Origin of the sequence: Mesorhizobium sp. Pch-S (genome assembly GCF_004136315.1) — a bacterium.
GTDB lineage: Bacteria > Pseudomonadota > Alphaproteobacteria > Rhizobiales > Rhizobiaceae > Mesorhizobium.
Map to the genome: position 1 here is coordinate 3,247,501 of NZ_CP029562.1, position 55,830 is coordinate 3,303,330.

Annotated in this window: 55 protein-coding genes, 1 tRNA gene, 2 rRNA genes and 2 pseudogenes (2 of these 60 cut by a window edge); 43 read left to right on the top strand and 17 right to left on the bottom strand. The window is 60.8% G+C overall.

The genetic code is table 11. The features are described 5' to 3' along the window. The 3 genes from C1M53_RS15200 to C1M53_RS15210 all read left to right on the top strand — a co-directional run. Positions 1-2,245 (top strand): 23S ribosomal RNA (locus C1M53_RS15200) (it extends 553 nt beyond the left edge of the window). Positions 2,246-2,425: 180 nt separating this feature from the next. After that, positions 2,426-2,540 (top strand): 5S ribosomal RNA (gene rrf, locus C1M53_RS15205). A 133-nt stretch (positions 2,541-2,673) separates the two neighbouring features. Further along, positions 2,674-2,750, top strand: a tRNA-Met gene (locus C1M53_RS15210). On the opposite strand, the gene C1M53_RS15215 is transcribed toward C1M53_RS15210, so the two are convergent. From C1M53_RS15215 to C1M53_RS15250, 7 genes are all read right to left on the bottom strand, one after another. Continuing rightward, entirely contained in the window at positions 2,707-4,446 is a 1,740-nt protein-coding gene (locus tag C1M53_RS15215) for a recombinase family protein (RefSeq protein WP_348630054.1), read from the bottom strand. The two genes, C1M53_RS15210 and C1M53_RS15215, sit on opposite strands and share 44 nt — an antisense overlap. A gap of 394 nt (positions 4,447-4,840) precedes the next feature. Next, the gene (locus tag C1M53_RS15225) at positions 4,841-5,038 is read right to left on the bottom strand and encodes a hypothetical protein (protein WP_129413000.1); all 198 of its coding nucleotides are present in this window, start codon (positions 5,036-5,038) and stop codon (positions 4,841-4,843) included. Between the two features lie 11 nt (positions 5,039-5,049). Next, positions 5,050-5,751, bottom strand: a complete 702-nt coding sequence (locus C1M53_RS15230) for an SOS response-associated peptidase (protein ID WP_129413001.1) — start codon at positions 5,749-5,751, stop codon at positions 5,050-5,052. Between the two features lie 18 nt (positions 5,752-5,769). Then, positions 5,770-6,429 carry a hypothetical protein gene (locus C1M53_RS15235; RefSeq protein WP_129413002.1) on the bottom strand — a complete coding sequence of 220 codons (660 nt, stop codon included), beginning with the start codon at positions 6,427-6,429 and terminating at the stop codon, positions 5,770-5,772. Beyond that, on the bottom strand, positions 6,413-6,640 hold the full coding sequence (locus tag C1M53_RS15240; protein ID WP_129413003.1) for a hypothetical protein: 228 nt from the start codon (positions 6,638-6,640) through the stop codon (positions 6,413-6,415). The genes C1M53_RS15235 and C1M53_RS15240 overlap by 17 nt, the downstream gene beginning before the upstream one ends. 19 nt (positions 6,641-6,659) lie before the next feature. Continuing rightward, entirely contained in the window at positions 6,660-7,151 is a 492-nt protein-coding gene (locus C1M53_RS15245; RefSeq protein ID WP_129413004.1) for a hypothetical protein, read from the bottom strand. A 192-nt stretch (positions 7,152-7,343) separates the two neighbouring features. Beyond that, on the bottom strand, positions 7,344-7,721 hold the full coding sequence (locus C1M53_RS15250) for a hypothetical protein (RefSeq protein ID WP_129413005.1): 378 nt from the start codon (positions 7,719-7,721) through the stop codon (positions 7,344-7,346). Between the two features lie 977 nt (positions 7,722-8,698). Here C1M53_RS15250 and C1M53_RS15260 point away from each other — a divergent pair. The 5 genes from C1M53_RS15260 to C1M53_RS15280 all read left to right on the top strand — a co-directional run bounded on the left by C1M53_RS15260 (position 8,699) and on the right by C1M53_RS15280 (position 14,518). Beyond that, positions 8,699-9,664 (top strand): zincin-like metallopeptidase domain-containing protein, encoded by a 966-nt coding sequence (locus C1M53_RS15260; protein ID WP_129413007.1) that lies wholly within the window; start codon positions 8,699-8,701, stop codon positions 9,662-9,664. Further along, complete coding sequence (locus tag C1M53_RS15265; protein ID WP_129413008.1) at positions 9,655-10,011, top strand: DUF2958 domain-containing protein; 357 nt, start codon at positions 9,655-9,657, stop codon at positions 10,009-10,011. Before C1M53_RS15260 ends, C1M53_RS15265 begins: the two co-directional genes overlap by 10 nt. A gap of 82 nt (positions 10,012-10,093) precedes the next feature. Then, the gene (locus C1M53_RS15270) at positions 10,094-12,211 is read left to right on the top strand and encodes a ParB/RepB/Spo0J family partition protein (protein WP_129413009.1); all 2,118 of its coding nucleotides are present in this window, start codon (positions 10,094-10,096) and stop codon (positions 12,209-12,211) included. A 65-nt stretch (positions 12,212-12,276) separates the two neighbouring features. Continuing rightward, complete coding sequence (locus tag C1M53_RS15275) at positions 12,277-13,305, top strand: toprim domain-containing protein (RefSeq protein WP_129413010.1); 1,029 nt, start codon at positions 12,277-12,279, stop codon at positions 13,303-13,305. A gap of 286 nt (positions 13,306-13,591) precedes the next feature. Then, a complete protein-coding gene (locus C1M53_RS15280; protein ID WP_129413011.1) occupies positions 13,592-14,518 on the top strand; it encodes a DUF2493 domain-containing protein in 927 nt (308 codons plus the stop codon). Positions 14,519-14,558: 40 nt separating this feature from the next. On the opposite strand, the gene C1M53_RS15285 is transcribed toward C1M53_RS15280, so the two are convergent. Further along, the gene (locus tag C1M53_RS15285; RefSeq protein ID WP_129413012.1) at positions 14,559-15,179 is read right to left on the bottom strand and encodes a histidine phosphatase family protein; all 621 of its coding nucleotides are present in this window, start codon (positions 15,177-15,179) and stop codon (positions 14,559-14,561) included. A gap of 478 nt (positions 15,180-15,657) precedes the next feature. Between C1M53_RS15285 and C1M53_RS15295 the strand changes: the two genes are divergently transcribed. The 13 genes from C1M53_RS15295 to C1M53_RS15355 all read left to right on the top strand — a co-directional run bounded on the left by C1M53_RS15295 (position 15,658) and on the right by C1M53_RS15355 (position 25,350). Further along, positions 15,658-15,984 (top strand): DUF736 domain-containing protein, encoded by a 327-nt coding sequence (locus C1M53_RS15295; RefSeq protein ID WP_129413014.1) that lies wholly within the window; start codon positions 15,658-15,660, stop codon positions 15,982-15,984. Positions 15,985-16,167: 183 nt separating this feature from the next. Then, on the top strand, positions 16,168-16,428 hold the full coding sequence (locus C1M53_RS15300) for a DUF2285 domain-containing protein (protein WP_129413015.1): 261 nt from the start codon (positions 16,168-16,170) through the stop codon (positions 16,426-16,428). Positions 16,429-16,547: 119 nt separating this feature from the next. After that, on the top strand, positions 16,548-16,841 hold the full coding sequence (locus C1M53_RS32130; RefSeq protein WP_245488559.1) for a DUF6499 domain-containing protein: 294 nt from the start codon (positions 16,548-16,550) through the stop codon (positions 16,839-16,841). A gap of 13 nt (positions 16,842-16,854) precedes the next feature. Further along, the gene (locus tag C1M53_RS15310; protein ID WP_245488560.1) at positions 16,855-17,310 is read left to right on the top strand and encodes a DUF2285 domain-containing protein; all 456 of its coding nucleotides are present in this window, start codon (positions 16,855-16,857) and stop codon (positions 17,308-17,310) included. 134 nt (positions 17,311-17,444) lie between these two features. After that, a complete protein-coding gene (locus C1M53_RS15315) occupies positions 17,445-17,726 on the top strand; it encodes a helix-turn-helix domain-containing protein (protein ID WP_129413017.1) in 282 nt (93 codons plus the stop codon). A gap of 16 nt (positions 17,727-17,742) precedes the next feature. Beyond that, positions 17,743-18,780: a replication initiator protein A gene (locus C1M53_RS15320; RefSeq protein WP_129413018.1), complete on the top strand. Its 1,038-nt coding sequence runs from the start codon at positions 17,743-17,745 to the stop codon at positions 18,778-18,780. Beyond that, a complete protein-coding gene (locus C1M53_RS15325; protein ID WP_129413019.1) occupies positions 18,777-19,280 on the top strand; it encodes a DUF2840 domain-containing protein in 504 nt (167 codons plus the stop codon). Before C1M53_RS15320 ends, C1M53_RS15325 begins: the two co-directional genes overlap by 4 nt. Beyond that, a complete protein-coding gene (locus C1M53_RS15330) occupies positions 19,277-19,819 on the top strand; it encodes a S26 family signal peptidase (RefSeq protein WP_129413020.1) in 543 nt (180 codons plus the stop codon). Before C1M53_RS15325 ends, C1M53_RS15330 begins: the two co-directional genes overlap by 4 nt. A gap of 67 nt (positions 19,820-19,886) precedes the next feature. Next, positions 19,887-20,222: a DUF736 domain-containing protein gene (locus C1M53_RS15335; protein ID WP_129413021.1), complete on the top strand. Its 336-nt coding sequence runs from the start codon at positions 19,887-19,889 to the stop codon at positions 20,220-20,222. 48 nt (positions 20,223-20,270) lie between these two features. Continuing rightward, positions 20,271-20,945, top strand: a complete 675-nt coding sequence (locus tag C1M53_RS15340; RefSeq protein WP_129413022.1) for a lytic transglycosylase domain-containing protein — start codon at positions 20,271-20,273, stop codon at positions 20,943-20,945. 234 nt (positions 20,946-21,179) lie between these two features. Next, positions 21,180-22,919 carry a VirD2 family relaxase/mobilization nuclease gene (locus C1M53_RS15345; protein WP_129413023.1) on the top strand — a complete coding sequence of 580 codons (1,740 nt, stop codon included), beginning with the start codon at positions 21,180-21,182 and terminating at the stop codon, positions 22,917-22,919. Positions 22,920-22,942: 23 nt separating this feature from the next. Next, positions 22,943-24,928 carry a conjugal transfer protein TraG gene (locus C1M53_RS15350; RefSeq protein ID WP_129413024.1) on the top strand — a complete coding sequence of 662 codons (1,986 nt, stop codon included), beginning with the start codon at positions 22,943-22,945 and terminating at the stop codon, positions 24,926-24,928. 5 nt (positions 24,929-24,933) lie between these two features. Next, positions 24,934-25,350 (top strand): CopG family transcriptional regulator, encoded by a 417-nt coding sequence (locus tag C1M53_RS15355; RefSeq protein WP_129413025.1) that lies wholly within the window; start codon positions 24,934-24,936, stop codon positions 25,348-25,350. A 106-nt stretch (positions 25,351-25,456) separates the two neighbouring features. Here C1M53_RS15355 and C1M53_RS15360 read toward each other — a convergent pair whose 3' ends face one another. Continuing rightward, positions 25,457-25,675 carry a hypothetical protein gene (locus C1M53_RS15360; protein WP_129413026.1) on the bottom strand — a complete coding sequence of 73 codons (219 nt, stop codon included), beginning with the start codon at positions 25,673-25,675 and terminating at the stop codon, positions 25,457-25,459. A gap of 598 nt (positions 25,676-26,273) precedes the next feature. Here C1M53_RS15360 and trbB point away from each other — a divergent pair. The 11 genes and pseudogenes from trbB (at position 26,274) to C1M53_RS15415 (ending at position 35,788) form a co-directional block, all read left to right on the top strand. Next, on the top strand, positions 26,274-27,257 hold the full coding sequence (trbB, locus tag C1M53_RS15365; protein ID WP_129413027.1) for a P-type conjugative transfer ATPase TrbB: 984 nt from the start codon (positions 26,274-26,276) through the stop codon (positions 27,255-27,257). Beyond that, on the top strand, positions 27,254-27,577 hold the full coding sequence (locus C1M53_RS15370; protein WP_129413028.1) for a TrbC/VirB2 family protein: 324 nt from the start codon (positions 27,254-27,256) through the stop codon (positions 27,575-27,577). The genes trbB and C1M53_RS15370 overlap by 4 nt, the downstream gene beginning before the upstream one ends. Then, positions 27,577-27,858, top strand: a complete 282-nt coding sequence (locus C1M53_RS15375; RefSeq protein WP_129413029.1) for a VirB3 family type IV secretion system protein — start codon at positions 27,577-27,579, stop codon at positions 27,856-27,858. Before C1M53_RS15370 ends, C1M53_RS15375 begins: the two co-directional genes overlap by 1 nt. Positions 27,859-27,869: 11 nt before the next feature. Beyond that, a pseudogene (trbE, locus tag C1M53_RS15380) lies at positions 27,870-30,325 on the top strand (conjugal transfer protein TrbE). Then, entirely contained in the window at positions 30,322-31,083 is a 762-nt protein-coding gene (gene trbJ / locus C1M53_RS15385; RefSeq protein WP_129413030.1) for a P-type conjugative transfer protein TrbJ, read from the top strand. Before trbE ends, trbJ begins: the two are co-directional and overlap by 4 nt. Positions 31,084-31,101: 18 nt before the next feature. Beyond that, on the top strand, positions 31,102-31,377 hold the full coding sequence (gene trbK-alt, locus C1M53_RS15390; protein ID WP_129413031.1) for a putative entry exclusion protein TrbK-alt: 276 nt from the start codon (positions 31,102-31,104) through the stop codon (positions 31,375-31,377). A gap of 2 nt (positions 31,378-31,379) precedes the next feature. Beyond that, a complete protein-coding gene (gene trbL / locus C1M53_RS15395) occupies positions 31,380-32,738 on the top strand; it encodes a P-type conjugative transfer protein TrbL (RefSeq protein WP_129413032.1) in 1,359 nt (452 codons plus the stop codon). Beyond that, on the top strand, positions 32,735-33,424 hold the full coding sequence (gene trbF / locus C1M53_RS15400) for a conjugal transfer protein TrbF (RefSeq protein ID WP_129413033.1): 690 nt from the start codon (positions 32,735-32,737) through the stop codon (positions 33,422-33,424). Before trbL ends, trbF begins: the two co-directional genes overlap by 4 nt. Next, positions 33,424-34,410 (top strand): P-type conjugative transfer protein TrbG, encoded by a 987-nt coding sequence (trbG, locus tag C1M53_RS15405; protein WP_129416188.1) that lies wholly within the window; start codon positions 33,424-33,426, stop codon positions 34,408-34,410. The genes trbF and trbG overlap by 1 nt, the downstream gene beginning before the upstream one ends. Beyond that, a complete protein-coding gene (locus C1M53_RS15410) occupies positions 34,407-35,549 on the top strand; it encodes a TrbI/VirB10 family protein (RefSeq protein WP_129413034.1) in 1,143 nt (380 codons plus the stop codon). Before trbG ends, C1M53_RS15410 begins: the two co-directional genes overlap by 4 nt. Before the next feature lie 2 nt (positions 35,550-35,551). Beyond that, positions 35,552-35,788, top strand: a complete 237-nt coding sequence (locus C1M53_RS15415; RefSeq protein WP_129413035.1) for a DUF2274 domain-containing protein — start codon at positions 35,552-35,554, stop codon at positions 35,786-35,788. A gap of 5 nt (positions 35,789-35,793) precedes the next feature. Here the strand turns inward: C1M53_RS15415 and C1M53_RS15420 are convergent, their stop codons facing one another. Further along, complete coding sequence (locus C1M53_RS15420) at positions 35,794-36,687, bottom strand: LysR family transcriptional regulator (RefSeq protein ID WP_129413036.1); 894 nt, start codon at positions 36,685-36,687, stop codon at positions 35,794-35,796. A 20-nt stretch (positions 36,688-36,707) separates the two neighbouring features. Continuing rightward, a complete protein-coding gene (locus C1M53_RS15425) occupies positions 36,708-37,706 on the bottom strand; it encodes a class I SAM-dependent methyltransferase (protein WP_129413037.1) in 999 nt (332 codons plus the stop codon). A gap of 367 nt (positions 37,707-38,073) precedes the next feature. Here C1M53_RS15425 and C1M53_RS15430 point away from each other — a divergent pair, with 367 nt between their 5' ends. From C1M53_RS15430 to C1M53_RS15440, 3 genes are all read left to right on the top strand, one after another. Beyond that, the gene (locus C1M53_RS15430; protein WP_245488561.1) at positions 38,074-38,874 is read left to right on the top strand and encodes a helix-turn-helix transcriptional regulator; all 801 of its coding nucleotides are present in this window, start codon (positions 38,074-38,076) and stop codon (positions 38,872-38,874) included. 102 nt (positions 38,875-38,976) lie between these two features. Continuing rightward, positions 38,977-40,188: an MFS transporter gene (locus C1M53_RS15435; RefSeq protein WP_165358147.1), complete on the top strand. Its 1,212-nt coding sequence runs from the start codon at positions 38,977-38,979 to the stop codon at positions 40,186-40,188. Between the two features lies 1 nt (position 40,189). Beyond that, positions 40,190-41,590 (top strand): hypothetical protein, encoded by a 1,401-nt coding sequence (locus C1M53_RS15440; protein WP_129413039.1) that lies wholly within the window; start codon positions 40,190-40,192, stop codon positions 41,588-41,590. A gap of 72 nt (positions 41,591-41,662) precedes the next feature. Here the strand turns inward: C1M53_RS15440 and C1M53_RS15445 are convergent, their stop codons facing one another. Beyond that, a complete protein-coding gene (locus C1M53_RS15445) occupies positions 41,663-42,802 on the bottom strand; it encodes an epoxide hydrolase family protein (protein WP_129413040.1) in 1,140 nt (379 codons plus the stop codon). Between the two features lie 92 nt (positions 42,803-42,894). Beyond that, positions 42,895-43,176, bottom strand: a complete 282-nt coding sequence (locus C1M53_RS15450) for a DUF982 domain-containing protein (RefSeq protein WP_129413041.1) — start codon at positions 43,174-43,176, stop codon at positions 42,895-42,897. A 202-nt stretch (positions 43,177-43,378) separates the two neighbouring features. Here C1M53_RS15450 and C1M53_RS15455 point away from each other — a divergent pair, with 202 nt between their 5' ends. Next, positions 43,379-45,352 carry an AI-2E family transporter gene (locus C1M53_RS15455; protein WP_129413042.1) on the top strand — a complete coding sequence of 658 codons (1,974 nt, stop codon included), beginning with the start codon at positions 43,379-43,381 and terminating at the stop codon, positions 45,350-45,352. Positions 45,353-45,443: 91 nt separating this feature from the next. Here C1M53_RS15455 and C1M53_RS15460 read toward each other — a convergent pair whose 3' ends face one another. Next, entirely contained in the window at positions 45,444-46,364 is a 921-nt protein-coding gene (locus C1M53_RS15460) for a LysR family transcriptional regulator (RefSeq protein WP_129413043.1), read from the bottom strand. A gap of 107 nt (positions 46,365-46,471) precedes the next feature. Here C1M53_RS15460 and C1M53_RS15465 point away from each other — a divergent pair, with 107 nt between their 5' ends. The 6 genes and pseudogenes from C1M53_RS15465 to C1M53_RS15490 all read left to right on the top strand — a co-directional run. After that, positions 46,472-47,317 (top strand): isocitrate lyase/phosphoenolpyruvate mutase family protein, encoded by an 846-nt coding sequence (locus tag C1M53_RS15465; protein ID WP_207213112.1) that lies wholly within the window; start codon positions 46,472-46,474, stop codon positions 47,315-47,317. 164 nt (positions 47,318-47,481) lie between these two features. Further along, the gene (locus C1M53_RS15470; RefSeq protein WP_245488607.1) at positions 47,482-48,504 is read left to right on the top strand and encodes an amino acid ABC transporter substrate-binding protein; all 1,023 of its coding nucleotides are present in this window, start codon (positions 47,482-47,484) and stop codon (positions 48,502-48,504) included. 38 nt (positions 48,505-48,542) lie between these two features. Beyond that, a complete protein-coding gene (locus C1M53_RS15475; RefSeq protein ID WP_129413045.1) occupies positions 48,543-49,745 on the top strand; it encodes a cystathionine beta-lyase in 1,203 nt (400 codons plus the stop codon). Positions 49,746-49,756: 11 nt separating this feature from the next. Continuing rightward, positions 49,757-50,977 carry a cytochrome P450 gene (locus C1M53_RS15480; protein ID WP_165358148.1) on the top strand — a complete coding sequence of 407 codons (1,221 nt, stop codon included), beginning with the start codon at positions 49,757-49,759 and terminating at the stop codon, positions 50,975-50,977. Between the two features lie 955 nt (positions 50,978-51,932). Next, positions 51,933-52,217: a DUF982 domain-containing protein gene (locus C1M53_RS15485; RefSeq protein ID WP_129413047.1), complete on the top strand. Its 285-nt coding sequence runs from the start codon at positions 51,933-51,935 to the stop codon at positions 52,215-52,217. A gap of 344 nt (positions 52,218-52,561) precedes the next feature. After that, positions 52,562-52,771, top strand: a pseudogene (locus tag C1M53_RS15490) (ABC transporter ATP-binding protein/permease); the annotation flags it as partial. Between the two features lie 210 nt (positions 52,772-52,981). Here the strand turns inward: C1M53_RS15490 and C1M53_RS15495 are convergent. From C1M53_RS15495 to groES, 3 genes are all read right to left on the bottom strand, one after another. Continuing rightward, entirely contained in the window at positions 52,982-53,221 is a 240-nt protein-coding gene (locus C1M53_RS15495) for a hypothetical protein (protein WP_129413049.1), read from the bottom strand. A gap of 65 nt (positions 53,222-53,286) precedes the next feature. Next, complete coding sequence (groL, locus tag C1M53_RS15500; protein ID WP_129413050.1) at positions 53,287-54,915, bottom strand: chaperonin GroEL; 1,629 nt, start codon at positions 54,913-54,915, stop codon at positions 53,287-53,289. A 51-nt stretch (positions 54,916-54,966) separates the two neighbouring features. After that, positions 54,967-55,281 (bottom strand): co-chaperone GroES, encoded by a 315-nt coding sequence (groES, locus tag C1M53_RS15505; protein ID WP_129413051.1) that lies wholly within the window; start codon positions 55,279-55,281, stop codon positions 54,967-54,969. Positions 55,282-55,600: 319 nt separating this feature from the next. On the opposite strand from groES, the gene C1M53_RS15510 reads away from it, so the two are divergent. Next, a protein-coding gene (locus C1M53_RS15510) for an usg protein (RefSeq protein WP_129413052.1) crosses the window boundary here: on the top strand, positions 55,601-55,830 show its 5' portion. It continues 49 nt past the right edge of the window; 230 of the gene's 279 nt are visible here — the first part of the coding sequence; the start codon lies at positions 55,601-55,603; its stop codon lies off the right edge, out of view.

Here is a 55,830-nt window from a genome sequence, read left to right on the forward strand (position 1 = left end):
TGAAACCGATTGCCTACAAACAGATGGAGCCCGCAAGGGTGACATCGTACCTTTTGTATAATGGGTCAGCGACTTAGTGTGTCGAGCAAGCTTAAGCCGGTAGGTGTAGGCGCAGCGAAAGCGAGTCTGAACAGGGCGTTCAGTTCGACGCATTAGACCCGAAACCGAGTGATCTAGCCATGAGCAGGTTGAAGGTAGGGTAACACCTACTGGAGGACCGAACCCATAACTGTTGCAATAGTTCGGGATGACTTGTGGCTAGGGGTGAAAGGCCAATCAAACTCGGAAATAGCTGGTTCTCCGCGAAATCTATTTAGGTAGAGCGTCGACCGAATACCCTGGGGGGTAAAGCACTGCATGGGCTAGGGGTCCTCACCGGATTACCAAACCTAAGCAAACTCTGAATACCCAGGAGTACTAGTCGGCAGACACACGGCGGGTGCTAACGTCCGTCGTGAAAAGGGAAACAACCCTGACCTACAGCTAAGGTCCCCAAGTTATGGCTAAGTGGGAAAGGATGTGAGGATCCCAAAACAACCAGGATGTTGGCTTAGAAGCAGCCATCATTTAAAGAAAGCGTAACAGCTCACTGGTCTAAATAAGGGTCTTTGCGCCGAAAATGTAACGGGGCTAAAGCCATACACCGAAGCTTAGGGTTCGCAGCAATGCGAGCGGTAGCGGAGCGTTCTGTAAGCCAGTGAAGCCGTACCCGTGAGGGGCGGTGGAGGTATCAGAAGTGCGAATGCTGACATGAGTAACGTAAGGGGAGTGAGAGACTCCCCCGCCGAAAGACCAAGGGTTCCTGCTTAAAGTTAATCTGAGCAGGGTTAGCCGGCCCCTAAGACGAGGCGGAAACGCGTAGTCGATGGGAACCACGTTAATATTCGTGGGCCTGTGGGTAGTGACGGATTGCACAAGTTGTCCAACCTTATCGGATTGGAAGGGCAGCGGAGCGGTTCCAGGAAATAGCTCCCACTTATAGACCGTACCCGAAACCGACACTGGTGGTCAGGTAGAGTATACCAAGGCGCTTGAGAGAACTATGCTGAAGGAACTCGGCAAATTGCACGCGTAACTTCGGAAGAAGCGTGACCCTTCATTACGCAAGTATTGGAGGGTGGCACAGACCAGGGGGTAGCGACTGTTTATCAAAAACACAGGGCTCTGCGAAGCCGCAAGGCGACGTATAGGGTCTGACGCCTGCCCGGTGCTGGAAGGTTAAGAGGAGGGGTGCAAGCTCTGAATCGAAGCCCCAGTAAACGGCGGCCGTAACTATAACGGTCCTAAGGTAGCGAAATTCCTTGTCGGGTAAGTTCCGACCTGCACGAATGGCGTAACGACTTCCCCGCTGTCTCCAGCATAGACTCAGTGAAATTGAATTCCCCGTGAAGATGCGGGGTTCCTGCGGTTAGACGGAAAGACCCCGTGCACCTTTACTATAGCTTTACATTGGCATTCGTAGTGGCATGTGTAGGATAGGTGGTAGGCTTTGAAGCCAGGGCGCCAGCCTTGGTGGAGCCACCCTTGAAATACCACCCTTATTACTATGGATGTCTAACCGCGGCCCGTTATCCGGGTCCGGGACAATGTATGGTGGGTAGTTTGACTGGGGCGGTCGCCTCCTAAAGAGTAACGGAGGCGCGCGATGGTGGGCTCAGAACGGTCGGAAATCGTTCGCTGAGTGCAATGGCATAAGCCTGCCTGACTGCGAGACTGACAAGTCGAGCAGAGACGAAAGTCGGTCATAGTGATCCGGTGGTCCCGTGTGGAAGGGCCATCGCTCAACGGATAAAAGGTACGCCGGGGATAACAGGCTGATGACCCCCAAGAGTCCATATCGACGGGGTTGTTTGGCACCTCGATGTCGACTCATCGCATCCTGGGGCTGGAGCAGGTCCCAAGGGTATGGCTGTTCGCCATTTAAAGCGGTACGTGAGTTGGGTTCAGAACGTCGTGAGACAGTTCGGTCCCTATCTGCCGTGGGTGTAGGAATATTGAAAGGATCTGTCCCTAGTACGAGAGGACCGGGATGGACGTATCTCTGGTGGACCTGTTGTGGCGCCAGCCGCATAGCAGGGTAGCTATATACGGACGGGATAACCGCTGAAGGCATCTAAGCGGGAAACCCACCTTGAAACGAGTATTCCCTGAGAACCGTGGAAGACGACCACGTTGATAGGCCGGGTGTGGAAGAGCGGCAACGCTTGAAGCTTACCGGTACTAATAGTTCGATCGGCTTGATCGTTCTCATTCCTTATGTCCATCTGACGAAGTCAGATGATCTTTTGCCCTCGCGGCAGTCGGCTTCGCCGACGCCTCCGGGCAGGGCCTCGCAAAGGCTCGGACGCGCAGTCGCGCTTGCGGACTGTCGCCCGACGCGAGGTTGGCACAAAACACAGCTTCTCGATTACGTGCGTTTTGCCGACCTGGTGGTTATGGCGGAGCGGCTGCACCCGATCCCATTCCGAACTCGGCCGTGAAACGCTCCAGCGCCAATGGTACTTCGTCTCAAGACGCGGGAGAGTAGGTCGCTGCCAGGTCTGCTAAACGCACGTAGAACTTCTCTTTACATGTCAAAAGCCCCGCCAAACGGGACTTCGGGGCCGCGAAAGCGGCCTTTTCATTTGGCGAGGTGGAATTCTGGTAAGCGAAAGCTTATCTTTATATGGTTGACGCGGGATGGAGCAGCCCGGTAGCTCGTCAGGCTCATAACCTGAAGGTCGTAGGTTCAAATCCTACTCCCGCAACCATCTTTACTTGCGAAAGCCCCGCCCCTCCGGCGGGGTTTTTCGTTTGTACGGAAAGCGTAAGGATTCCAGCAAGATCGCCCTGGATTTCGATTGCGAGCTGTCCACCCTCTGGCTTTAGAACAATTGCTTCGATGAGGGAGCGGATAGCGTCGGCTGCTTCCATCCGTCTATCTTCAGATTCCTCTTGCAGTGCTTCGTGCAGGTGCTGGATGCGCATCCGGTACTGTTGGGCCATCGCCGGATGCAAGAGGGGCGGGGGCTCGTCGGCCGTAGCGAGAAATGACGTAAGTTCTTCCTTGCGCGCGCGCACCTTGTCACCGCGCGCTTTCACGTCCTGGATGGAAAGCGCATCGCTCAGATAGAGATCCATGAGTTTTTGGACCTCTCTTTCGAGGTTCATGAGTTCGGCTTCAGCCGCAACAATATTGGTGCGGCTTTCCATGCGCAGGCGGTTGGTCTCTTGCGTGTACGCGTCACAGAATTCCGCGAAGAGATCCGGATCCAGCATGCGTGTCCTCAGCGCATTGAGGACACGCGCCTCAAGCTCGTCACGCCGAATGTTCACCCGATTGGCACACGTCCCCTTGTTGCGCGCGTTCGAGCAACCCAACAGCGTGGCCGAGATCGTCGAATAGCCACCGCCACAGTGCGCGCATTTGAGCAAACCCGAGAGAAGATATCTTGGACGTCGCCGGGAACTGATTACAGAGAAAGCGGCACTCCCTGCATGGTCTCCCGCTACGGAGTTCCTCTCTTGCCGCGCCTTCACCGACTGCCACAACGCATCGTCAACGATGCGCAATTCAGGTGTGTCCTGAACGACCCATTCGGATTCGGGATTTGGGCGTGCCTGGCGCTTGCCGGTGTCTGGATCTTTTATGAAGCGCTGACGGTTCCAGACCAGCTTCCCTATATACATCTCGTTGTTGAGAATGCCGTTCCCACGCTTGAGATTGCCGTTGATGGTGCTGAAACCCCAGTCTCCGCCGGACGGTGCTTTGATCCCTTCGCGATTGAGCGCGGCAGAAATCGCCTTTGCGGATTTCCCCGTGGAATAGTCCTGGAAAATCCTCCGGACCACGTTCGCTTCGAACTCGTTGATGCATCGATCTCCGCGGACTGGTTCGCCGTTTGCATCGTATTTCCTCACGACGTCGTAGCCGTAAGAATTCCCGCCGCCGGATTTACCCGCTTCGATGCGTCCGCGCTGGCCGCGTCGCGTCTTGTCGGCCAAGTCCTTGAGGAATAGCGCATTCATCGTGCCCTTAAGGCCGACGTGGAGGTGGGTGACTTCACCCTCCGATAACGTGACGATCTTCACGTCCATGTAGGACATGCGCTTGAAAATGCCCGCGATGTCCTCCTGGTCGCGCGAGAGACGATCCATCGCTTCGGCGAGGATGACGTTGAAGCGACCGCGCGTTCCATCAAGGATCAGCGACTGAATGCCTGGCCGAAGCAGAGAGGCCCCGGAAATCGCGTGATCCGTATACTCTTCAACGACTTGCCATCCCTGCTTTTCGGCGTGCAACCGGCACAGCCTCAATTGGTCAGCGATGGAAGCGTCACGTTGGTTGTCCGAGGAGTAGCGAGCGTAAATAGCGGCTTTCAACGGACTTCTCCTGTCTTCAGGAGTTCTTTGACCTGGGCGTCGGCTTTTGTGTCTCGAAATTCTGACGCGCCAGTTGTCTGCCAAGCAGCCGGGCCAATTTTACAAGACGGGGGTCTGGTTCGCCCCGCGGTTTGAAGGCGAGTTCCTGCGTTTCGCCTAGCATTGTTTCGAGCAACAGCTCGCGCTCGGCTTGCGAGATTGCCCGCAGTCTGTGGACTCTGTGACCCATGGGTACGAGGTTTCACAGAAAACAGCCCGCGCACAATGCGAATATCGAGCCTGCTGCCGGCGTCATACGAGGCTGCATAGCGTGCACCGAAGTACATGTGCGCGCGGGCGGATGCCATATCGTAGTGAAATAACCTATGGAAGCTGCTGCAGGACAGGGCCATGAAAGCTCCGAAAGCTGTGCCGTGTTACGCTCAGGATAGTAGCGCGTCTCGCCATGCCGGCATGGACAATCTAAAGGGTTGGTCGCTCATTGGTAGGCTGGGCGCCGGCCAAACTGAGGGCCCCGATCGCCAAGCTCCTCAAGACGCTCCTGCATCTCGCCGTTCAGTACGATCATTTCTTTCAGTGCCTTCATCACGTCACCGTGGTGTTTGGCGACAAATTCCTCGGCAATGCGCTGCAGCTGAGCTTCTTGCCTCGCATCCAGACGAACGATCCGGTCCATTTTTGAACCTCCTAGAATAGCGATCCCTGTGCTGAGACTTGGGGAAACTTGATTTGCGTCGCGGGTTTGTCGACGACGATCAAGGTGTCATTTGCCGCAGGCCTCTGAAGCCCTTTGGCCTCTGACCAGCCGGCGTTCATCCAGACATTCGCTTCCTCCTCAGTTGCCAGGATGACTGGCATTGCATCCTCGTGGATCGGTTTCACGATGTCGTTGGGGTCGGTCGTAAGAAAACCAAAGAGTTCGAAATCCTGCCGCCCATCTTTTACCTTTTTGACCCCGGACCACTTTGTCCAAACGCCGGCGAAAAAGAACAGCCGACGCTCACCATTGCGAGCAAACCAGAAGTTCCTCTTGATACCTGTGTCGGGATCTTTGTCGCCTTCGTGTGGACTGGGTTCGGCAAAGCTGGTCACGGGAACAAGGCATCTGTTCTCGACGCCCAAAAATTGCTGCCAATAATGCCAGTTCGTTTTCCGGATATTGGTGGTGCCTCGGTCCGCGTTGCCTTTGACGCGCTCGGGTGGTGTTGGCATGCCCCAGGTCAGTCGAGCGAGTTCGCGGTCGCCGTCGACGCCCTTGCGCACCACAGGTGCCAGGTTGTTCGGATAGACGTCGAAGGACGCTTCCAGGTTGCCTGCCAAATCCCGTAACGTCCGCGTCCATTGCAGGATGGCCTGTTGCGATGTCGTGAGATTGTAGAGATTGCACATGCCGGGCGGCTCCTCGGTCTAGGTCGCAAAATCATAGGCACAGCCACGCAGGAAGGCGAGGATGAGGGCAGTCGCCTCGTTTTCCCTTGGCTTGGTGCGGTTTTCGCAAGCTGATCGCCACGCGCCTTCGGGGTAGTGGCGAACGCGCGCGTCGAATTCGCTATTCGGCACAATGTGCCATTCCCCCAGTGGGATGTACCAATACAGGAAGTCCTCGACGCTCTCCCTGCAACGTGTAAAGCGCGTCCGCTGGCCAACATCGAGCAGGCAACCGATATCCGCGTCCAGGGACGGTTCCCAACTGCGCACCCGTTCCAGCCGAGCAACAATTTCGGCATAGCGTCTGACGGGTGCTCCCCAGCCTTCCCATCTCCAGACATTGGATTTGCGGGAAACCCGATCTTTTGCGGGATCGAACTGATAGCCCTCGAAGCGGGCCGCGAAAGCATCGGCATCTACCTTCGTTGCGAAGCAGAAGAGGATATACCGCTGGGGATAGCCCGTTGGCTCCTTCTTCATAACCATCCGTCGCCGCGGGGCCTCGCTGAGTGTGCAGGCGAATTCGTGTTTCTCGGCGAACTGGTCCCCGGAGCAAACCTCTGCATGCAATGCGACCTGGTACGGCCACCTGCGATCAATTCCTGCATCCGAAATGATGCCCTTATGTTTGGGAGGCATCTTCTGTTTTCCGTTTGATATAACGCTGGCGTGAGTATCCGGACGATACCTGCAGGCGGGTGTGATGCAGTTCGTGTTCGTGCGCCTCACTTGCGATGAGCAGGGCCAATACTGCTGCACGAGCGCTGCCGGCGGCGGCAATGAACTCGTCGGCTGCCTTCTCCAAATCGAAACGTGTTTCGTCGTCCGGGGCTTTCACCGGGTCATTCATCGTCCAGCTCTCGCTTTGGTTATGCTGCGGCGCAGGAGGTCTGCGTGGCTGGAGCGGTTGCAATCTCCAGCCTGTCGATGGCCGCCAGCATTGCCTGACGAAGCGGTCCGACTGGTCTGCCGTGATCGAACTTGGCCAGGGAGAGAGACGTATGCGCTATCGTCACGTCGGCCATAAGACCGCGAGCAGCAAAATCATCCGTCAGCTGGTCTGTTAGCTGCTCGCATAAAGCGGCGACCCGACGCATGTTTCGGTCGAAATCGCAGTCAGCGTTTGCAATGCTGCGAAGGGCTTCGACAGCGGCCGCGCGGTCAGGTGCCCAGTCCGCCATGTCGATCAGTTGCATGTCGAACTTTCTGATCACCTCGTCGGGCGGATAGACCTTGCTTAGCGAGGCTATTCCAGCTTCCTCGGCATGCAACCAAAGACCTGCCCGCCAGGAATCCTTTTTCCTGAGTTTCCTGTCGTGTTCCTTGAGGCCGCGATCGTCCCATGCCTCGAGGCGATCCATGCCATGGCTCGCCTGATAAGGCGTGACCGAGACCCTCTCGAAGACCTCCGTCGCGGCAAGAAGCGCACGCACAATCTCATCATCCGATGCGCCCGGCATCGTGATCCGCAGTGCCCACATTGGAGCCTCCATGTCGCTGAGGCACGTATAGAACAAAATAAGAACGAAAATGTCAACCAGAGTCTTGACGGTTTAGGAAAATGATCCTTTTTCGGCAGAATGCCGGAGCGGACTCACAAGCAGGGAGATTGGCCCAAGGGGGAGCCTTGGACGCTTCAGCATGCGCACAATGTCGGCCAGGTTCTGAGGGCCAAATGCAACGTCTGCCACATCAAACGGTTCTACAAACCCATCGAGATCAAGGAGATCATGGGCAACGGCACAATCGATGATGTGCGCCGGAAGTTTCGGTGCGAACGATGTCACGAGCTGATTTTGGATGCGGAGTTCTTCTTTCCCGTCGGCGAGGAAGCGATCAAAATGCGCTTCCGAAGGCTGGTCGAAATCAAATGGATTCGACGAATAGTATGGCGCGACGAGTAGAAAGCTCCCTTGTTGAGGATAGCCCACCGGTTTTATGAGTGATGCAGTGAACGTCCCTACCAGGAATTGGCAAGGCGCCTAGGAGGCGGTTAGCGAAGGTCTCTAACCTACCAGTAACAAGCGGGACTTCTGCCTCCGGGACGACTATAGGCACTCCGACCTCCGCAAAGACGGCCATTCCGCATAAGGTCATACGGACAGTCGCAACGTCCGACCATAGGTTGTCTGACGGGCTGCCCGCTCCGCGAGGGCGAACCAGTTGGGGCCGTTACTCGTCGAGAAACAACCTGAGCGGGTTTCGCAGCGGGAGTTGGCTCACTTGCAGATAGGTATCGAGACGCGACCCACCCTGTCGTGCCCTCAAAACGAACGCTGCGCCAATTGCCACGATGGCCAAAGGCTACGACTTGCGAGCCAACTGGCAAAGTCGCGACTTCTTGCGCGGCGGTTGTCGCGTCCTTGCGCAATTTTACTTTTCGCGTGACGAAGAGTCGTTCCTCGGGCTCTGTCCTGGTTGAGGGCGCAGTGTAAAAGGGTAGAGGCGACGCTTCCGGCATTGCCGGTGGCGGTACCACCGGTGTCGCAGCTTTCTGGGCGGTAGCAGACTGTGGTGGTGAAGTGGTCTCGCGACCGCTGCCATACCAGCCCAACGCAATCGCGGCCGCAATCAGCCACCCCAACTTGTTTGACAGTTTGCCCACTTCATCCCGCCCCCACAGAAACACACATCAATCGAATCAAAAAGTCGAGGGCAGATGTAACTAGAGCGATAGCAACGCTGCTTGATAAGCAACGCATTGTGCAATCGTAAGCTGTCAGAACAGACAACTTGATCATGGCCAGCACCACCAAGGTCTCGATACTTCACAACTCGGGTGCGATGGGTTTCGAGCTGCCGACGCGTGAGCCAACCAAAGTGCCAAAGAGGAAGAGTGAGGACCGGATTGCCGTGACGGGTTGGTAGCTGGGAGAGTGGCTCTCGGCGCCCGTCGCGGAGAGCCGCGATGTCCAGGAAAACTGCTCTCGCTCGCGCCGGACAAAACCGGGCGAGCCTGTATGACGAAATCACCGACAAGATCATCGCAGAACTGGAGGCCGGGCGCGTGCCCTGGGTCCAGCCCTGGGGAACACTGGCTGCGAATGCAACTGTCGCCATACCGCGAAACGCCGCTACCGGCAGGCCCTACTCAGGGATCAACGTCTTACTTCTATGGGGCGCCGTCATTGAAAGAGGCTTTTCTGGCCAAAGCTGGCTCACGTTCCGCCAGGCGTTGTCGCTCGGCGGCAATGTTTGCAAAGGTGCGCGCGGCACGACTGTTGTCTATGCGGATCGCTTCGTGCCGGACAACGAGAAGCGCCGTGCTCGTGAGGCAGGCGATGAGGCCCGGGCCGTCCCGTTCCTGAAACGCTTCGTCGTGTTCAATGCAGCACAATGCGAAAACCTGCCGGCCGACATTACAAGTGTCGCGCCGCCGACACCCACCGCCCTGATAGAACCTCGGGTCGAAGCGCTCATCCGTGCCACACGCATCGACTTCCGCATTGGCGGCGACCGCGCGTGCTACATCCCGGCACTCGACTGTGTGCAGGTCCCTCCGCCGCAGGCGTATTTCGAGCCAATCAACTGGCATCGCACCGCGCTCCACGAACTCGGCCACGCGACCGGCCACGCCTCCCGCCTGGCACGCGACATGACATGCCAGTTCGGCTCCAGACAGTATGCTTTCGAGGAACTGATTGCGGAGATGACGTCAGCTTTCTGCTGCGCGTCGCTTGGCATCGTGCCCACCGTGCGTCACGCAGACTATATCGGCTCCTGGCTTGATGTCCTGCGCGAAGACAATCGCGCTATCGTGCGCGCTGCGTCGCATGCGAGCAAATCAGCGGACTGGCTCCTCGCTTTCCTTCCCGAAGATCAAGCCGACACCGAAGTTCATTTCAACGCCGGCAGGAGGGTGGCATGTCGCTGATCATGCCCGAACAGCGCACACGCCTGCTTGCCAACGGCTGCATGCGCGACGTGGATCACGTACCGCTGGTCAAACTCTTCAACCCTCTCGGCCTGGGCGTCTGGCTGGTGACCGAACTCGACACGGATGACGATACGCTGTTTGGCCTGGCCGATCTTGGCGAACCCGAATTAGGCTCGTTCAGCCTTGCCGAAATCAGCGCGGTCCGCCTGCCTTTCGGTCTGGGTATTGAACGTGATCTCACCTTCGCGAGCGCCTTTCCGTTGTCGGTCTGGACGGAGGTATCACGTCGCACCGGCAGCATCCGCGCAGCCGAGCAACTGCTGAAGACGTTGGGGTCTGCCTGAAGAGTCAGAGCCGGGATGGTCTTTTGTGACGGGTAGGAGGTCGAGAGAGAGGCTCTCGGCCGCCCGTCGCGGAGTAACCCCGATGGCTGCTGGAAATAAGAAAATAACCTTGTCGTCCGCGCGCGACATTCCCTTCGACAAGCTGGTTCTGAGCCAGTCCAATGTCCGCCGGATAAAGGCCGGGATTTCGATCGACGATCTGGCGGCGTCGATCGCCAGGCGTGGACTCATCCAGAGCCTGAGCGTCACTGCCGTGGTCGACGACCAGGGCCAGCCGACCGGCATGTTCGAGATTCCGGCCGGCGGTCGCCGTTACCGGGCGCTCGAGCTTTTGGTGAAGCAGAAGCGTCTCGCCCGCAATGCGGCTGTGCCCTGTGTCGTTCGCGACTGTGACGGGGCGATCCTTCCCGAAGAAGTTTCACTGGCCGAAAATATCGAACGCGCGCCGTTGCATCCTCTCGACCAGTTTCGCGCGTTCCACCAGATGCGTTGCAAGGGCATGAACGAGGAAGACATCGCGGCCGCGTTTTTTGTCTCGGCCCAGGTGGTCAAGCAGCGCCTTCGCCTCGCTTCGGTCTCGCCAGTGCTTCTTGACGTCTATGCTGAGGACGGCATGACGCTGGAGCAACTCATGGCATTCACCATTTCCAGCGACCATCTTCGCCAGGAAGAGGTCTGGAGTGCGGTCAAGGATGCGTGGTCGAAGGAGCCCTACCAGATCCGGCGCATGCTGACCGAGTCAACGGTGCGCGCGTCTGACAAGCGCGCTGTGTTCTTAGGATTAGAGGCATACGAGGCTGCCGGCGGCGTCGTCCTGAATGACTTGTTTCAATCCGACGATGGCGGATGGCTGCAGGATCCGGCCCTGCTTGATCGGCTCGTCGCGGAAAAGCTGCGAGACGTGGCGGCCGAACTGGCCGCTGAAGGCTGGAAGTGGGTGGAGGCGGCTGCCAACTTTCCCTTTGACGTCACGCGCAATCTGCGTGTGCTTCGCGGCGAGCCGCTCGACCTGACGGAGGACGAGCGCGCTGCGGTCGACCTGCTGAACGCCGAGTATCAGCAGTTGGAAGTCGAACACGAGGGCGTTGAAGAACTGCCGGACGATGTCGACCAGCGGCTCGGGCAAATCGAGGCCGAACTCGCCGCCTTCGCGGCCCGGCCAGTTCGCTTTGCACCGCAAGACATCGAGCGCGCGGGCGTTTTTGTCACAATTGCCCATAATGGCGCGCTTGATATCCAGCGTGGCTACGTCAGGCCCGAGGATGACGCGGCGCCGGAAGTCGACGAACTGACGGACACGGACGAAGACGGAGAACACCCTGGGCAAAGTGCTCAGGGCGCTGTCATCACGATTGATGGGCAGGCCAGCCAAAGCGAGGATGAGGATGAGAGGATCAAACCGCTTCCGGATCGTCTGCTCACCGAGTTGACAGCTCATCGCACGCTGGCGCTTCGCAATGCGGTCGCCGGCAATCCCCAGGTCGCCCTGACGGCGCTTCTGCACAAGCTGGTCTGCGATACGTTTCTGCATCGCAGTCATTGCGGCTCGCTCGACGTGACCGTCCGGCATGTGTTCTTCCCGTTCCAGGATGAAACCTTGAAGGACAGCGCTGCCGCCTGCGCGCGGCATGAACGTGACGAGAACTGGGCCAACGACATCCCCGATGACGACGATGCGCTGTGGCAATGGCTTGCCGGTCTGGACGATGCCCGGCGAATGGCCCTGCTTGCCCACTGCGTCAGTGATGGCGTCAATGCGCTTTACGAAAAGCCCAATCCCTATGGCGCCCAGGGCCTGTCGCAGAGCGGGCTTGAAAGACGGCTCCGTCAGGCAGATCGTCTGGCGCGCGAGACCGGTCTGGACATGGCCGAAGCCGGCTGGCGGGCTTCTGTCGGCAACTATCTCGGCCGCGTGAGCAAAGCGCGAATCCTTGAGGCCGTACGCGAAGCCTCGGGCGAGCAGGCCGTGCAGCGCCTAAGTCACCTGAAGAAAGCCGACATGGCCGAGGAAGCCGAACGGCTGCTTGCTGCCTCGGGTTGGCTGCCAGAGCCACTGCGTACACCACGCGAAGCCTCCGAGGTCGCTTGCCAGTCCTCTATCGACGAAGTCGGGGAAACGGCGGCCAGGGGCGATAAATCGGCTCTGGGCGATACCGACAACTTGGAAGACGATCCCGCTCACGCGATCGCCGCCGAATGAGCCACCGGCACTTGCAAGACGCGCCCGCCGGTGACGGCGGGCGTTTGCATGCAATGGAGGCAATCATGGCTGACACGCCGCATGAACTGGCATGCCGCCTTGCAGAAAAAGCGGAAGCGGTGTGCCGGCACTATCTTTCGAATGGTCGTCGTGTCGGGCGCTACTGGCTGGTGGGCGACGTGCGCAACGTCCCCGGGCGGTCAATGTACGTGCGCCTTGTCGCGTCGCCCCGGACGCCTGCTGGAAAATGGGTCGACGCCGCCACCGGCGAGCATGGCGATCTCCTCGATGTGATCCGGGAAAACTGTGGCTTTGCCGCTTTCAAAGACGTCGCCAACGAGGCCCGGAGTTTTCTGGGCACCCCAAATTCTGCGGCCGCACCGACGGCAAGCCGGATGATTGCGGTGGCACGTGACACGGCATCTTCGGCCTGTCGTCTGTTCAAGCTATCGCAGCCGATCGTCGGTACGCTTGCTCACGCCTATCTTCAGCGTCGCGGCATAACGCAGTTGTTAGGGACTGCCAGCCTTCGTTTCCATCCGCGCTGCTATCACCGTCCTGAGGACGGCCGGAACGAGACGTGGCCAGCGATGATTGCTGCGGTCACCAATCTCGATGGCGATATCACCGGTGTCCATCGCACCTGGCTCGATCCGCATGGCCTCGGCAAGGCCCCGCTCGACACACCGCGTCGGGCGATGGGAGACCTGCTTGGCAATGCGGTACGCTTCGGCACCGGTTGCGAGATCATGGCCGCCGGGGAGGGCATCGAAACCGTACTTTCGGTCTGTCAGGTCCTCGCCGATATGCCTGCGCTGGCAGCGCTCTCTGCAGCGCATCTCGCAGCCATCCTGTTTCCCGACACGCTGCGGCGGCTCTACATCCTTCGCGATAACGACCCTGCCGGCGACAACGCACGCGATCGCCTGCTCGAACGGGCCAGCGGGGCCGGAATTGAGGCAATCGTCCTGTCACCTTGCCTCTTCGATTTCAACGAAGACCTTTGCAATCTCGGTCTTGAAGCCTTGCGCCGTCACATCAGCAGTCAGATCGCGCCCGCAGATAGCGTCCGCTTCCTGTCGCTGGCACGGTGAGCTGGCGGTTCGAAGTGGAAGGCGGAATCGCCTTGTGTGGACCAATCCATCTCGATTAGGCCCTGCCTCCCGTTCTTGAAGAGACGCGATGTGCCCACAGACCGACCGGTCCCGCAATGGCTGCGGCCGGCTATTTTCCGTGGCCCTGCGGGCCTTCCACCGCGAAACAAAATAGCCCGCCGCAACCATCCTTCGCCGTGCTTCGGCGGGTGCGTGACCGGTCGGCTTGAGGGCTTCCGCTTCATCAAGACCGCGGCGGTCGCGGTCCAACCGATGGAGTTTCACCATGACGAGCGGTCACGCCAACTTCGAGCCTCCTCATCAATCATCGCCAACCGAGCATGTTCTCAACGAACTCCAACTTCATGGCTACCGGCCATTTGCCGATGAGCCCGACCAGCGACATCTGCCTGACGGCAGCGCAGTCGCAGGTGCCGTCGCGGACATCTTCGACGCCCTGATCGCGACGCTGGCCGACACACGCCTCGAGCCCGATCTGGATGAACTTCTCTGGTCGACCGTCAATCTCTTCCACCGGGCCGCCGAACGGGCCGGCCGCGAACTGGACGACAACGAACGCGCCCAGAGGCGCTCTCAACGGGAACAGGACGGCAGCGAGGTGAAATCAGTCGATCTCGAACGCCTAATCGCGGAGGGTCGTACGCTGATCGAGCGCCAGGATGCATTCGAGCTGATGCGGGATCAAGCCGCCGAGCATTTCGAACGCCATGCGGGCAAACCCTGGTTTCCGCGCAACGGCTCCAAGATCAGTCATCGCGATCTGACTTCCGCCATGATCGACAGTCGCGATTTCCTCATGGCCAGGAGGCGAGCCGAGCAGGAGGTCCTGCTCCCGAACGGGCCGAAGATCATTGTCACCGGTGGCCTCGATTTCAACGATCATCACCTGATCTGGGCAAGGCTCGACCAGGTGAAATCCAGGCACCCGGATATGGTGCTGGTCCATGGCAAATCGCCAAAGGGCGCCGAGAAGATCGCCTCGCTGTGGGCAAGGAACCGCAACGTTCCACAGATTGGATTTGCTCCGGACTGGACCCGGCACGGGCGCGCCGCACCGTTTAAGCGCAACGACGAGATGCTGCAGATCATGCCGAAAGGCGTGTTGCACTTTCCAGGCACCGGCATCAACGACAACCTTGCCGACAAGGCAAGGAAGCTCGGCATCCCGGTCTGGAGGACCGTCGGCGCATGAGCGCCGATAACTGAACAGGCCCGAGATCCGAAGCCGTGGACTATTTCAGATGGGTGGTGTCGGCGAGGCTCACCACCGCCCGGTTGCGCCAATAGCCATCTTGCTGGAGATGCGTGATGCTTCCGGGGCTTGCCCGAAAGCTGACATGTCCACAGGCCTCGATCGGCATCCTGATCCAGGCGGCCACCACAAACGTCAAAGCGAAGCCGTGCGTAACGATGATCTGCGTCTCACAAGGACGCTGCGAAATCTCGCCAACGCACTGAAATACGCGTTCGGCGAGCTCTCGACGGGTCTCTCCGTTGGCAATCCCGCCGCGGTGGTCAAGCCGATCGTCGTCCGGCGGAGGTATTTGGCGTTCATCGAGCCATGTCTGCGGTTTCCCTTCGGCAGATCCGTAGCTCATTTCCCGAAGGTCGCCTGTCAGCTCAAGAGGGCACTGCAGACGAGCGGCGATGATCCCGGCAGTCTGGGACGCGCGAAGCAGATCGGAACTGAAGATTTCCGCGGAGCCCACGCCTACCGAGGATGCCAGATGCTCCGCCACCTTGCTTGCGTCGTCCCGGCCCCGTTGCGTCAAACCGGTATCGTACCAGCCACCGACCTTCCTCTCGATGTGATGAAGCGACTGGGTGTGCGTGATGACAAAGAGGTTCTTCATGAGATTGCGAAGTCCAGATGTGTTCGCAGCCTCTTATCCTGGTCTTGGAACCCTTCCCACCGAATCCCTGTTGTCGACCATCCACGGAGCTAGCGGCGACTTTGTCTCAAAAGCGTGGTGGACGGCGAAGAAGCATTCATGTGCGAATGCGCGAGCGCCAAGCGACGGCAAACTTGCGTGCAGGCCACTGGCGGATGCATGGGCGCCAACGCGTCATCTCCGATGGCAGTCCAACCGCTCCTTTCGGCCTCTTCAATGGCGTGATCTCGCCGAAGCCGGCTGGCGCCTCGACCTCCTGAACGCAACAGCGGCGTCGCACTTTCTTCCCCTGCCGGCTTCGCCGACATTCCTCGCGAGGCAAGAAAGTCCTCCTTGGCTGTCATGCCCCTTTGGGGTGCGTCGTCGTTCGCCTTCGGCCTTCCGATCGCCATCGAGGCCGCAATGGTGCGGGTTCGAACACCAAAAACGGAGACTGACAATGGCCACCATCGGTTCCTTCAAGAAGGCCGGATCGAACGAATTCACCGGCGAAATCGTCACCCTCAGCGTTCGCGCCAAGAACGTGCGCATCGCCCCCGATAGCCGCGCCACCGGCGACAATGCTCCAAGCCACCGGGTCCTGGTCGGACGCGCCGAAATCGGGGCCGCATGGTCCAAGCGCTCCAGCGAGGGCCGCGACTATCTGGGTCTCAAGCTCGACGACCCGAGCTTCAACGCTCCCATCTACGCCAATCTCTTCGATGACGAAGACGGCGATACCTTCTCTCTGATCTGGTCCCGCCCGACGAGCCGCCGGGGCGAGTGAACAAGGACCAGAGGCCCCGACCGAAACGTCGGGGCCTCTTTCAACGCAAGGCATACAGCGGCGATCGCGGCGGCGCCACCGATGCGAAATTCGCATCGGGTGATGCCGAATGTCGCCCATCCAAAAGACGCCGTGCTTCGATAGAATGATGCTTCGGACAATCTGGAAAACCGTGATGATGCGATGACGGCACCGTATGACGATAGCGCCCCAGCCGGGGACGAACTCACGGACTATGACCGGGAGCATGTGAAGCTGTACCTGCGCCTGCTTGATGCCGAGGCCGATGGCGCTGCGTGGCAAGAGGCCGTCAGCCTGCTTTTTGGAATTGACCCCGACCAGGAGCCACAGCGCGCCAGGCAGATGCACTCCAGCCATCTGGAACGTGCCCGCTGGATGACGGAGAAGGGCTACCTGCTGCTGTTGCGGCGTGCGCGCGATTGAGGCTGTCGTTTGCGAGTGATGCTGGACGGACAACACCCGATGTTTCGTCAGGGACTTCCGCCATTTTCACCAACCCGCAATTCTGGCTGATCCGACTTGCAAGGTTGCGAGGCATTGTGGTGAAGCCAGAGACGTCCCAATGGCGAGATCAGCAGAGCTATGACTATGTCGATGCGTTGACGACAGAGGGCCTCGCCTGGGAATATCTTCGACGCTCCCCCGACTATCAAAAACAATACAATACGCTGGTGGCCGAAGGCCTCGACAATGCGCCTTTTGACCTGGCGGCCCAACGGCGCTGGGGGTTGCGATTTCCCGGCGCGACCGGACCTTTCCGCTCTGGCGCAATCGGTATTCTGGTCAAGCGCAGTCGATCCGGCCGTTCTTACTCTTGCTGCGGATTCCGAATTTAGGTCCGGGCATCCGATGCCGCCTCCGGAAATCCGGGCTTATCGCAAGGGCCCGGAAGGCACCTATGCATTTTACGAGGGTGCCGTCCTGACACAACTTGCCCTGTGTCCCGGTGCCGATCCAGACGGTCCGCTTGCGATCCTTGTTCCCTTCGACGCCGACACGCTTGGGCGGATCGAAGCCCTGACACGGTTCTGGCGAGCCTGGCAGCGCCAACCCGTTCCACCCGACACGCGCATCACGGCTCAGCGGCGGCGGCGGTTGCGCCTGGTGCTTCGGGCCGCGGACGGTCGCGACAGCGGCGCAAGCTATCGCGAGATCGCGGTCGCACTCTATGGCGGGCCGCGCGTGGAAGCTGATTCCTGGAAGACTTCGCCGCTCCGGGACACGGTGATCGGGCTGGTGGAAAGCGCTGCGTCACTCATCGCCGGCGGCTATCTTCAGCTTCTCCGTCACCGCCGCCGTCGCTGATGTCGCGCCGTGCGGGGTGGGGATTTTAGTCCGCTCAACTTCCCCATCCCCCTCAGGATTTCCCTACGCCACCTTGGTCGCCACTGGCCGCCGAACGCCGGCAGTCAGCGCTCAAAACACGGAGGCCGAAATCCATGCGATCTGATCTCGCTTTGTTGCCGCCGCGCTATCTGCGCACCAAGGAAGCAGCCGAATTTCTGAGCCTGTCTGCGCGCACGCTCGAAAAACACAGGACCTACGGCACCGGCCCCGACTATCGCAAACTCGGCGGGAGGGTGGTTTACGCCATTGAGGATCTGCAATCCTGGGCAAAGCGCGGCTCCGTCACCTCCACCTCCGATCCTCGCGGTTCGGTCCTGCCGGCAAAACGCCACACGTCGGCGCCGCTTGTGCATGGCGCAAGGCCGTCGCGCTGAACTGCGGAACGTCGACATGCAGCCGGTTTCCCAATTCCGCCATGGGCAATTCGATCCCTTCCGGGCCCTTCCTGGCGAGTTCGCCCCACGCGACGTGCAGGACCTTATGGCCTATCCCTTCTTTTCCCTCTCAAAGTCACATCGCACCGTGCCGATCGAATTCACCACCGGCCGGGTCTCGATCCGCGTCGAGGCAGTCCCCGATCACGGCATGGCGACCATTTGGGATGCCGACATCCTGATCTGGGCCGCAAGCCAGATCGTCGAGGCGCGCGACATGGGCCTGCGCACGTCGCAGCTGATGGCAGCCACGCCGTATGAGATCTTGAAGTTCGTTGGCCGCGGCACCAGCGCGCGCGACTATCAGCGTCTGAAGGCCGCGCTTGACCGGCTGCAGTCGACGACAATCTGCACGTCGATCCGTCAACGCGCCGAGGGCCGGCGTCATCGCTTCTCGTGGCTCAACGAATGGAAGGAGCGAACGGACGCTGATGGCAATGCCGGTGGCATCGAGCTGGTCGTGCCCGATTGGTTCTATCAATCGGTCCTTGATGATGCGCTCGTCCTGACCATCGATCGTCGCTACTTCGCTTTGACCGGCGGCCTCGAACGCTGGCTTTATCGGCATGTGCGCAAGCACGGCGGACGGCAGCGTAACGGCTGGCGGTTCGACTTCCGCCATCTTCACCAGAAGTCGGGTGCCCTGTCTCCGTTCAAGCGTTTTGCCTTCGAGCTTCGCGACATCGTCCGCCGCCAGCCCTTGCCCGGATACACACTGTATCTGGAGGTCGAGCTCGGCGGGCGCATTCTGCTTGCCTTCGAACCGGCATTGCGTCCGGCGAAAACCGGGGAAGGTTTCGTGCCATCGGGAACCCGGCAACACGTGCGATCGGGAACCGCAAGCACGTGCCATCAGGAACCGGACCGACGCCCAAGCGGCTGTCCAGCAAAGGGAATTCGGCCCTCTAACTTAGAGTCTAACGAAGAATCTAACATTCGGCCGCGTGCGGGCAGGCGCACAGCCCGGGTGCAAAGAGAGGGCAGGGAGCCATGACCCTTACCTCCGCCGAGCTCTCGCCGGCGCTCTGCACAGACACACTGACAACCGTCGAACTGACCTGGCTCGGCAAGAAGCAGGAGCAGTGGATCCGTTTCGGCAATCCGGTCAAGGAGCAGATCGTCGATCGGCAGCGCCGCATCGTCTCCTTTCGACCGGATAGCGTCTTTGCCTTGATCCGCTGGGCCGCAAACGACTTCGGTACCACCCTGTCCCGCATCGACATCGTGGTTGCGGTAGCGCGCGGCCGGCCGCTGCAAACGCTGCCGACCGTACGCCCGGGCGCTGAAATCCTGCTGTCGATGGCGAGATGGCCGCAGGTCGAGCTTGTCCTCAAGGCAATCGATGCGATCGAACAGGCCGGCATCGACGCCAGTTCCGTGTCACCCGAGCACTGGCGACACATGCACAACCGGATGACGGCGGGACAGGCGCCACGCAGCTATTCGCCGCGCCAGCATCATGCCTTTCTCTTGCGCAGGCGGGTCACGTCATGAGGGCCGCGGGCATTGTTGTCTTCACCGCTCTGGCAACGATCGCGGTCGCAACCGGCCCATTCGATACTGATCCGCGACTGATCTGGAATGCCTCGGCAAGTGTGCCGGTCGGCTTCTATACGCTCAGTGTCGGCGGCCCTTATCAGTTCGCCGATCTGGTTGCCGTTCGTGTCGACGGACGACTGGCGGACTTCCTTGTGGACCGCGGTTATCTCGGCAGAGACCTTCCGCTGTTGAAACGCATTCTGGCCGTGGGCGGGCAGACAGTCTGCCGGAACGGTTTCGAAGTCGCGATTGAAGGCATCGTGATGGGCAGGGCGCTCGAACACGACCGCGCCGGCCGATCCCTGCCTGTCTGGCAGGGCTGTTGCCGGCTCGCGGCAGATCAGGTTTTCCTGATGAACCAAGCCGTTCCCGACAGTCTGGATGGCCGCTATTTCGGCATGACGCCGATCGACCGGGTCATCGGTCGCGCACTCCCTTTATGGACCGACGAACATGGAAACGGACGCTTCCAGTGGCGTGCGCATGTGCGCTGAGCGCGCGCGGGTGACACCATGGCGTCTGCCCGACAGGCTACCAACCAGCATAGCAAAGGAGATCGACATGACGCAGATCGGAGAATTCACCCGGACCAGCACCGGCTTTTCCGGACGCATTCACACGCTCAGTCTGAAGCTCGACATCGCGGTGGTTGCGACGAGTGAGCCTGATGCCGGCAATGCACCCGCCTACCGCATTCATGCCGGCAGCGAGGAGGGACCGGAGATTGGTGCCGGCTGGCGCCGATCCAACGAAAAGGCCGGCGAATACATTTCGATCCAGCTCGACGATCCGGCCTTTGCGCTGCCCGTTCATGCGAAACTCTTCCGGAACGGCGACGACCAGACGTCCTGGTCCCTGCACTGGTCGCGCCGGCGCATGCACGGCGACAAGGTGTGACCAATGCCACGCCTGACCCAATCCTGCGACCAGCAAGCAGCGGTTCGCATGTCCCTGAAAGGTCGACGGTCATTCCTGCTTTTGCTGTTTGGCCTGTCTGCCTTTGCCGCACCCGCGACGACGATGGCACAGCCGTTGCAGCAACAGCGTTCGTCATTTGCCGAAGCGCATGCGGCGCATATCGCCGAGGCCGCGCAGCGGTTCGGCATTCCGGCACGCTGGATTGGAGCGGTGATGCGCGTCGAAAGCGCCGGAAAGCAGCGTGCGATATCGTCCGCAGGCGCCATGGGTCTGATGCAGATCATGCCGAAAACCTGGGCGATGCTGCGCATTCGTCATGGCCTTGGTTTGGACCCGTTTGCGCCCCGCGACAATATCCTCGCAGGCACGGCTTATCTGCGCGAGATGTATGATCGCTACGGCAGTGTGGACGCCATGCTTGCCGCCTACAATGCAGGGCCCGGGCGCTATGATGAATTTCAGGCGACGGGGCGTCCGCTGCCCACCGCAACGGTCACCTATGTCGCTACCGTCCTTTCCCTTCTCGGCCGCAAATCCATGCTGCTGCGGGCGCAGCGCCGTGCGTCCTCAGAGTCCGACTGGCGTGAGGCAAGCCTCTTCATCCAGGCTTGCGAAAAACATCGTGTCGGCATCAATGCTCGAACGGTCAACGGGATCTTTGCGTCTCCAACCAGTTCCGGTGAGCGTCCATGGAACAGGTGAGTACCGCGCCAAGCCTGGCGTGCTCGTTCGTGTCATCGCGCGCGAGAGAGCGTGGAGGACAGGCAACGACCGAGGGATGGCAGGATAAAAGGGCGCACCGTGCGCTTCGGTTGGGGCGTTGTTTTTGTTGGATTTTTTGTGAATTGCCACAACGTGCGGGGATTTCGCGCACCGTGCGGAGTGAGGCGAAGGCGCTGGATTTCCTGGTCTTTCCGCACGTTGTGGCGTTCTGCCATGTCCGATGACGGCGAGATCCGCATTCGCCCGGGACGCATGCGCTCGACCCGTGCCCAACACGCCAGATCCTTTGTCGCGCAGGTGTTGGCGGCGGCAAGACGGGCCGGTGGCGATGTCTCACGAGCTGCCGGCCAGGCCGGGGGACGACGGCCGCGCTTCGGCCGCGGACAGCGTGCCAGCATCCAGGCAAACCGGCTGGTTTCGTCTCGCAGTCGCGGCGCCGTCATCAAGGCGCGCGTGGTTCGCCATACAGCATCTTCCAGCCCGCTTGCGACGCATCTCGATTATCTTCGCCGCGATGGCGTTACCCGTGACGGCGAGAAGGCCAGGCTGTTTGGACCCCCTGAGGGCGAGGTCGACGGCCGTGCTTTCGCTGGCCGCTGCGCCGACGATCGGCATCATTTCCGCTTCGTTGTTTCGCCCGATGATGCTGTGGAGATGTCGGATCTTCGATCCTTCACACGCGATCTTGTCGGCCAGATGGAAAGGGATCTCCACAGCCGGCTAGACTGGGTCGCCGTCGACCATTGGAACACCGAGCATCCGCATGTGCATCTGATCGTGCGTGGCGTGCGCGATGACGGCCAGGATCTCGTCATCTCCCGTGACTACATCAAGGAGGGGATGCGTGATCGGGCGCGCGACTTCATCACGCAGGAATTGGGACCGCGCACCGACCTCGACATTCGGCGCACTCTCGAAAGGCAGGTGAAGGCTGAGCGGTGGACGCAGCTTGATCGCCAGATTGGCCGCGACGCCGACAGGGCCGGCGTCATCGATCTTGCTCCGCAACGCGGTCTCCAGCCCGATGCGTTTCATGCGTTCAAGCTCGGCCGGTTGCGCGCTCTTGAAATTCTCGGCATCGCCGCGCAGGTCGGACCATCGCAATGGTGTGTCGCGCCGCAGGCGGAGGCAGTCCTTCGCGAGCTGGGCGAACGTGGCGACATCATCAAGCGGATGCATCGTGGCCTCACCGAGCGTGGCATCGAACGCGCCGCATCGTCATACGTGCTTGCGGGCGAGAGCCTCGGCCAACCCATCATCGGCCGTCTGGTTGAAAGGGGGCTGAACGATGAACTGCGCGGCACGTCCTATGCCGTCGTCGACGGCGTCGACGGCCGCGTTCACCACATCCGGTTTCCTCATCTCGATGCGACGGGAGACGCCGCGCCGGGTGCCATTGTCGAACTGCGCATGTTCGAAGACGGGCGCGGAGAGCATCGCCTGGCGCTTGCCGTGCGGTCGGACTTCGATCTGCCGGCACAGGTCACGGCGGTTGGGGCCACCTGGCTGGACCGCCAGGCGGTCGGTCATGTGGTGGCTTCGCTGTCGACGGCGGGCTTTGGTGCCGAGGTCCGCCAAGCGCTCCATGAACGAGCCGACCATCTGATCGGGCAAGGTCTCGCCACGCGGCAGGCGGGGCGCGTCGTCCTTGCCCGCAATCTGATCGAGACGTTGCGCCGCCGCGACCTCGACCAGACCGCCGCAAGGCTGACATCCGAAACGGGCCTGACGTTCAATGGCACGGAGCCAGGCAAATTTGTCGGTGGGACCTACCGCCAGCGTGTCGCGCTCGCGTCGGGGCGCTTTGCCATGCTCGACAATGGTCTCGGCTTTCAGCTGGTACCCTGGTCACCCTCTCTGGAAAAGCAGCTCGGTCGTCACGTCAGCGGCGTCGCGCGCGGTGACGGCGGTGTCGACTGGAGTTTCAACCGCAAACGCGGGTTAGGCCTCTAACACAAGCAGGGAAACGCTTTGTCATGTCGGCCACGAAAATCCTGTGGGGTCAGATCGCAATCACTGTCGCGATCGTGTTGGCGACCACCTGGGGCGCCACGCAATACGTCGCCTGGTGCCTGGGCTTCCAGGCGCAACTGGGGCCGCCATGGTTCGAGCTTGCCGGTTGGCCGATCTACTATCCGCCGGCGTTGTTCTGGTGGTGGTACTTCTACGACGCCTATGCGCCGGATGTTTTCCTGAGAGGCGGATGTATCGCTGTCTCGGGCGGATTTCTTTCAGTTGCGGCGGCGATCGGCATGTCGGTGTGGCGGGCGCGGGAATCGCGGACCGTTGAAACGTACGGCTCCGCGCGCTGGGCCACGAACAAGGAGATCGCGGCGGCGGGCTTGCTTGGTGCCAACGGTGTCGTCCTTGGCCGCCACGGGCAGACCTATCTGCGCCACGATGGGCCCGAACACATTCTGTGCTTCGCGCCGACGCGATCCGGCAAAGGTGTCGGGCTGGTGGTGCCTTCCTTGCTGGCGTGGCCGGGTTCGGCGATCGTTCATGACATCAAGGGTGAGAACTGGCAACTGACCTCGGGATTCAGGGCCAGACATGGCCAGGTGCTGCTGTTTGATCCGACCAATCCGAATTCCGCGGCCTACAACCCGCTGCTGGAGGTGCGTCGCGGCGCATGGGAAGTGCGCGACGTCCAGAACATCGCCGACATTCTGGTCGACCCCGAAGGATCGCTCGAGCGGCGCAATCATTGGGAAAAGACCAGTCACGCACTGCTGGTCGGAGCCATCCTCCACGTGCTCTATGCCGAAGCCGACAAGACGCTTGCCGGCGTTGCCGCATTCCTCTCCGATCCGAGACGTCCGATCGAGGCGACGCTCGCCGCGATGATGAGAACGGCTCACCTTGGCGCGGCGGGTCCGCATCCGGTCATCGCCAGTGCGGCGCGCGAACTGCTCAACAAGTCCGACAACGAACGGTCCGGGGTCCTGTCGACGGCGATGTCGTTCCTTGGTCTCTATCGCGATCCTGTCGTCGCCACCGTCACGCGGCGCTGCGACTGGCGCATCGGCGACATCATCGGTGGCGAACGCCCGACAACGCTCTATCTCGTGGTGCCACCCTCCGATATCAGCCGCACCAAGCCGCTGATCCGGCTGATCCTCAACCAGGTCGGACGCCGCCTTACCGAGGACCTGCATGCCCGTGGCGGTCGCCACCGCCTGCTGCTCATGCTCGACGAGTTTCCGGCGCTGGGTCGTCTCGACTTTTTTGAATCCGCCCTGGCTTTCATGGCCGGCTACGGATTGAAATCCTTTCTCATCGCCCAGTCCCTGAACCAGATCGAGAAAGCCTACGGGGCGAACAATTCGATCCTCGACAACTGCCACGTCCGCATCAGCTTCGCCACCAATGACGAGCGCACCGCCAAACGCGTGTCTGATGCCCTGGGTACGGCCACCGAGATGCGGGCGATGAAAAACTACGCAGGCCATCGCCTGTCGCCCTGGCTGGGACATCTCATGGTTTCGCGCTCGGAAACGGCGCGTCCGCTGCTGACCCCCGGCGAGATCATGCAACTGCCATCCGCCGACGAGATCGTCATGCTCGCGGGGACGCCGCCGATCCGGGCAAAGAAAGTTCGCTACTACGAAGATGCCCGCTTCAGGGAGCGCGTCCTGCCGCCGCCTGCATTGGCCGGCGCAGCGACGGCTTTGCCCGATGACTGGAGTGCGCTGGCGCCGCTTGCTGCGCCCATCGGGCAGGCGAGCGGGACGACATCCACCGAAGACGAGGATTCGACCGGTTCCGAACGGCGCCAGCAACCGGAGCTCGCACGGTTGCCGCCGAGCGAAACGGCAATGCCGATGACCAATGAATTCGAGATCGAAGCGCCCGGCGACCTCGATGACATCGAAGCGGTCCAGAACCGTCGACTTTCGACAATTGGCCAGAACGTTGCCCGGCAGGTCTCGCTCGATCCCGACGACGGCATGGAGTTGTAGGTACCATGCAGCAACGTCCCCGCAAGACGAAGGTCTCCGTCTACCTGGACAGCGATGTCATGGCGATGCTGGCGGACTACGCGTCCCGGCGCAAGCAATCGCTTTCCATGATCGCCGAAGCGGCCGTCGCGTCCTTCCTGTCGCCGGATTCCGACGAGCGGCGGGAGGCTGCGATCGCCAAAAGGCTGGACCAGATCGACCGGCGCCTCAGCCGGCAGGAACGCGATACCGGGATTGCCGTCGAAACGCTGGCCGTGTTCATCCGCTTCTGGCTTGCCACCACCCCGGCATTGCCCGAACCCGCCGCCAATGCCGCGCGCGCCAAGGCCGCGGAACGCTACGAGGCCTTCATCACGGCACTCGGGCGCCGGCTCGCCAAGGGGCCCTTGTTGCGGCAGGAGATCAGCGAAGACGAGGCGTGAAAATATCCTTGCCGCCGCGCCGGCCGCAGCGATTGCGTTCGGCACTTTGCGGACCGGGTATGCAATTGTCTGAAGGTATGCAACCTGTGGCCCTTGCGCCGAACGGTTAGTGCGGCCTTGCACTGCCCAAGGCGTCGATCTGCGCTATCACCTGTCGCAGATTTGCACTCAATCGCTGATAGTCACCAAGCCGGCTTTGACTTGTGTATCGCCGCATTCCCTGACCGTTGACCTCGTAGGTCTGCATGGCGCCGCTACGCAGCGCGGTCATCAGCTCTTCGCAATTGTTGAGGTCGTGTTCGAGCTTGTCTCGAAGCTCCTTCATTGCTGCACCTCCTCCACTCACGTTGTTCGACACGATCCTTTTCCGCCCGCAAGATTCAGACCAATGCGGGAACCAGCCAGGACAGAAGCCCTGTCACAACCGTCCCGGCAGCCAGGATGGAAAAGATGAATCTGAAGAAAGCTGTATTGGAGGGCTGCCAATCGTCCCTGACGAATCTTGGCGCCTGAAAATCGCGTTCCTGGATAGACATCAATGGCTCCCCTAGCACTTCGGAACCCTGACACCTGAACCAGTGCGGTCCAGGCGCGGTCCCTAATCCGCATAATCAGCCAAGCGTGTTCCGGTTCCAGATTTGTTGAAGGGGTCGCGGTGCCATCAGCCCGGTCACCAGCGAAGCGGGACTGCAAGGAATGCTCCGCTGTCCACTCAATAGGGAAGAATCGTCTCTCCAAGATTCTCGGCTACCGAAGCGGGCTTGCGACGAATTCAGCGGGGGCCAAACGGAAGCGCTTTCGCCGAACGCCTGTCTTTGCACGCTGGGGTACTACGACGGCCGAAATTTCTTGAAACCAGGCGACATGGCGTTTTCTTAATCATCCCCGTCCTGAGGCCAATGAGCGGCTTCCAGCGGGGTGAGATGGTGGCTTCCTACGAAAACACAGACCAGCGCGCTCGCAGCACACGCATGCTGCGCTCCGCCCTGGGAGCATCAATCGGCCGCTTCCTGGATGATCCAGAAGTTGTCGAGGTGATGCTGAATCCCGACGGTCGCATATGGATCGACCGTCTCTCCAAGGGGTTGACCGATACCGGTGAAGTTCTCGCAATCGGCGATGGCGAGCGTATCGTGCGACTGATTGCCCATCACGTCGGAGCCGAAGTCCATTTTCGTGCGCCTCGCGTGTCGGCTGAACTGCCGGAGACCGGAGAACGCTTTGAAGGCTTGTTGCCGCCGGTCGTAACGGGGCCGGCTTTCGCCATCCGCAAGCCCGCTGTCGCCGTCTTCACGCTTGAGGACTATGTCAGTGCGGGCATCATGGATGCCGCGCAGGCAAGAGCGCTGCGCAGCGCGGTTTCCTCGCGCGCCAACATCCTTGTCGCCGGCGGCACGTCGACCGGCAAGACCACACTGACCAATGCCCTGCTGGCCGAAGTGGCCAAGAGCGACGATCGTGTCGTGCTCATCGAAGACACGCGCGAGTTGCAATGCACCGCGTCCAATCTCGTTGCGTTGCGCACGAAGGATGGCGTTGCGACACTGGCTGATCTTGTCCGGTCAGCGCTGCGCCTGCGACCTGATCGCATTCCGATTGGCGAGGTGCGTGGATCCGAGGCTCTCGATCTTTTGAAAGCCTGGGGAACCGGTCATCCCGGTGGGATTGGGACCATCCACGCGGGTACCGGTATCGGCGCGCTGCGCCGCCTCGAACAACTCATCCAGGAAGCGGTCGTCACAGTACCGAGGGCCCTGATCGCCGAGACGATCGATCTCGTGGCCGTGCTTTCTGGCCGCGGCACCGCGCGGCGCCTGACCGAATTGGTCCGCGTCGAAGGGCTCGGTTCCGATGGCGACTATCGCACGACCGAAAGCATCCAAAACAGGACTGGAGCTCCGTCATGATCCCGATCTGTCCGCGCGGCCTTCGCCGCGTCATCACAACCGTCTGCGTCAGCCTGCTGTTTGCGCCTGTCGCGCACGCGTCCGGCTCCTCCATGCCCTGGGAACAGCCGCTCCAGAAAATCCTGCAGTCGGTTGAAGGTCCCGTCGCCAAGATCATCGCGGTCATCATCATCATCGTGACCGGCCTGACACTGGCCTTCGGCGACACCTCAGGCGGGTTCCGGCGGCTGATCCAGATCGTTTTCGGTCTCAGCATCGCCTTTGCAGCATCGAGCTTCTTCCTGTCGTTCTTCTCATTCGGTGGCGGAGCGCTGCTGTGATGGCGCTCTCCTTCGAACATCTTGGTGCCGTGCCCGGCTACGCCGTTCCGGTGCATCGGGCACTGACGGAACACATTCTTCTGGGCGGCGCTCCGCGTGCCATCGCCATCGTCAATGGAACGCTCGCGGGTGCCGTTGGTCTCGGCCTGCGGCTTTGGCTGGCCGGTCTGGTCATCTGGGCGGTCGGGCATTTCGCGGCCGTCTGGGCTGCCAGGCGGGACCCCGAATTTGTGGAAACCGGCCGGCGCCATCTGCGCATTCCAAGCCATCTCGGCGTCTGACGGAGCGTCTGATGTTCAACCTTGCTGAATACCGGCGTTCCTCGGCGCTGCTGTCGGATTATCTGCCCTGGGCCGCACTGGTCGGAGACGGCGTCGTCCTCAACAAGGATGGCAGTTTCCAGCGCAGTGCCGCATTCCGGGGACCTGATCTGGAATCCGCCGTTGCAGCCGAACTCGTTGCCGTTGCCGCGCGGCTCAACAATGCGCTGCGCCGCCTCGGGTCTGGCTGGGCGATCTTTGTCGAAGCGCAGCGGCTCGAAGCGGCGATCTATCCGGACAGCGACTTTCCCGATGCCGCCTCGAGCCTGGTCGATGCCGAGCGAAAGGCCGATTTCGAGGCCGCCGGCGCGCATTTCGAGTCCCGGTATTTTCTGACCTTCACCTGGTTGCCGCCGGCAGAGGAAGGCGCGCGCGCCGAGGCGTGGCTTTACGAAGGCCGCGACCATGCCGGTGTGGATGCGCACGAACTGCAACGCGGCTTCGTCGATCGGTCCAACCGCATACTGGCACTGCTCGATGGCTTCATGCCCGAATGCACCTGGTCGATGACGCAGCGACGCTCTCTTACCTCCACTCGACAATCTCGACACACCGGCAGCGCGTGCGCGTCCCCGAAACACCGATGCATCTCGATGCGCTGCTCGCCGATCAACCGCTGACTGGTGGCCTGAAACCGCGCCTGGGCGATCGACACCTGCGCGTTTTGACAATCGTCGGTTTTCCCAGCGCGACGACGCCAGGCATTCTCGACGAACTGAACAGCCTCGCTTTTCCCTATCGCTGGGCAACGCGGGCGATCCTGCTCGACAAGGTCGAGGCCACCAAGCTCGTGACCAGGATCCGGCGGCAGTGGTTCGCCAAACGCAAGTCGATCGCCGCGATCCTCAAGGAGGTCATGACCAACGAGCAGTCGGTGCTGGTCGATACCGATGCCGCCAACAAGGCCGCCGATGCCGACGCCGCGTTGCAGGAACTCGGCGCCGACCATGCCGGCCAGGCCTATGTCACCGCCACGGTAACTGTCTGGGACGCAGATCCCCGCATTGCCGATGAAAAGCTGCGGCTGGTCGAGAAGATCATCCAGGGCCACGACTTCACCGCAATGACGGAGACCATTAACGCGGTCGACGCCTGGTTGGGATCGTTGCCCGGCCATGTCTACGCCAACGTGCGGCAGCCGCCGATCTCCACGCTCAATCTCGCCCACATGATCCCCCTCTCCGCCATGTGGGCGGGGCCGGAACGGGACGAGCACCTCAAGGCTCCCCCCTTGCTCTACGGCAAGACCGAGGGCTCGACCCCGTTCCGGTTTTCCCTCCATGTCGGCGATGTCGGCCACACCCTCGTCGTCGGTCCGACCGGGGCAGGCAAATCCGTGATGCTCGCGCTGATGGCGCTGCAGTTCCGCCGCTACGACAACGCGCAGATCTTCGCCTTCGATTTCGGTGGATCGATCCGTGCTGCCACGCTGGCGATGGGCGGCGACTGGCACGATCTCGGCGGTGATCTGACCGAGGCGTCGCAGGATACGGTCTCCCTGCAGCCGCTGGCCCGCATCGAGGCCGTTCCGGAGCGTGCATGGGCGGCAGACTGGATCGTCGCGATCTTGCGGCGCGAAGGCATCGCGATCACCCCGGACGTGAAGGAACACCTCTGGTCGGCGCTGACGTCGCTTGCCTCGGCGCCGCCGCAGGAGCGGACCATCACGGGGTTGAGCGTCCTTTTGCAGTCGAACATCCTGAAGCAGGCATTGCGTCCCTTCTGTCTCGGGGGGCCTTATGGCCGCCTGCTCGACGCCGAACACGAATTTCTCGGCGCGGCTGAAGTCCAGGCCTTCGAGATCGAGGGTCTGGTCGGCACGGGCTCGGCATCGGCGGTGCTGGCTTATCTGTTCCACCGCATCGGCGATCGCCTGGACGGCCGACCGACCTTGCTGATCATCGATGAAGGCTGGCTTGCCCTCGACGACCAGGACTTTGCCGGACAGTTGCGGGAATGGCTGAAAACGCTGCGCAAGAAAAACGCCAGCGTGATCTTCGCCACGCAATCGCTGTCCGACATCGGCAATTCGACTATTGCGCCGGCGATCGTCGAAAGCTGCCCGACGCGTCTTTTCCTGCCGAACGAGCGCGCGATCGAGCCGCAGATCACCGATATCTACCGCCGCTTCGGGCTCAACGACCGGCAGATCGAAATCCTCGCCAACGCCACGCCGAAACGCGACTACTACTGCCAGTCCCGGCGTGGCAACCGCCTGTTCGAGCTTGGCCTCGGCGCTGTCGGGCTGGCGCTGTGCGCGGCATCCTCGAAATCCGATCAGGCGCTGATTTCGCGCCTTGTCACCGAGCATGGTCGCCAGGGCTTCCTGGCCGCCTGGCTGACAGCACGCGGGCTGGGCTGGGCGAGCGAATTCATCACAGACCTTGCAGCATCACCGTCACCAACCCTTGAGGACATCCGGCCATGAAAAGCCTTTCGTCGACAACGCGCGCGCTTGTGCTCGCGACAAGCCTGCTTGCACCTGTGATCCTTTCACCCGTTTCAACGGCGCCTGCATTGGCGTGGCGCATCGTCTTCGATCCCTCGAATTATGCGCAGAACGTCCTGACGGCGGCGCGCAGCCTCGAACAGATCACCCACCAGATCACTTCGCTTCAGAACGAGGCGCAGATGCTGATCAACCAGGCCCGCAATCTCGCCGGCCTGCCGTTTTCTGCGCTGCAGCAGATCCAGCAATCGGTTGCCAGGACGCAAAGCCTGCTTGGTGAGGCGAAAAACATTGCCTTCGACGTCCAGCAGATCGATCGTATGTTTCAGCAGAATTATGCAGCCATTCCGATGTCGGCGACCGAGCAGCAACTCGTCGCCGGCGCGCGCTCGCGCTGGCAAAACACCGTCGGCGGCCTGCAGGATGCCCTGCGCGTCCAGGCCGGCGTTGTCGGCAACATCGACAGCAACCGCGGCCAGATATCGGCGCTCATCGGCCAGAGCCAGAATGCGACAGGCGCACTCCAGGCCGCCCAGGCCGGCAACCAGTTGCTTGCCGTGCAGTCGCAGCAATTGTCGGATCTGATCGCCGTGATCTCGGCGAACGGGCGCGCCGGCGCCCTGACGGAGGCGGAAAGAAGTGCTGCTGCCGCGCAGGGCCGGGAGCAGCGGCGTCGTTTCCTCACGCCAGGCGCCGGCTACCAGGCCGGCAGCGCCCGCATGTTCAACGGCAATTGATCGCCAGGGATCAGCGTCATGGATGCTCGAATGCTCGCCCGGCTGGCTGCCGTCCTCGCCCTGGTGGCCACGGCGGCGGCTGCAGCACTGGTGCACAAGCAGGAGGCGCCGCCGTCACTGGTCGCCCGTCCGTTCCAGGCCGACTGGCAGGCGCTGCGCGAACGGCAAAGGCGGTGCCAGCAGCTCGGTGAAGCGGGCGCTCTTGATGCGGCGTGCCTGCAGGCCTGGGCCGAGACACGCGACCGTTTCCTGCGTTCGGCGCCGAATGCGCATTTGTCCGGCCAGGAGCAGTGAGCATGGGCGGCGCCGGCGTCATCGACAATTTTCTGGCGGTCTTCACCCGCTACATCGATACGGGCTTTGGCCTGCTTGGCGGCGAGGTCGCGTTCGTCGCCAGCACGCTGATCGTCATCGATATCACGCTGGCAGGGCTGTTCTGGAGCGCCGGCGCCGATGACGACATCCTGGTCCGGCTGATCCGCAAGACGCTTTTTGTTGGCGTCTTCGCCTATCTGATCTCCAACTGGAACAATCTTGCCAGGATCGTCTTCGACAGCTTCGCCGGCCTTGGCCTGAAGGGTTCGGGAACCGGCTTCTCGACGGCGGATCTGATGCGGCCCGGCAAAGTGGCGCAGACCGGCCTCGATGCCGCCAGGCCGCTGCTGGAATCGATTTCCGACCTGATGGGCTGGGTGGCGTTCTTTGAAAACTTCATCCAGATCGCCTGCCTGCTGTTTGCCTGGGCGCTGGTGATCCTCGCCTTCTTCGTGCTGGCGATCCAGCTCTTCGTCACGCTGATCGAATTCAAGCTGGCGACGCTGGCCGGCTTCGTGCTGATCCCCTTCGGTCTTTTCGGCAAGACGGCGTTCATGGCCGAACGTGTGCTTGGCGCCGTCGTCTCCTCCGGCATCAAGGTGCTGGTGCTGGCGGTCATCATCGGCATCGGGTCGACCCTGTTTGGCCAGTTCACGCAAGGCTTTGCCGGGCAGACGCCTTCGATCGACGAAGCCATGGCGGTGGTGCTGGCCGCCCTGTCGCTGGTCGGGCTCGGTATTTTCGGTCCAGGCATTGCCAATGGACTGGTCGCCGGCGGACCGCAGATGGGTGCGGGTGCGGCGGCCGGAACCGGGCTTGCCGTTGCCGGCGCCACCGTGGCGTCGATCGGTGCGGCTGGTTTGGCTGCCCGGGGCGGCCTTGCAATGGCATCCGGTGCCGGCACGGCAGTCCGGGCAGGGGCTGGCGCGGCAGGCGCCGCAAGCACGGCCTATCGTCTCGGCGCTGCCGGGCAGACGGGAACCGCAGGCGCCGTGTCGGGCTTTGCCGGCATTGCCCGTGCCGCCGGGAGTGCCGTCACCGCACCGTTGCGGCAGGTCGCAACGTCTCTTCAGTCGGGTTTCTCGGATGGCAGCAAGGCAGCGTTTGCGGCAACCGGAGGGTCGTCGACGGCTGGAACCATCGGTGATGCCGCGTCATCGACCGGCGACGCCGGGCAGACGCCTGCCCCGACCAGCGACGATGCGCCCGACTGGGCCAGGCGCATGAAGCGCGTCCAGGCGATTAGCCATGGTGCCAGCGCGGCAGCCCATGCCCTGCGCTCCGGCGACAGCCACAGTTCCGGTTCCTCAGTCAACCTTTCCGAAGGCGAACGTTCATGAACCCTTTCAAGCGACCCGCCGCGCATTACGGCAAGACACCCCCGCCCGTGACCCCCTATCAGAAGGCCGCCCAGGTCTGGGATGAGCGCATCGGATCTGCCCGCGTCCAGGCCCGCAACTGGCGCTACATGGCCTTTGGATCGCTTGTCCTGTCGATGGGCTTTGCAACCGCGCTGCTCTGGCAGTCTGCGCGGGGGACGGTCGTGCCCTGGGTGATAGAGGTCGATCGCCTCGGCGAAGCGCAGGCCGTCGCCCCCGCCGTCGCCGGCTATCAGCCGACCGATCCGCAGATTGCCTGGCATCTGGCCCGCTTCATCGAACAGGTCCGCTCGGTTCCTGCCGATCCGATCATCGTGCGCCAGAACTGGTTGCGCGCCTATGAATGGACGACCGATCGCGGCGCTGGCGCCTTGAACGACTATGCCCGCACCAATGATCCCTTCGCGCGGATCGGAAAGCAGCAGGTGTCCGTCGAGGTGTCGAGCGTCATCAGAGCTTCGCCGGATTCGTTCCGCGTGGCCTGGGTCGAGCGCCAGTATGAAAACGGCAAGCTGGCCGTGACACAGCGCTGGACCGCGATCCTGACGATCGCGCTGCAGCCGCCGCGCGATGGCGAGCAACTGAAGGCAAATCCGCTCGGCATCTATGTCAACGCCATAAGCTGGTCACGGGAGATTGCGCAATGATGACGCTCGCCATTCGGGCCGCCAGCAGGCAATCGGCGCGGTCTCGCGACCAGTTTGCGTGGCTGTTGCTCTCTGCCGCTGTTCTGGCAGGCTGCGCCGCAAGGCCGACGCGGGAATTATACAGCTATGATGCGTCCGTGCCACCATTGCCGCCGATTGCTGCCGTGCTGCATGAAAAGGCGCCCAGACCGTTGCTCGTCCCGCCGGCATGGCGGCCTTCGCGTGGCGGAGCTCCAGCCAGTTCGGCGATCGGCCGTGTCGAGAGCGCCAATGCAGCGGCACGTGTCGAGCCGCGGCGCGAAGGCTATTTCAACGCCATCCAGATCTATCCGTGGAGCGAGGGCGCCCTCTATCAGGTCTATGCCGCACCAGGCCAGATCACCACGATTGCGCTCGAACCGGGCGAAACGCTGAGCGATCCTGGTCCGATCGCCGCGGGCGACACCGCCCGCTGGATCATCGGCGATACCACAAGCGGATCGGGCGACGGCCGCAGGGTGCATGTCCTGGTGAAACCATCCCGCCCGGGGATCTCGACCAATCTGGTCATCGCCACGGATCGGCGCACTTACCTGATCGAACTGCGGTCGGGTGAAAAACCCTACATGCCCTCGGTGGCTTGGAACTACCCGTCGCTGCCGGCATCGCGGCGACCGGACACTGCTGCGTCCCCCGTCATCCCCGGGCCGGCGGCGCGCAATTATCGCTATGGCCTGGCCGGCGATGCGCCGCCCTGGCGACCGGTCGCGGTCTATGACGATGGCCGCCGCGTCTATGTCGAATTTCCGCGTGGCATCGTCCAGGGCGAGATGCCGCCGCTGTTCGTGAGCGGGCCGGACGGCGAGGCCGAAATCGTCAACACTCGCATCCATCGCAATGTCCTCATCGTAGACCGCCTGTTTGGAGAGGCGGAGTTGCGTCTGGGCAGCGGCGAGCGCCAGCAGGTCGTCAGGATCGTCCGGAACGGCAAAAGGAAGGCGATATGAGCGGGGACGAATTCACGGCGCCGATGCGGCTTCGCGCCGAGCCACCGCGTGTCACGCGCCTGTCGCGGAAATTCATGCTCGGGCTCGGAACCGCGGCTTCTCTGGGGATCGGCATTGCGCTGATCTACGCCTTCCAGGCACGCAAGGGCGCCACCGACAGCGAAGAGCTCTATTCCACATCCAATCGGCCGACAGCCGATGGTCTTGCGGCATTGCCGCGCGACTATACGGGACCAATCCTTGGGCCTGCCTTGCCGGGCGATCTCGGGCGGCCGATACTCGAGGCCCAGAACCGTGGACAGCCGGTGATTGCCCCGGCCATGATGGCGCCATCCGTCGACGAGGCGGAGCAGCGGCGGCGCGCCGAGGAAGAAGCAGCGCGCACAAGCAGGGTGTTCTTCCAGACCGAGGCGCGATCCGGCGCGTCGATGCCGTCTGGCGGGGCTCTAGGTTTGCCGGGCAGTCTCGGGGTCGAGGGACAACCGGGTGGAGCCGGCGCGAAGGACTGGCAACAAGCGTTTCTCGATGCCGACGTGTCGCGTCGCGTCGTTGCGGCGGACCGGGTGATGGCTCCGCTTTCGCCTTTCGTGTTGCAGGCAGGGGCCGTGATCCCTGCCGCGCTTGTCACCGGCATCCGCTCCGACCTGCCCGGGCAGATCGTCGCGCAGGTGACCCAGAACGTCTATGACAGTCCCACCGGCCGGTCGCTCCTGGTGCCGCAAGGGACCCGCATCATCGGCCAGTACGACAATGGCATCGGGTTCGGCCAGCGCCGCGTGCTTCTGGTGTGGAACCGCCTGATCTTCCCCAATGGGCGTTCGATCGTGCTGGAGCGCGAACCAGGTGCCGATGCGCACGGCTATTCCGGACTTGAAGATGGCGTCGACAACCATTGGTGGGACCTCATCAAGGCCGCGGGGCTTTCGACCTTGCTCGGGGTCGGGGCCGAGCTTGCAAGCGACGACAACGACCGCCTGATCCGGGCGATCCGCGACGGTGCCCAGGACACCATCAATCAGGCTGGGCAGCAGATCATCCAGCGCCAGCTGCAGGTTCCACCGACGCTGACGGTACGTCCAGGATTTCCAGTCCGCGTCATCGTCACGCGCGACCTCATCCTTGAACCCTACGGAAGCTGACCATGGCAAAGCTGAAACTCGGGGCCCTGGCCGATGACAAGCCCGTAAAGCTCACCGTCGAATTGCCCGCCGCGCTGTATCGTGACCTCGCGGCCTACGCCGATCTCCTTGCCAAGGAAACCAGGCAATCGCCCCCCGAACCCGTCCGCCTCATTGTCGCGATGCTTGAGCGGTTCATGGCCACGGACAGGGGCTTTGCAAAAGCCAGACGCGCTGTACCGGCAACGATGCCGGACTAGACATGTCAGGTTTGTCGCAGCTTCGGATTCACCTGTCTCCTTGCCATGGCCACAAAGCGCAACAGTGCGCGCTTGGGATTGGATTCCAACCACACCGCGTTGACCTGCGCGACGCTTGCCGGGCCGTGGAGAGATTTCCAGATCGTGAACTCAGGCGCGATCGAACAGGCGCTTTCCTCGGCCAGGGTGATGCCCTGGCCCAGCTGTACCTTCTGGACGAGCGTTGCATCGCTGCCGCTGCACGGGCGAAGCGACGGCGCCTTGTCAACGCCAGCGGCAGCGAGCAGGGCGCACACCTGGCTGTGTTGTGGTGGCGAGACCAGCAGGTGTTCGCGCGCCAGATCCGCCCAGCTCACAGATGGTGTTCGGCCAAGCGGATGACTGGCTGACAGCAGGACACACAGCCGCTCACGCTCGAAAACTCCTTTGGCACAAGTCCCGTCGGACATGACGGCAGAGGTGAAGACGATGTCGATCTGTCGTCGACGCAGCGCCGCCATTGCCGGCTCTTGCTCGATATCCTCGATGTTAACGGCCACATCGGGATAGAGGTCGACGAAGCGGCGGATCGTGGCCGTCAGGAATTTTCGCCCGGCGAGCGTGGACAATCCGATCCGCAACGTCCTGGTGTCCCCTTTGGGCATGTGCTCTGCGGTCAGCACGTCTCGCAATCCCTCATAGTGACCGCGCGCCGCCGCGACCCATGCCTGGCCAGCTTGGGTGAGATGGACACCATGCACGTGACGATGAAAAAGCTTGACGTCGAGATGCTGTTCGAGCGCCACGATGTTGCGGCTTACGCTGGACTCTCTCACCCGCAGGACCTTCGCCGCCTGCCGCAGACTGCCATGGTCGGCCGCCGTGAAAACACAGTCGAGGCGGCGCAGGGCGTTGCTCATGTGGTGCACCGCTCCAGATCCTAACGCACCTGTTCGGTTGCAACGTCGTCAGCGGGATCACGCGGCAGCGTGGTGTCGTAGACATATTCGTGCGGAATGGCAGGCTCTTCCATCTGGCGCAGATAACGATCCAGGTTATCCTTCGCATTGCTCGCGGCAAGGCTGTAGAAATTCCCGCTGTTCCACGTCATCGCGCAGTATCTGAACTGCGAGCGGATCGCATGCGACATCTGCGCCAGCGACACTTCGTTGTTGAACATGGAGTCGAGCACCAGGGATTTTTTCCGTTCGATTTCGTCCGGCGGGAAGTAGCGCGCCTTGAAGCCATGATCTTTCTGGTTTTCGCGCCGCACGTATTCATCCACGTCCTGCGTGCGGAACTTCTCCACGAAGACGAAGATGCCGTCTTCCTTCAGGTGCTGACCGACATATTCGATCTGTTTCGCCCTGTTCGGGGAGTACATCTGGAAGGTGGTGTCTTCCAGGATGAGATCAAACCCGTTCGCGAATTTGGTCAGGCGCGGGGCTCCCTGCAGCACATCCTTGGTAAGCCGGTGAAAGGGGCCGACAAAGAACTCGGCATGAGGTGGCTCGCCATAAGCGAGGAAACACTCATGGTTCTCCGGATTCGGGCTGCATGAGAGCGTTTCGATGTGCCCACCGGCGAGTTCCGATAAGGTCCTGGCCATTGTTCCCTCTGCCGTTCCAAGGCTGTAGAGGGTGAGCGGGACCGAGCGTTGAAGCGCGTATTTCAAGACCGCATGCGCCATCCGGCACTCTTCTTCCAGCCTGTAGGGAATGCTGCTGTGGTAATGCTGATCGAAATGGCCTTGCCGTGTCGCATGCAAGGCAACCAGCGTGCGAAGCAGATCTTCATGCGGAAGCAGGCGGGTGTCAGCCATCGGCTTTCGGACAGGCTTTCCACTCCTGCCTGCTGCGGTCGAACCGAAGAAGCCACTCAGTTCGTTGATACGTGGGCCGCGATCGCACTCGGCCAGGAAGTCGTCGAGACCTCGCATTCCAACTCGCCTCCTCGCAGTCGATAGAGCGGTGAGATGCCGAAAGCCCGACCGGAAGAACCTTCAAAAAACCTGGAGCCGTTGAGTATTTCGGCTCGGTCAAGCAATGGCTGAGGCTGCTGGTAGACCTGGAAAATAGAAATCGCTTTCCTGTAATTGCAGGCTTTTCGAAAAGGTCACATGTTCTGCCTACCCTGAGTTATTTTTTAGTTGTCGAATAACCCAGAGTTCTCCACATCTCCCTGCACTGCGATTTCTACGCAAGCGGGAGAGCTTTCTTGTGGGAGAAATAGTTTGCCTCGATCCGCGACTTATCAGGCGATCCCGCCAACGCAGTTTCGTCCATCATTTTGAGGATTGGGGCAGGGTGCGCGCCGACCTCATCAAGCGGACGGGGCTTGAGCGGCAGGAAACAAGTCTTGCCCGCTCAAGCCATGTTTTCATTGTCAACCTGCAAGGTGCGGTGTCACATGGTGAGGATGTCGTTGATGGCCGACGGCTGCCGTTCGCGCCTCGGCGCGCAGGGTCGTTGATCTACGTTCCACCAGGCAGTGAGTGGCTCGGGTGGGATGAAGGCGAAGCAACGGCAGCCTATCTTCTGGTGTCGGTTCAACAAGATCTCGCGGTCGATGTGTTTGCCGAAAAGATGCGGCATCGTCTGCCCAATCCACGGCCCGCCATCGGTTTCAGAAACAGTGCCGTTGAAATGGCCTTGCAACGCATTGCGATGGAGGTCACCCATCCAGATCCGCTCAGCGTGACAATGGTCGAAAGCCAGGCCATGCAGCTCATCGTGCAGATGGCCCGCATGAACGGCTTCCCGCATAACCCTGCCAAGGGTGGCCTCTCGTCCTTCGATCTCAAGCATACACTTGAGATGATCGACACATCGAACAGGACGCCAACACTGCCAGACCTGGCCAATGCGGTTGGGCTCAGCCGCTTCCATTTCTGGCGCGCCTTCAAGCAATCGACCGGGATGACGCCATACGCTTTCATGGCAACGCGCCGTCTGGAAAAGTCATCGGAAATGCTGCGAACGACCACCTTGTCGGCGACGCAGATCGCACTGGAGTGCAATTTCGGAAGCTCCAGCCATTTCACGACCGCATTCAAGCGGGCGTTTGGCGTGACGCCGACAGAGTTCCGAAATCTGTGCCAGACCTAGCGTTGCACGGGCGCTTTTTCAGCAAGTTCCGGCAAATTGGAATAGCATGTGGAAGCGACGCCCGCCGCAGTTGTGCCACCAATGGGGCAACTGGGGGCAACCATGTCAATCAGGAGCCCGTGCCGACCTGCCCGCAAGACGATCGGCCGACTTTCAGGTCCGTCGCGGTATGGCCTTCTCTTCAGCGCGGCGTTGGGCGCATTCGGCCGCAACGGCTATTTTCTCACGGCATCCTGGATCCTGGCGGAACGTGGCTACGGAAGTGCCGGCCTCGCGGTTTTTCTTGCGATCGTCAGCGCGACGGAGTTTATCCTCAGTCCCGTTGCCGGCTTGCTGGCCGATCGCTTCAACAGGCGTCGGTTGCAGGCGATGGCAGACCTTGGACGCTTCATTGTAAGCTTGGCAACAGCGTCTGCGCTCCCGAACGTCGCTGCTCTGCCGGCGATGTGCATGTCCGCAGTGTTGTTTTCCTTCTGCGACCGCGTCGCGCTAACCTCCGGCCAGTCGATGATACCGGCAATCGTCGCTGGCCGTGACAGCGCAACCTGGAATTCGATCGTCGTCGTTGTCATGCAGACTGGCAATTTCGGCGCGGCGCTTCTCATCGGAATGCTGCTGGGCGGGTATGCTTCGGCAGTGCCCTTCGCCGTGCTCGCCACCTCCTTTCTGTTCGCCGCAATCATAGTGGCCTCCACGAACACGTCGACTGCGTCGCGCGGTTGTCGCCCACAGTTGACAACGGTCCTGGAGGTCAAACCAGGCTTCCGACGGCTGGTTGTCGCCTACGCGCTTTTCTACTCAAGTGCCGTGCTTTTCAGCGTGATGGGATCCAGCTTCGTTTTCGCCGAGCTGAAAGGCACTGCAGCGGATTTCGGCGTGCTCGAGGCGGCATGGTCGATTGGTTCGTTGCTGGGTGCCGTCTCCTTGGCGGCGGTACGGCCAAGGATCAGCGCCGACAGGCAACATCTGTGTCTATTGGGCACGATCGCGCTGATGTTCATCACATTGCGGTATTCGCACACGCCATGGACGACACTGCTTTTTGCATCCGTCGGTTTCCTCTACAATCTGGGACGCGTGAGCGTTGAAGTTGCGTTTCAGTCGCGTGTCGCCGCTGCTTCACTCGGCAGGGCGAAAGGCGTGATGCACAGTGTCGCCGTGGCGCTGAGCCTCATGGTCTTCGCAGTCGTTGCCGCGGTGGGAGATCGAGCCGTTCCTTCAATGATTTTCTTCGGCTTCGGCGTGATTCTGCTCATCGGTATTTCCGTGTTGACCGTCTTCCATCGACAACCGCAAGAGAAGGGCAAATCGTGAGGTGGACAGCCTAGCAAACGACATCGAGAAAAAAGCGGCGATCGTCGAAAAGCTGGCCGCGCTCTATCCGTGGATGAAGCCGTTCTATCCGCGCCCGCTTCGGGACTATGCATCTCGCCTTTATACTGCTCCGGCCCGGACGACCTCGCCAGAATGTCGGACCATGGCCCTGCACAAACTGCTTGCCGTCATGAAAAAGGCCGCAATCCGAGCCGGGCTGCCGGCCGAAACTGCGGCTGAAGTCTGCAGGGACTTCAACGAACGTCGTGTGCTGCAGACCGGGCCGCATCTGCTCCTCCTTCTCGAACCCGAGGCCTTCTACACGCACGTCTTCAGCCTCTTAGGGCTGTCCGCCCACAATAGCTTGAGCTACGTCTCCTACGCGGTTTCGACGATGAGCTTGGTGGAACGAGCGCGTAAAGGACCCGGCTGGCTGACCGTCGATGGCAGGGCCATCAACGTCTTTGGTCTCAGTCGAAGTCGCATGATCGGCTACAGCCTGCTCACGGGGAACGGACCTTACCGCTTCGAACTGGCATCCATGGACGACGGCGAGCAGGGCGACGCACTGCTCTATCTGCGCAACCTTCTTCCAGAAGCGCAGTTCGAGCGGCCCGCTCAGGCCATCAAGGCGGCGAACCTGTCGCTATGGCCGCGGCTGTTTGGAAATCGTTTCACTTTCCTGCAACTCGACGATGAAGATGGTGCGGAGCTGGTGGCGGATCACCTGTCGGAGCGTTCTTCCTGGCTGCGCACGCGACTGGTGGAAAGTCCCAAGATGGCATCGAGCATCTTGGAGATCATGGACCATTTGGCCGCAGGTGCTTGGGCCGGCTGGTTCACCCGTGGTACCGATTTTTTCTGGGCGTATGAAAATGGCAAACGCCTGCCCCTTCGTTTGGTAGGACGTGACCTGGTTCACCAGGATACGGGTGCAAGGGTGGTGCCCTTCGAGCCGGCCGAACTCGTCGAGAAGCTGCTGAACCGCAGTCTCGTCCCGAACATGTTCCTTGCTTTCCTGGTGTTGGCGATCCTGCCTGGCGTGCGGGTACTCGGCGGGAGCCATCAGCCCATTTACTATCCTCTGATGCGCTATGTGGTGGTGCGTGCGATCGATGCTCTTGGCGTCGATGCGGAACTTCGACAAGCCATGGAGTTAGACGATCTGCCGGGAGCGTGGGGACACCGGGTCCTTGACGACAGCACCTCTCCCAGCGAATTGCTTGGTCATGGAGGCTCGAGGAAAAGCGACGCCCTGATCGGCAAGTGCGGCGATCTCGCCTTGATGGACGCGTGCGGGGCGATGAACAGCTTCACGCAGGATGAAGCCTGGGCAAAGTTGGCGACGCAATTGGACAGGGGCGTTGTTTCGGCAACCGATCCTGAGTGGGCGCTCGCCTGATGGGTGACCAGCGACTGTTGCGCCTTACCTGTCCCGGTTCCCGGATGCTCGCCGAACGAATGGACGAGGAAATCACGCGGTGATCTTGTCGGCCCAGGCCCGTAAATCGCCGACGAAGGCGTCAGGCTGTTCAGTCGGGGGAAAGTGGCCGCCACGGGAGTGCTCGCCCCAATGCATCAGATTGCACGCGCGCTCGACAAGAGAGCGTGGCGGGGCTGGATGTCGCGGGTCTGGCCAACACGCATAGCCCGTTGGTACCTCGATCCGCCGCCCTTTCGGCAGTACCCTGCTGTTTGCTTTTTCCGATGCGGTGTAGAGCCAAGTCGATGTCACGAACGTATCGGTCATCACATAAAGCATGACGCTGGTCAGCAACCTGTCGCGACTGAAGGTTTCAAGCAGCGGTTGCCCGTGCAGATCTGCCCAGTCGTGGAACCGCTCGAGTATCCACGCAGCCTGGGCTACCGGCTGGCCGTGCATTGCATAAGCAAGCGACTGCACCCGTGTTGCTTGAAGGTGCGAATACGCTCCGAGCTGCTTATCGCGATCGGCATAAAGCTGAAACCAGCGTCGTTCTGTTTCGTCGACAGGGGCGTCCTCGGGAACGGTTCCGAGATAATCAATATGCAGTCCGCGAAGCGACTGGGCATGGTCCAGCGCCATCCATGCACCGATCAGCACTCCCCAGTCGGTCCCATGGACGAGGTAACGGTCATATCCCAAAACCTCGCGCATCAGGCGATCGAACAAGGTTCCGATGCGTGGCGGAGCCATCAAGTGTCTGGGTCTCCCGGAAAAGCCGTATCCCGGTAGCGATGGGATGATGACGTCGAACGCATCGTCAGCGTGGCCGCCATTGCGAGACGGAAAAGCCAGCGCCTCGACTGCAGGCCAGAACTCATAGGTCGAGCCCGGCCAGCCATGGATGAGCAGGAGAGGGCGCTTGCCATCAGCCTCGCCCCTGACGTGAACGAAGTGGAGTGTCTGCCCCTCGATTTCCGCCGTGAATTGCGCAAAGCGGTTGAGTTCTCGCACCATGGCTTCGAAATCAAATTCACCCGCCCAATAGGCACAGAGATCGCGCAGCGTTCGGGCATCGCAGCCGTGAGACCAGCCGCTGTCGCCGGGCTGATCGGGGAACCGATACGACCGTACCTGCGCCCTCAACGCATCGGCAGCTTTCTTCGTCCACTCCACTTTGAATGGTTTCATGACCGGCGGTCCACTTCACGGTGAAAAACGACGGCGCTTTGCATCGATTGATAATGGTGAGCCTGGCTGCTTGTTGCGGGCAGCAAGCTCGATCACGCTGACAGCCATTCATCGGCAGCTTTTGCCGCCGCCAATTCCATTGCGTCGGGCGCGAGGATGCCCGTTTTCTTGGTGAAGGCTTCGAATGCGAGGCGTGCCAGAGGTACACTGCCTTCGGTGAGAGCTGCACGAACTGCAGACAGAGCCTGCTCGTGCGTCGGGCTTCGCGAACCGACCCATTCGTTGAGGATTTCAAAGGCCTCTTCGACGGTTTCCACATCGCGTGGAAATCCAAGGCCGACAAAAATGGAAACGGGTTTCGCGAAAGGCTTCATGGGACTTCCTCGTTTGGTGGGCAACACCGAAACTATCCGGCTTGCTTAGAACGGACGATCCGCCAGTTCGTTCAAACGATTTCAACCCTTCGGAGGAGGGAAGCGCATCCAATAGACGATATGCCTATGCCATCCAGGGCAACCTAATATCACTCATACAGTCCGTCGGCCGTTTCATGTTAGGAATGGCTCACGCACCATAATGGCGAAGCTCAACCACATGATTTCGTCTTCGTACATGACTGCCCGACTCGCGACTGTTGCCACGGTGATCGCCGCGATCGTGGTTCTTTATGAGGCAAAGGAGTTGCTGCTCCCGCTGGCGATCGCGGTGCTGCTGACATTTGCACTGGCTCCGATCGTCTCCTTCCTCCGGAAAATGAAGCTGCCGCGGCTGGCGGCTGTGATCGGGGCCGTTGCCTGCGCCTTCGCGGTCATCTCGATCTTCAGCCTCATCCTGGCTGCCCAGGTCAGCCAGGTCGCGCAGGATATCCCGAAGTACCAATACAACATCGTGGAGAAGATCCGGATCTTGAAAGAAACCGGATCGGAGGACGGCATCATCAGCCGCCTCGGGCGTGTGTTCGAGCGCGTCAACACCGAAATCAATGAATCCGCTTCCACTGCGGCCAAAGCAAACGCGCCCTCTGAGGGCGAGCAGACGCCATTGCTGGTTCAGATATTTTCTCCCCAGCGTCCCATCGAGACGTTGCGGAACATTATCGAACCTTTGATTGGCCCCTTGGCCACGACCGGCCTCGTGATCGTCATCGTGATCTTCATGCTGCTCGAGCGCGAAGAGCTGCGCGATCGCTTCATTCGCCTTGTCGGCTACAGCGATCTTCATCGAACCACGCAGGCTTTGCAGGACGCAGGCAGCCGCGTCGGCAAATACCTGCTGATGCAGCTGGTTGTGAACATCACCTTTGGCGTGCCCTTGGCGGCAGGCCTGTGGCTTCTCGGCATTCCCAACGCCTTGTTATGGGGCATGCTCGCCATCGTTTTCCGCTTCGTACCCTATATCGGGCCGGTCATTGCAGCGGTGATCCCCCTGTTCCTGGCGTTCGCGGTGGCTCCCGACTGGTCGTTGCTGATCTGGACGGCCGGATTGTTCATCTTGCTTGAGCTCTTGAGCAACAATGTCGTCGAGCCTTGGCTTTACGGCTCCCGCACCGGGCTGTCGCCGCTCGCGATCATCGTTGCAGCGGTGTTTTGGGCATGGCTTTGGGGTCCGATAGGATTGGTGCTTTCAACGCCATTGACGGTTTGCCTGGTCGTGCTGGGCCGGCACGTGCCTCAGTTCGAGTTCCTTCAGATCCTGCTCGGCGATGAGCCGGTGCTCGATCCTTACGAACGCCTGTATCAGCGCCTGCTGGCGGATGATCTCGATGAGGCCACCGACAACGCTGAACAGATGCTCGAGGAGAAATACCTGATTGAGTATCACGCTGCCGTCAGCATACCGGCTCTGTTGCTCGGCGAACAGGATCGGGCCCGGGGAGCACTGACAAAGAGCCAATTGGCGGACCTCGCCGAAAATGCACGCGAAGTCGTAGCCAATCTGAATGAGATCGCAACGGAAGAAGAGGAAGACCAGCAAGACCATCAGGAAGAGGGCAAGGATAGCAAAGCCGCAAGCAAGACCGATGAGGAGGGGGAAGACGAGTTCGACATCGATCTTCCGGACGGTTCCGGCAAATCGGTTCTCTGCATCGGCGGGCATAGCGAGCTGGACGACGTTGCGGCCGTGATACTGGCGCAGGTCATTTCCATCGAAGGGGCCGAATGCGAGGCGGTCGGCCACCGCGACCTCGTTGCAGCCAGAATGCGCAGCCTGCCGCTGGAGGGGCGCAATTCCATCGTCTTAGGCTTTTTGAACCCCGACTCCCTGAAATATTCCAGATTCGCAGTGCGGCGCCTGCGGCGTCTGGCCCCTCATGCCCGCATCGGTCTCGTCCTGTGGACGTCGCCCGGGAGTGAGCAGCCGTTCGACGAGAAGGATCTCGCCGACAGACTGGAGGCCGACTTCATAGCATTCAGCCTGGTGGACTGTGTCGTCGCAGCGCTGTCAGACGAAAAGCCGCGTCAGGACAAACCAAAAAGGCAGAGAAGCATCCGTCGTTCGCGTTCAGCGACCTCGGTACCGTCAAAAGCCGAACCGGTGACGGAAGCGTAACTTGGCCAATTGCAGATGCCAACCTTGACCGGTCGGGCAGGGCTTTCGAAAAAGTAGAAAAGAACTCATCTTCCAGTTATCAGGTTCCTCGTCAAACAGCAGAAACTTCATAGTGTCCGAGGTAATCGGACTTCAACGAATCGCGCAGCCTGTTGGCTGCCACGCTCAGGAATCCGTCACGGCGCGTAACCAGAAAGATCGGGATGGTGAGCGTCAAATCCCTTACATCGATCGTGGCGAGCGTGCCCGCCGCCCGCTCTTCGGCGACAGCGCTTTCCGTCATCAATGCGAGCCCAAATCCTGCCTCGACGAGCCGCTTCTGCGCGGTCAGGCTGTCGACAGGGGTCCATTCGATTTCGCCGAGACCAAACGTCTGGAAGACGCTGAACACGTGCGACGCCCAGATCTCGCGTTGCCCTGGGATTTCCGGAAAGGCTAGCCAACGCTCGCTGACGAGTTCAGCGAGCGACTTGATCGAACGGCCGGCCAGCTCATGGTCCATGGAGCAGGCGACCGCCATCTTTTCAAGGCCAAGGCGTTCGTAATGCAGGTCAGGCGAACGGTCGCGGTCGTAGCGAATGCCGATGGTGGCTTCGCCGCGCCGCACCAGATCGCTCACTTCCGTGCTGCGCGTCGTCTGCAACGCCAGGTCCACGGACGGACAATCGGCGGCGAAACGCTTCAAGATGCTGGTCAGGCTTGTGCTTGCCAGGGTGCCGACCACCGCCAGCGACAAGGGGCCGGCATTCTCGGTCTTGAGGGCACTTACAGCCGTCTCGGCATCCTGGAGGGCCGCAAGCGCGCGCTCGGCATAAGGTAGCAGGACGCGTCCCGCTTGGCTGAGCGCAATGCCGTTGGACGTGCGCTCGAAGAGCGACATGCCGAGCTCCTGCTCAAGCAGGCTGATCCGGTGCGAGATGGCCGGCTGGGTGCGGTTCAAAGCGCGAGCTGCATTGGAGAAGCCACGCTGCCGGTAGACCATCAGAAACGTGTTCAGTGCTTCGCCATCCATGAGTTTGCTATAAATGATATCTATGGGGCTGACAAATATTAGAAATTGGACGAATGCCGTTGCGCCAAATAGGACTGTCCTCGCTCGCCAATTGCAGAGGAAATCCGATGATGGCCGTCCAGATCGAAAAGGTGAAAACGTTCAAGGCCCTTCACGCGGCGGAGCGCGGTTTCGTCATGCCAAACGCCTGGGATGCCGGAAGTGCAGTCGTTCTAGCGAGTGGTGGCGTCTCAGCGATCGGAACCACCAGCGCCGGTATTGCCTTCTCGCTTGGCAAACCCGACTTTGACATTCGCGATGCCGCCTCGGTGCTGACGCGCGAGGAAATGTTCCAGCGGCTTCGGCAGATCGTCGAGGCCGTTCCGCTTCCGGTCAATGGGGACCTGGAAGACGGCTATGGCGCCGAACCCCAGTCGGTTGCCGAAACCATTGGTCTTGCCATGGCGGTGGGCCTGGCAGGCGGAAATATCGAGGACAACAATCCGCGCGCCGAAGGCCTTTATGAAGAGGTGCTTTCAGTTGAACGCATAAAGGCAGCAAAAGCCACAATCGAGGCGAGCGGCGGTGACTTCGTCCTGAACGCCAAGATCGACGCATTCCTTGTCGGCATGGCCGATCCGCTGGGCACGGCCATAAGGCGCGCCAACCTCTATCTGGAGGCAGGGGCTGACTGCGTCTACCCCTGCGGGCCCAATGACCTCGACACCATCAAGACCCTGGTCCGTGAAATCGCCGGGCCGGTCAACATCGTCATCGGCTGGGGCACCATTCCTTTGAGCGTACCTGTCTTGCTCGACATTGGCGTGAAACGCGTGAGCCTTGGAGGCAGCATCGCGCGATCCGCACTGGGCCTTGTTCGCCGCAGCGTCCGCGAGTTGTGCGACGAAGGCACCATCAAGTTTGCTGCCGATCAGATCGGCCAGCAGGAACTGAACGCTCTCTTCTCCAGATGATCGCTCGCTGGCAGATCTGGTAGCCAGAGCGGCTTGGTCTGCCGGGCGGCCGATCCACGCAAGGCAATTCCGACAAGGCGATTCCGACGAAATATCACGGCTGAGAAACCGCAACGCCGGACCAATGACGCGCGCATGGGTTCCACGAAAAGGGGGATGGAATGATGAAACTGCTGAAGCTGCTGCTCACCGTACCGCTGACTGCACTTGCGATGCCGGTGGTCGCGGGCACACTCGAGAACGTCAAGGCCGCCGGTTTCGTCAAGTGCGGCGTCAGCACGGGCGTCCCCGGGTTTTCTGCTCCAGATGAGAAAGGCGAGTGGTCAGGCCTCGACGTCGATCTTTGTCGCGCCGTCGCGGCCGCGATCTTCGATGACCCCAAGGCAGTGAAATTCGCCCCCTTGTCGGCCAAGGAGCGGTTCACGGCCATCCAATCGGGTGAGGTCGATATTCTTCAGTACAACACCACGTGGTCGCTGGGTCGTGACACGGCTCTTGGCCTCAACTTCCGCGCCGTCAATTATTATGACGGCCAGGGTTTCATGATCAACTCCAGGAAGTTGCCCGCAGTAAAATCTGCCCGGCAACTGACGGGCGCTTCGGTCTGTGTTCAAACAGGCACCACCAGCGAACTGAACGTTGCCGACTACTTCAAGGCCAATGGGATGGAGTACAATCCTGTGGTCTTTGAAAAACTCGAGGAAATCAGGTCCGCATACGATGCCGGTCGCTGTGACGTCGTCACCATCGACCAGTCGGCGCTGTACAGCGTGCGCCTGACGCTCGCCAATCCAGCCGAGCACCTCGTCCTTCCCGAGGTCATTTCCAAGGAACCGCTTGGATCGGCAGTCCGCCAGGGCGACGACAAATGGTTCGATGTGGTGAGCTGGGCGCACTACGCGATGGTGACCGCGGAGGAACTGGGCATTACCCAGGCCAATGTTGGCGACATGAAAGTCAACGGCAGTCCCGAAGTCAAACGGGTGCTCGGTCAGGAGGCCGGCAGCCAGTTGGGCGCCGATCTTGGTCTCGACCGCGACTGGGTTGCCCGCATTGTCAGCCACGTCGGCAATTACGGCGAGGTTTTCGAGCGCGATCTCGGAGCCGGCAGCCCGTTGAAGATCGCGCGGGGCATCAACGCGCTGTGGGTCAATGGCGGTCTGCAATATGCGCCGCCGTTGCGCTGAGAGTTGTAGTTCCAGTTGCGTGACTGCGGAGAGACCGGATGATGGCTGATGGAGAAAGCTTCGCCAAAACTGGCATGAACACGAAGCTGGCGCATATCGGCTATGAGCCCCATGGTTACTTCGGTTTCGTCAATCCACCTGTGGTTCATGCATCGACGGTGCTTTTCCCGAACGCCCGAACGATGGCGACACGGGACCAACCATACATCTATGCGACCCTCGGAACGCCGACCAGCAATGCGCTTTGCCGTGCAGTCGACACGCTGGAGGGATCGGCCGGCACTGTCCTGGTGCCGTCTGGCCAGGCGGCTGTCGCTTTGCCAATGATGGCCTTTCTTGCGGCAGGCGACCACGTGCTGATCACGGATTGCGTCTATGCGCCGACCCGCCAGTTCGCCGACCTTGTCCTGAGGCGCATGGGCATCGAGGTGGAATACTACGAGCCGCGTATCGGTGCCGGCATCAAACGGCTGCTGCGGTCCAACACCAAAGTGGTCTTCACCGAGTCGCCAGCCTCCAACACGTTCGAAGTGCAGGATATCCCGGCAATTTCCAGTGCCGCTCATGCCGCCAACGCCATTGTCATGATGGACAATACCTGGGCGACACCGCTGTTGTTCACGCCACTCGACCACGGTGTCGATATTTCGGTGCATGCAGCGACGAAATATCCTGGCGGCCATGCCGACCTGCTGCTTGGTATGGTCTCGGCGAACGCCGCGACCTGGCCGCGGCTGTGGGAGATGTTCCTGGCGTTGGGCATTCCTGCCGCACCCGATGATAGCTATCAGGTACTGCGTGGCCTGCGGACAATGGGCGTGCGACTGGCCCATCATCAGAAAAGCGCAATCGAGATCGCCTCATGGCTTGAACATCAGCCTGGCATTGCGCGGGTTCTCCATCCTGCTCTTTCTAGCCATCCCGACCATGCCATCTGGAAACGGGATTTCTCGGGTGCGAGCGGGGTATTCTCGATGGTCCTGGCAAGCGCATCGCAGGCGCATGCATTTCTCGATGCACTCAGGATATTCGGCCTGGGGTATTCATGGGGCAGTTATGGCAGCCTTGCCATGCAGGCGGATCTCGCGGATCGGACCGTCGCGGATAGAGCGTTCGACGGCGCGTTGATCCGCCTGCAGATAGGTCTCGAAGACATCGAGGATCTCAAACAGGATCTGGCGCGTGGACTGAAAGCTGCGGGATGCGCGGCTCAGCCCTTGCTCGATCAAGCGGTCTTGTGAGGAGATTCGAAGTGGTGAAACAGCCGGGCAAAGGAATTCCCCGCGAGCCTGCTCATGTGAGAGCGGCGCCGTCCCACGCCGATCCCTATCCCTTCTATGCACGTCTGGTGTCCGGCAAGCCGATTTATCGAGAGGGCGTGGCGGGCCCGTGGATCGCTGTCAGCGCAGCGGCGGCGAACGCCGTGCTGACCAGCCCGCTATGTCTGACCAGGCCTTTGGTCAACCGGGTGCCCGAGCCCTTGGTTGGAACGCCCGTGGCCGAGATTTTCAGCCGCCTCGTGCGGATGAACGATGGAGAAATCCACTGCCCGCTGAAAAGCGCGGTGGCGGCTGTATTCGAAAGTGTGAGCCAACAACGTATAGCGGATCTTACCAGTCATCTGGCGAAGAAGCTGGCGGCAATCCTCAGGCCAGAGGAAGACCTTGAGGGGCTGAATCAGTTCGCGACGGCCTTGCCGTCGCAGGTCATCATGACCCTGCTTGGAGTTCCGCCAGCCAGCTTTTCGGACGTTGCAGGCTGGATGGGTAACTATGGGGCGGCAGCAACAGCTGCCGTCACCGGCGTTCCCCAATTGACCCCCGCTATCTTGCAAGCAGGGGCCGAGAGTTCGACCCGGCTTCTCAACCTGTTTGGCACCATGTTGGCAGCCCTGCCTGACGATGATGGTTCGCTGCTTGCCATGCTGTCACGGCAAGCAAGCCTATCAGGCCGATTGGATGCTGGCATGGTGATTGCCAATGGCATCGGGCTGATGGCACAAGGTTTTGCCGGTACCTCCGCGCTGATCGGCTCAAGCCTTGTCGCGCTTGCGCGCCATGCTGAGGCGGCGGCCGCCGTTCGCAGCGATCGATCATTGCTCATGGCGTTTGTTCAAGAGGTTCTGCGCTTCGATCCGGTCACCCATAGCACGCTTCGCTTCGTGGCCAGCGATGGCATTGTTGCCGGGCAAGCGATGCGTGCGAACGAAATGATCATCGTCACCTTGGCCGCAGCCAGTCGCGATCCAGCTCTCAATCCCGTCCCTGATCGCTTCGAGTTGTTTCGCGACGACAGGAAATCGATGGAGTTTGGCGTGGGCGTCCACGCTTGCCCGAGCGCCTTGTTGGCGACAACGATCACCGAGATCGCTTTAAACCACCTTCTCGATCGCGGCCTCGTCTATGAGGGGCTTGAAGGTCAGGTGACTTACCGCCCCTCAGCGCATGTTCGGATGCCGGTTTTTGGGCCTTAGATACAAACGGCCCTGGTTGCAGAAACGGATCACATCCGCGACCGTCGCGCGACCCTTTCGAAACTCGGAGGAAGAACAGGCTATCGGCGTTAGCGGTGTACACGGCCCGTGAGCCATTATCGCGTTTGCGCGCCTGCTCAGTGACGGTGACCGATCGGGAGGGCGTTCTGTAAGTTTAATACCGCCATCCTTGCGCTACAGCCAGTTTTCCGCTGACCAGGTTCGCGGTGCGCCGTCGAAGGGAATTGTGGCTCCCGATGCACGCGTCGGGTCTTATCCTGTGGACATCGCCGGGGAGCGAAAGGCCGTTCGATGAGAATCAACTCGCCGAACGATTGGAAGCTGACTTCATTGCGTTCAGTCTCGCGGACTGTGTTGTCGGAGCGCTGTCGGAGGACAAGCTGCGTGACGTCGAACCGAAAGGCAGCGAAGCATCCGGCGTTCGCGTCCGGCTAACTTAGCGGGCACAAAGGCCACGCCGGCAGAAGCATAGCCATCTGGCAAACAAACCAGCGCGGATGACCGGGTGGCGACCTCTTGTTGAGGTAGTTCTGGCCAAACAGCTTCTTGAATGATCGATCGGTTCTAGCCGCTGGTAGCTTTCTCTCGTCGCAAATGTCGCGTCGCGTTCATCAATCTCGTCCGACCGCATTGTGTGGCCTTGACAGCGAAAATCGGCCTTCACATATTTTTCGTGATCGCTGCCAAAGTCGGCGGAGATTATCCTCAAGCATCTGAAATCGTTCAAGAAGTGGAGGTTTCTATGAGCGAGAAAACATTCGAAAATCCGGTGTTGGTCCGGCACGGGCACCGGCATAGCGCGACGTGCCAAACTGCGAAGCGGACAGGCGCCCCAGCCTTCGCTGGCAGTTCTGCGGCGATACCCTGGAATGCCAGGTCGACGACGTATCGGACCATCGACGTGACGGACTGAGCGTTGCGGAGGTATGAAACGATGCTTTCCCAACCCTTCGAAAAGCCGCTGCGCGTGTGGGTCGGGCTTGGCTTCCCGCGCCAGCTGAACTCCGTTGTGGACGCATATCAGTTCGTCACCGATTGGTGCGGTAACAGTCCTGAGCAAAAGGCGGCCATCCGCGCCTGCAAAGCCGCATTGACCGGCGACATCGATGCAGAGACGGCGCGCGGCGTCGTAATCCAATTCGCCAGGAAGAAGAACATTCTGGTGGAAGAAGACGCGATGCCGCCGATGGCCGGTCTTCGACAATGGTTGCCTGCCTGACCGAAAAATAAGCGTTGCAGCGGCGATATCGATATCGCCGCTGCCTCGGCGCGACGTTGCTCGAGCATTTTAGAAAACATCCTTTCGCGATCATGTTGACAGGAGCGCGGGGGAGGGTCTGATGGCCAGCACACCGAAGCCCGATCGTGCGACCGAGAAACCACCGGATGCCGAGCTTCACGATGAACCGTTGCGGAATATCAGCCACAACCCGGCACCCAATCCCAATCGGCGGACGTCCAGAAAGACGTCTTAGCTGTAACGCAATGTCGTAGGGCCGTCTGAACCCCACCGATCGCTGAAATATCCTGTATCTTAAGCAAGAATTGAGATGCCGAAAGCGGCCGGACAATGTCGTCATGGACAAGGCAATGGCAGCGCTGGACAAGAAGAGCCAGGAGATGATGGCGACGATGATCAGTGAGTTGACGAAGGTCACCATCATCAGCGTCGCGCACCGCGCCGAGCTCGAAACATATCACAGCCGCACGACAAGGTTGGAGCGGCGCAAGCGCGGTGCCAGACTGGTCAGCGATATCGACCTCCTTCCGTGAAAGCGCAATCTGATCCCTTGTGGGCAATGCCGAGGGGAACGGAAATAGGGCAGGGCGAGTTAAAGCGTTTCACTCTACGCTCCATCTGAGTGGCGAGTTGCGCACACGGCTCCACACACGAACGAAAATGATGCCACGCCGAAGACAACTGGCCGCGCAAAACCCGCTCGGCCAGCCGAGCGGGTCTTTTTACGACGGTTGGCGCAGCGCCTATTTCCCCTGGGATTTGTCAGCCTGCATTCGTTTCGATGCCTCCGAAACATGCTGCGCTGCAAGAAACATCAGCGTGGAGGCCGCGGTGCGACGCGCCCAACCCGCGCCCTCAGCCTTGTCCAATAAATTGGCAAGCAGCGGCTTCAGAACAGCGCGGCACTCCAATTCATAATTGAGGAATTCACTTGCCTCGTGGGTCGGTGCCGAAACCAATGGCGAACCGGTCATAGCATTCATGGCGATCACCTCATCTCAAAACAGCCTGCCTCCGCGTGAACGGAGGCAGGCATATGCCAGCGTGCTCAGAAGTCCATCCCGGCGCCGGCGGGCAGGGCCGGAGCGGCTTCCTTCTTGGGCTTTTCCGCAACCATCGCCTCGGTCGTTACCAGCAGGCCGGCGACGGACGCCGCATCCTGCAGGGCGGTCCGCACCACTTTGGCCGGGTCTATGACACCCTGAACATAGAGGTCGCCATATTCACCCGTTTGGGCGTTCCAGCCATAGGCGAAGTCTGTCTTCTCCCGCAGCTTGCCGACGATGATCGACCCTTCGGCGCCTGCGTTCTCGGCGATCTGGCGAACGGGCGCCTCGATGGCGCGACGAACGATGTCGATGCCGTATTTCTGGTCGGCATTGTCGGCGGTCAGCGTGCCGAGGGTCTGGACAGACCGCAGCAGCGCGACGCCGCCCCCTGGCAGGATACCTTCCTCAACCGCCGCGCGTGTGGCATGCAGGGCGTCGTCGACGCGATCCTTCTTCTCCTTCACTTCCACCTCGGTTGCCCCGCCGACACGTATCACTGCAACACCGCCAGCCAGCTTGGCGAGCCGCTCCTGCAACTTCTCGCGGTCATAGTCGGAGGTTGTCTCCTCGATCTGAGCCTTGATCTGGGTGACACGCCCCTGGATCTCTTCCCTCTTGCCGGCGCCGTCGACGATCGTGGTGTTCTCCTTCTCGATCACCACCTTCTTGGCGCGGCCGAGCATCTGCAGCGTAACGTTTTCGAGCTTGATGCCGAGATCCTCGCTGATCGCGGTGCCGCCGGTGAGAATCGCGATGTCCTCCAGCATGGCCTTGCGGCGGTCGCCGAAACCCGGTGCCTTCACCGCCGCGACCTTGAGGCCACCCCGCAGCTTGTTGACGACCAGTGTCGCCAAGGCCTCGCCTTCCACATCCTCGGCGATGATGAGCAATGGCTTGCCGGATTGAACCACCGCTTCCAGAACCGGCAGCAGCGCCTGCAGGTTGCCAAGCTTCTTTTCGTGGATCAGCACATAGGGCTCTTCCAGTTCGACACGCATCTTGTCCTGGTTGGTGACGAAATAGGGGCTCAGATAGCCGCGGTCGAACTGCATGCCTTCGACCACTTCCAACTCGGTTTCGGCGGTCTTGGCTTCTTCGACGGTGATGACGCCTTCATTGCCGACCTTCTCCATCGCTTCGGCCAAATAGCGGCCGATTTCGGCGTCGCCATTGGCCGAGATCGTGCCGACCTGGGCAATCTCGTCATTCCTGGTGATCTTGCGGGCGTTGGCCTTGAGCTCCGAGACGACTGCTTCGACGGCCTTGTCGATGCCGCGCTTCAAATCCATCGGATTCATGCCCGAAGCGACGGCTTTGGCACCTTCTCGTACGATGGCCTGCGCAAGCACCGTCGCGGTGGTGGTGCCGTCACCGGCGAGGTCGTTGGTCTTGGAAGCGACTTCGCGCACCATCTGTGCGCCCATATTTTCGAACTTGTCTTCAAGTTCGATTTCCTTGGCGACGGTGACGCCGTCCTTGGTGATGCGCGGCGCCCCAAATGACTTGTCGATGACGACGTTGCGGCCTTTTGGCCCGAGGGTCACCTTGACGGCATTGGCGAGGATATCGACACCGCGCAGCATACGCTCGCGTGCGTCGGAATTGAATTTGACTTCCTTGGCAGCCATGGGATCACTCCTTCAATAGGCAGTTTTCTTTGACTTGTTCAAAGACCGTACTTACGCCGCTTTCTTCAGCGTCGCGGTCGCCTCGATCACGCCCATCACGTCGCTTTCCTTCATGATGATGAGGTCTTCGCCGTTGAGCTTGATTTCAGTGCCGGACCATTTGCCGAACAGGATACGGTCACCGACCTTCAGGTCGAGTGCCACCTGCTTCCCGCTTTCGTCGCGCGCGCCAGGCCCCACGGCGACGACTTCGCCTTCCTGCGGCTTCTCCTTGGCGGTGTCGGGAATGATGATGCCGCCAGCCGTCTTTTCATCGGCTTCAACGCGGCGGACCAGGACACGGTCGTGCAATGGACGGAACGTCATATCGTTCTCCTTCAGGACAAACAGATTGTGAGAGGTTCCTCCACTCCGGACCGGGCGGACCGGAGCGGGGGCGCGCAACCCCAAAAAGGGCATCACGCGCAAGTGGAGCTAATTTTGCGAATTCTGAGTTTCAAGAGGCGATGCGAAATTTTTTTGCAAGACTGGCGCATTTCACTAGAGCGCTGAAAAGCAACAGCAAAATTCGCTACTCGATCTTGAATTCGTCCGGGCTTACGTCAAAATATCGAGACCTTCGCCAGGGCCAGGCGGCCGGCAACGAACGCCGCTCTGGGTGGGTTCGCAGCAAGGAGGTCGAGATATGGTTGCCACCGTGAGCAAGCAATTCCGTCAGCAGATGGAAGGATACGGCCTGACCACGGCCGAGATCCATTATCGCTTGCCCGATCACCCCAGCCTGCTGCAGCTCTATGTGTGGCAGGAATACGACCTTGCGCCGCATTTCCCTGAATTGAAGCAGTTCCTCGGCTATTGGGAACGCGAACTGGCAGGTCCGCTTCATTCGGTTCGCATCGCCCACCAACGCCTGAT

Coding starts and splice junctions, on each gene's coding strand:
- C1M53_RS15225 (WP_129413000.1), bottom strand. CDS start 5,038: ATGGACCGGATCGTTCGTCTGGATGCGAGGCAAGAAGCTCAGCTGCAG.
- C1M53_RS15230 (WP_129413001.1), bottom strand. CDS start 5,751: ATGTGCAATCTCTACAATCTCACGACATCGCAACAGGCCATCCTGCAA.
- C1M53_RS15235 (WP_129413002.1), bottom strand. CDS start 6,429: ATGCCTCCCAAACATAAGGGCATCATTTCGGATGCAGGAATTGATCGC.
- C1M53_RS15240 (WP_129413003.1), bottom strand. CDS start 6,640: ATGAATGACCCGGTGAAAGCCCCGGACGACGAAACACGTTTCGATTTG.
- C1M53_RS15245 (WP_129413004.1), bottom strand. CDS start 7,151: ATGGATCGCCTCGAGGCATGGGACGATCGCGGCCTCAAGGAACACGAC.
- C1M53_RS15260 (WP_129413007.1), top strand. CDS start 8,699: ATGTCCAGGAAAACTGCTCTCGCTCGCGCCGGACAAAACCGGGCGAGC.
- C1M53_RS15265 (WP_129413008.1), top strand. CDS start 9,655: ATGTCGCTGATCATGCCCGAACAGCGCACACGCCTGCTTGCCAACGGC.
- C1M53_RS15270 (WP_129413009.1), top strand. CDS start 10,094: ATGGCTGCTGGAAATAAGAAAATAACCTTGTCGTCCGCGCGCGACATT.
- C1M53_RS15275 (WP_129413010.1), top strand. CDS start 12,277: ATGGCTGACACGCCGCATGAACTGGCATGCCGCCTTGCAGAAAAAGCG.
- C1M53_RS15280 (WP_129413011.1), top strand. CDS start 13,592: ATGACGAGCGGTCACGCCAACTTCGAGCCTCCTCATCAATCATCGCCA.
- C1M53_RS15285 (WP_129413012.1), bottom strand. CDS start 15,179: ATGAAGAACCTCTTTGTCATCACGCACACCCAGTCGCTTCATCACATC.
- C1M53_RS15295 (WP_129413014.1), top strand. CDS start 15,658: ATGGCCACCATCGGTTCCTTCAAGAAGGCCGGATCGAACGAATTCACC.
- C1M53_RS15300 (WP_129413015.1), top strand. CDS start 16,168: ATGACGGCACCGTATGACGATAGCGCCCCAGCCGGGGACGAACTCACG.
- C1M53_RS15310 (WP_245488560.1), top strand. CDS start 16,855: ATGCCGCCTCCGGAAATCCGGGCTTATCGCAAGGGCCCGGAAGGCACC.
- C1M53_RS15315 (WP_129413017.1), top strand. CDS start 17,445: ATGCGATCTGATCTCGCTTTGTTGCCGCCGCGCTATCTGCGCACCAAG.
- C1M53_RS15320 (WP_129413018.1), top strand. CDS start 17,743: ATGCAGCCGGTTTCCCAATTCCGCCATGGGCAATTCGATCCCTTCCGG.
- C1M53_RS15325 (WP_129413019.1), top strand. CDS start 18,777: ATGACCCTTACCTCCGCCGAGCTCTCGCCGGCGCTCTGCACAGACACA.
- C1M53_RS15330 (WP_129413020.1), top strand. CDS start 19,277: ATGAGGGCCGCGGGCATTGTTGTCTTCACCGCTCTGGCAACGATCGCG.
- C1M53_RS15335 (WP_129413021.1), top strand. CDS start 19,887: ATGACGCAGATCGGAGAATTCACCCGGACCAGCACCGGCTTTTCCGGA.
- C1M53_RS15340 (WP_129413022.1), top strand. CDS start 20,271: ATGTCCCTGAAAGGTCGACGGTCATTCCTGCTTTTGCTGTTTGGCCTG.
- C1M53_RS15345 (WP_129413023.1), top strand. CDS start 21,180: ATGTCCGATGACGGCGAGATCCGCATTCGCCCGGGACGCATGCGCTCG.
- C1M53_RS15350 (WP_129413024.1), top strand. CDS start 22,943: ATGTCGGCCACGAAAATCCTGTGGGGTCAGATCGCAATCACTGTCGCG.
- C1M53_RS15355 (WP_129413025.1), top strand. CDS start 24,934: ATGCAGCAACGTCCCCGCAAGACGAAGGTCTCCGTCTACCTGGACAGC.
- C1M53_RS15360 (WP_129413026.1), bottom strand. CDS start 25,675: ATGAAGGAGCTTCGAGACAAGCTCGAACACGACCTCAACAATTGCGAA.
- trbB (WP_129413027.1), top strand. CDS start 26,274: ATGGTGGCTTCCTACGAAAACACAGACCAGCGCGCTCGCAGCACACGC.
- C1M53_RS15370 (WP_129413028.1), top strand. CDS start 27,254: ATGATCCCGATCTGTCCGCGCGGCCTTCGCCGCGTCATCACAACCGTC.
- C1M53_RS15375 (WP_129413029.1), top strand. CDS start 27,577: ATGGCGCTCTCCTTCGAACATCTTGGTGCCGTGCCCGGCTACGCCGTT.
- trbJ (WP_129413030.1), top strand. CDS start 30,322: ATGAAAAGCCTTTCGTCGACAACGCGCGCGCTTGTGCTCGCGACAAGC.
- trbK-alt (WP_129413031.1), top strand. CDS start 31,102: ATGGATGCTCGAATGCTCGCCCGGCTGGCTGCCGTCCTCGCCCTGGTG.
- trbL (WP_129413032.1), top strand. CDS start 31,380: ATGGGCGGCGCCGGCGTCATCGACAATTTTCTGGCGGTCTTCACCCGC.
- trbF (WP_129413033.1), top strand. CDS start 32,735: ATGAACCCTTTCAAGCGACCCGCCGCGCATTACGGCAAGACACCCCCG.
- trbG (WP_129416188.1), top strand. CDS start 33,424: ATGACGCTCGCCATTCGGGCCGCCAGCAGGCAATCGGCGCGGTCTCGC.
- C1M53_RS15410 (WP_129413034.1), top strand. CDS start 34,407: ATGAGCGGGGACGAATTCACGGCGCCGATGCGGCTTCGCGCCGAGCCA.
- C1M53_RS15415 (WP_129413035.1), top strand. CDS start 35,552: ATGGCAAAGCTGAAACTCGGGGCCCTGGCCGATGACAAGCCCGTAAAG.
- C1M53_RS15420 (WP_129413036.1), bottom strand. CDS start 36,687: ATGAGCAACGCCCTGCGCCGCCTCGACTGTGTTTTCACGGCGGCCGAC.
- C1M53_RS15425 (WP_129413037.1), bottom strand. CDS start 37,706: ATGCGAGGTCTCGACGACTTCCTGGCCGAGTGCGATCGCGGCCCACGT.
- C1M53_RS15435 (WP_165358147.1), top strand. CDS start 38,977: ATGTCAATCAGGAGCCCGTGCCGACCTGCCCGCAAGACGATCGGCCGA.
- C1M53_RS15445 (WP_129413040.1), bottom strand. CDS start 42,802: ATGAAACCATTCAAAGTGGAGTGGACGAAGAAAGCTGCCGATGCGTTG.
- C1M53_RS15450 (WP_129413041.1), bottom strand. CDS start 43,176: ATGAAGCCTTTCGCGAAACCCGTTTCCATTTTTGTCGGCCTTGGATTT.
- C1M53_RS15455 (WP_129413042.1), top strand. CDS start 43,379: ATGGCGAAGCTCAACCACATGATTTCGTCTTCGTACATGACTGCCCGA.
- C1M53_RS15460 (WP_129413043.1), bottom strand. CDS start 46,364: ATGGATGGCGAAGCACTGAACACGTTTCTGATGGTCTACCGGCAGCGT.
- C1M53_RS15465 (WP_207213112.1), top strand. CDS start 46,472: ATGATGGCCGTCCAGATCGAAAAGGTGAAAACGTTCAAGGCCCTTCAC.
- C1M53_RS15470 (WP_245488607.1), top strand. CDS start 47,482: ATGAAACTGCTGAAGCTGCTGCTCACCGTACCGCTGACTGCACTTGCG.
- C1M53_RS15475 (WP_129413045.1), top strand. CDS start 48,543: ATGATGGCTGATGGAGAAAGCTTCGCCAAAACTGGCATGAACACGAAG.
- C1M53_RS15485 (WP_129413047.1), top strand. CDS start 51,933: ATGCTTTCCCAACCCTTCGAAAAGCCGCTGCGCGTGTGGGTCGGGCTT.
- C1M53_RS15495 (WP_129413049.1), bottom strand. CDS start 53,221: ATGAATGCTATGACCGGTTCGCCATTGGTTTCGGCACCGACCCACGAG.
- groL (WP_129413050.1), bottom strand. CDS start 54,915: ATGGCTGCCAAGGAAGTCAAATTCAATTCCGACGCACGCGAGCGTATG.
- groES (WP_129413051.1), bottom strand. CDS start 55,281: ATGACGTTCCGTCCATTGCACGACCGTGTCCTGGTCCGCCGCGTTGAA.